We start from the raw sequence: 57,080 nt of genomic DNA on the forward strand, positions 1-57,080 counted from the left end.
GCCGGTCTTCGCGCGCGGGGCCTCGAAGACGGCGTGACCGCGAGACGCGCGATCGGGTATGCGCAGGCGCTCGCTCAGCTGGCGGGCACGGCGTCCGAGACCGAGGCGATCGCGGAGACGCAGGCGCTCACGCGTCGCTACGCCCGACGGCAGGTGTCGTGGTTCAAGCGCTACGACGCGATCGAATGGCTCGAGCCGGGTGCGGCTGTGTCGCTGGAAAGCGCAGCCGGATGACGATCGACATCCGGCCGTTCGACCGTGCCGACACCGAGGCCGTTGTGGCCCTGTGGCATGGGGCGGGCCTCACCCGCCCCTGGAACGATCCGCATGAGGACATCGAGCGCAAGCTCGGTGTGCAGCCCGAGCTGTTCCTGGTCGCGATCGACGGCGGCGAGGTTGTGGGATCGGTGATGGCGGGCTACGACGGACACCGCGGCTGGCTGTACTACCTGGCCACCGATTCCGCTCGCCGCGGTGAGGGCATCGCGCGGTCGCTGGTGGGTGTCGCTGAGGAGCGGCTCATCGCGCTGGGCTGTCCCAAGGTTCAGCTGATGGTGCGACCTGACAACGAAAGCGCCCGCGGCTTCTACGAAGCTCTCGGCTACGAGCCGTTCGACACCTGGGCGACGGCCAAGCGGCTCATCGCCGACGACTGACATGACATCCTGATCCGGTGACGGAATCCGAGCCCCACACCAAGCTCCACCGCGACGGCAGCGTGTGGTCCCGCGGCTTCATGCGGGGCGATGACATGGATGGGTACTGGGAGTGGTTCCGCGTCGACGGCACGATCATGCGCAGCGGCACGTTCGATCGCGGGCGTCAGGTCGGCGTGTGGACCACGTACGACAGGTCGGGCGCGCCACACAAGGAGACCCGGTTCCCTGACTGACTAGTCCGCAGGACCGGGAATCGGCACTTCGCGTCCGGCGACTCGGTCGGCGAGGCCCACTTCGGCCAGCAGCACCTCGACGGTCTCCCTCGCACCCCGCAGTCGGTCGTCGCCGACCGCGTCGGCGATTCGCCGCTCCAATCGCGCACGGATGTCGCGAGCGGCGCGGACGGCGTCGCGCCCGTGGTGGCTGAGCGAGATCGAACGGCGTCGCGCATCGGCGGCGTCGGGGGATGCCTCGATGTAGCCGAGTGCGGACAGCTCGGCGATGGTCTTGGACATCGCTTGCTGCGTCACGCCGAGGTCGCGGGCGAGGGCGGTGATGCTCAGGGGTGCCACGAGCAGTCGCTGGAAGACATATCCGTGGCGCACTCGCAATCCCGCGTATCCCGCGGATTCGAGCGACCGCACGATGAATGCGTCAGATGCGCCCCCGGCAAGTGAGACGAGATCCACCAGAGTGAGAGCGTTGGACACACAACCATAGTTGTGTATTATCGCTCGCATGACAAGCACGGAGGATGTCGTACGTCGCTACTTCTCGCTCGTCGCCGACCTGGACTCCAGCGCGGATGAGCTGCGAGAGGTCGTCACACCCGATGCCGTCTTCACCGAGCTGCCGAACCCGATCTCGCCGAACGGTCACACGCGCACGATCGACGAGACGATCGCCGGCTTCCTGGCGGGCAAGGCCCGGTTGACGGCGCAGTCGATCGAGATCCACGAGGTGCTCGTCGTCGGCGATCGGGCTGCGGTCCGCTCGACCTGGCGCGGCACGATCGGCGACACCGAGATCGTCGCGCACATGGCCGGGTTCCTCACTGTTCGCGATGGGCGGATCGTCGCCCACGACACCTACGACTGCTACGAGCCGTTCGCGATCTGAGTGGCCGTGGCATCCGTAGAATCGAGGGATGCCGCAGACCATCGCCTTCACGAAAGGGCACGGCACCGGCAACGACTTCGTGATCCTCCCCGATCCCGATGGCGAGCTGGAGCTTTCCGACGATCAGGTCGCGGTCCTGTGCGACCGGCGCTTCGGGATCGGCGCGGACGGGGTTCTGCGGGTCGTGCGCGCGACGGCGATCCCCGAAGGGATGACCGCTGACGGGGCCGAGTGGTTCATGGACTATCGCAATGCCGACGGTTCGAAGGCCGAGATGTGCGGCAATGGCATCCGCGTGTTCGCGCGCTATCTCGCTGACGCGGGGTGGGCGTCGCTGGATGATGCGCCCCTCGCGATCGGCACACGTGCCGGCGTGAAGATCGTGACGCGAAGCGATCTCGGCTTCGAGGTCGACCTCGGGCCATGGCTCGTCGATGACGCCGATGTGCTTGTGCGGGCACGCGGCGTCGGCGCACCGCGCCCTGGCCTCGGCATCGATGTCGGCAACCCGCATGTGGTCGTCGCCCTGCCCGACACCGATGAGCTGGACGGTCTCGACCTGGCAGCGGAGCCGCAGCTCCATCCGGTACCACCGCACGGCGCGAACGTCGAGTTCGTCGTCCCGAGCGACCCTCTCGTGCGCAACGGCGTCGGATCCATCCGCATGCGCGTCTTCGAGCGCGGCGTCGGAGAGACGATGAGCTGCGGGACCGGCGTGGCGGCCGCGGCGCTGGCGGTGCGGCACTGGGCGGGCCCCGCTGCCCCGGACCACTGGACCGTGGACGTGCCGGGCGGCACCTTGGAGGTGCGAACCATCGAGGTCGGCGCCGAGCACCACGTGCTGCTCTCGGGACCGGCGACGCTCGTCTACTCGGGCGAGGTCACGCTCACGTAGGCAGCCGCGCCGGCGTCAGGGCAGCGTGATCGGCTCGCTGAGCGGTGAGCCGTGGCGCCGCACTTTGATGACGCGGAACCCACGGCCGGTCGCCACGCGGTGCACGCTGTAGCCCCGCTCGAAAGTGGCGGCCAGCCAGCGCTGGAGGGAGTCCGAGCCGAGGTTGCGCTGCACGACGAGCCACGCATCCGACCGCTCTTCCAGACGCGGGATCCAGCGTTCGAGCAGCCCGTGCAGCTCGTTCTTGCCGACGCGGATCGGCGGATTCGAGCGGATCGTGCGGAACGCGATGTCGCCGGGAACATCCTCCGGCAGGAGAGCGTTGACGTTGTCGAGTCCCAGAGCGAGAGCGTTTCGCCGGACGAGATCGAGCGCCCGCTCGTTCACGTCCACCGCCCAGACGGCCGCGTGTGGCGACTGGATGGCCAGGGTGAGCGCGATCGGACCCCAGCCGCTTCCGAGATCGAGAAGGTTTCCACCCGGCGGTGGCGGGGGAGTGTTGGCGAGGAGGACCCCGGTGCCCGAGTCGACGTGATCGGGGCTGAATACCCCTCCGGCGGTGGAGACCTCGAGGTCGCGGTCGGCGAGTGTCACGCGAATGCGTCGGAGATTCTCGGCACTGGCGGGGGACGCGCTGAAGTAGTGGTCGCTCCCCATGGCTGTCGAGCGTACCGGAGGACCTCCCCACCGCGGGAGACTAGAATCACCACGCTCACCCGAACGATGCGGGTCAGCATCTTGGAAGGAACACATGACGGACACCACAACCCCTCAGAGCACGGACGAGACCCCGGTCGACCCGGTGGATCGTGTGCTGGCGCGCGCCGACGCGCGCTCGGGGGTTCGCGTCAGCACATTCACCGAGCAGAGCGCGGCGCATCCCTTCGGGGCCGCGCAGGCCCTGCAGGATGAGGCGACGATCACCAGAACCGACACCGACGGCGACCAGTGGGATCGTGAAGAGCGTGCTGCACTCCGCCGCGTTCCGGGCCTGTCGACCGAACTGCAGGACGTCACCGAGGTCGAGTACCGGCAGCTGCGACTCGAGAACGTCGTACTGGTCGGCGTGCATCCCCAGGGTGCACAGGAGGATGCCGAGAACTCGCTGCGCGAGCTCGCCGCGCTCTCCGAGACCGCCGGAGCGGTGGTCCTCGACGCGATCCTCCAGCGCCGGCCGCATCCCGACCCAGCGACCTACATCGGCCGCGGCAAGGCGCAGGAGCTCCGAGACATCGTCGCCGCGGTCGGCGCCGACACCGTGATCGCCGACACCGAGCTGGCTCCGAGCCAGCGGCGCGCGCTCGAGGATGTCGTGAAGGTCAAGGTCATCGACCGCACCACCGTCATCCTCGACATCTTCAGCCAGCACGCCAAGAGCCGCGAGGGCAAGGCCCAGGTCGAGCTCGCCCAGCTCGAGTACCTCCTCCCACGGCTGCGCGGGTGGGGCGACTCGATGAGCCGCCAGGCCGGTGGCCAGGTGGGCGCAGGCGGTGCGGGAATGGGCTCGCGCGGACCCGGTGAGACGAAGATCGAGCTGGATCGCCGCCGCATCCGAACGCGCATGGCTCAGCTGCGCCGCCAGATCCGGGACTTCGCTCCTGCGCGCGACGCCAAGCGCGCCGAGCGCAGGCGCAACACGATCCCCTCGGTGGCCATCGCCGGTTACACGAACGCCGGCAAGTCGAGCCTGCTCAACCGGTTGACGAGCGCAGGCGTGCTCGTCGAGAACGCGCTGTTCGCCACGCTGGATGCCACGGTTCGGCGCTCCGGCACGAGTGACGGGCGGGTTTACACCCTCACCGACACCGTCGGTTTCGTCCGGAACCTGCCGCACCAGCTCGTCGAGGCCTTCCGGTCGACGCTCGAAGAGGTCGGCGGCTCGGACGTCATCATCCACGTCGTGGATGCGGCGCACCCCGATCCCGCAGCCCAGCTCGCAACCGTCCGAGACGTGATCGGCGATGTCGGCGCTCGCGGCATCCCCGAGATCGTCGTGTTCAACAAGGCGGACCTCGTCGACGAGGGCACGCGCATGGTGCTGCGCGGGCTTGAGCCGAATGCCGTGTTCGCGTCCTCCCGCACCGGCGAGGGGATCGACGAGCTGCGTGCCGCGATCGAGGCCGCCCTGCCGCTGCCGGCCGTCGAAGTGCGAGCCCTCGTGCCCTACGACCGGGGCGATCTCGTCTCGGCCATCCACGAGCAGGGGATCCTGCTCGAGCAGCAGCACGAGGCCTCAGGAACCGCCATCCACGCACGTGTCGGCGAGCACCTCGCCGCGCGACTGGCGCCGTTCGCGGTCTAATCCAACGGAACCGCCGGGACACCGGGCGTCTCGAATCCGAAGATCTCGCCCAGGAAGGCGAGTTCCGCCTCGAGCGTCCGGACCACCGTCTCGGCGCGCCGGAACCCGTGCCCCTCGCCCTCGAACGCGAGGTAGGCGTGGGGGACGCCATTGGCCGCGAGGGCGTCTCGCACCGCCTCGGACTGAGACGGCGGCACCACCTCGTCGTCGAGTCCCTGCTCGATCAGCAGCGGAGTGGTGAAGCTTGCGAGGTGCGACAGCGGTGACCGTTCGATATACGTGTCTTCGGCGTCGGGGAGCGGACCCACCATGCTGTCGAGGTAGCGCGCCTCGAAGTCGTGGGTCTCTTCGGCGAGGCGCCGGAGGTCGGCCACGCCGTACCGGCTGATCCCGGCCGCGAAGGCGTCGGATGCGACGAGTGCGCACAGCACGGTCCAGCCGCCGGCCGAACCGCCGGCGATCGCAAGCCGGTGCCGGTCGGCGGCTCCCGAGGCGGTGAGCCCTGCTGCGGCGGCGACGACGTCATCGACGTCGACGACGCCCCACTGTCCGAGCAGGCGCTCGCGGTACGCGCGTCCGTAGCCGGTCGAGCCACCGTAGTTGACGTCGAGCACGCCGATGCCGCGGCTCGTGAAGTAGGCGATCTTGCCCGTCGCCGCGCCGCCGACATGGCTCGTCGGTCCGCCGTGAACGAACACGACGTACGGCGGCAGCTCGCCCTCGGGTGCGTGGGCTTCAGGGTTGGTGGGCGCGTAGTCGAAGGCGTGGACCGGGCCGTGGGGCCCCTCGAAGGTGACCGCACGGGGCTGCGGCATCCATTCCGGCCCCCAGGGGAATCCACCGCCCGTGATCCGCTCTGCGGATTCCGGAGCATCGACATCGACGAGCCACAGTGATGCGGACCCCCGCGCACCGGATGCGGTCAGCAGGACCTGGCTGCCGCGAACGTCTTCGATCACCACGTTGGAGGTGGCGTCGATCGCCAGCGGCGTCGAAGAGCCCTCCGCGTCGATCACCACAAGCTGGTCGTCGCCGTTCGTCCGCACTGCGACGATGCGGCCGTCATCCAGCACCGCGAACCACCGCAGCCCCAGGCCCCACAGCGCACCGCCGGTGTCGGCATCGGCCGGTGCGAGCGGACCGTGGTGCAGGTCGGCGGTCAGGCGGAGCCGCCACAGGTTCCACCGCCCACTCGGGTCGTCGCTGTAGACGAGGTCGTCCTCGCCCGTCCACACCGGCTGGAGAGGTGCCGTGCCGTCGCCACCGGCGATCGTGGCCCACTCCGCGACGAGTCCCTCCTCGATGCGCCCGACGCGCAGCTCCGTGGTGTCCCACGGCATGTGAGGGTGATCCCACGCGATCCATGCGAGATGCGAGCCGTCGGATGAGAGCACGGGCTGCGCCAGGAAGTCGCTGTCTTCGGTGAGCGAGAGGATGGCCGAGGGGTTCCAGGACGCAGTGCGGTCGAGCGGCACCTCCACGATGTCGCGGTGCGGAGCGACCCCGTCACGATGCGTCTCGCGGATGGCCAGAAGTCGCCCGGTCTGCCACGTGAGTCCACCGAATCGCATGCCGTGATCAGCTGGAGTGAGCGCTCGCGGACCCTCGGGTGTGAGCATCCAGACGCGTTGGTCCTCCTTCTCGACGAACACGAGCACACCCTCATCCGTGGTGGTCCACGCCCCGCCCCCGTATTCGTGCACCCGCGAGCGGGCATTCCACGGCGACGGGAGCACATCCTCGACCTCGCCGGATGCCGCGCGCCGCCGCACCGCGATGCGCCCGCCCTCGTCCGGAACGGACTCGCCCCACCAGATGTCGCTCCCCACGAATCGCGCCCCTTCGAGGCGCGGCGACGCTGCGGATACTGCCGCGGCGGTGAGTGGAGATGGCCAAGACCCGTAAGGGATCGTCGTCTTCACGCCTCCACCGTACGCCGAAACGGCTATCTTCCGTCGGTCGAAATACAAGGTCACACGGGGGATCGCGACGCGTTCTTTCGCTACCGTGAAGCATCCGCCCGGGTCCTCGAGCTCGCTTGACGATCCCGGGCAAGGAGCGACAGCCGAGCCCGGCACCCGCCCGTGATGACAACGCCCCAACGGCCTCCCCGTTGGGTGCGCGATCCGCGGCCGACCGGCCGCCCTTCGTTCCGATCCGAGAAGCGCGAGATGACCATCGACTTGAGCACGCCTCCGGTGCCGTTCTCGTTCGAGGTCTATCCGCCGAAGTCCGAAGCTTCGACGGTGGCCCTCCACGAGACGATCCGCGAGCTCGCGGCGGCCGGACCTCGCTTCATCTCCGTCACGTACGGCGCCGGTGGCTCGACGGGTGGGCGCTCCCTCGACCTGCTGCGCTTCATCCGGAGCGAGACGGCCGTGTCGCCGCTCGCCCACCTCACCTGCGTGGGCAACACGTACGGCGCGGCGAAGGCGCTCATCCGGGAGTTCCTGGATGCCGGAATCACGAGCTTCCTCGCGCTTCGCGGCGACCCGCCGGCCGGCAGCGAGGACGACGAGTCGTTCCTGGGCGACCTGCGCAGCTCGGCCGAGCTCGTGCAGCTCATCGACCGCGTGCAGGCCGAGTGTGCGCCGTACACCGAAGCGGTCATCCCCGGTGTCCCGGGCGCAGCGCGGGTCGAACGCCGGGCCAAGGTCGACATCGCCGTCGCGGCATTCCCCAACGGACATCCGCGGTCGCGACATCCGCGTGAGCACATCGATGCGCTCCTCGCCAAGCAAGCAGCCGGTGCGACGCTCGCGATCACGCAGGTCTTCTTCCACTCCGACGACTACCTCTCGTTCGTCGGCCGCTCGCGTGAGGCCGGTGTCAGGATTCCGATCCTGCCGGGCATCATGCCCATCACATCGCGCTCCCGCCTCTGCCGCGTGCTCGAGTTGAGTGGTGAGGAGCTGCCCGCCGAGCTCGCGATCGCGCTCGAGGTCGAGCCGACGCCCGAGGGGCAGCACGACGTCGGCGTCGCGTACGCCGCAGACCTCGCCCGCGAGGTCGTCGCCGGCGGCGCCCCCGGCGTGCACCTCTACGCGTTCAACGACCACCGAACGGTGCTCGCGGTGCTCCGCGACGCCGATGTCCTCAGCCACACCATCCAGAAGGAGGCCGTACGATGACCGAACCCCGCCCCGCATTCCCTCACGCCACGATCCTCGGCTACCCCCGCATAGGGCGTCGCCGCGAACTCAAGCGAGCTGTCGAGGCGCATTGGACCGGCGCCACCGACGAGCCGACGCTCGAGCGCGTGGCGGCTGAGCTGCGCCGCACGACCCGCGAGCGCCTCGCCGCGCTGGGTCTCGGGCGCACGGACTCGTCGATCCCCGAGTCGTTCTCGTACTACGACCAGGTGCTCGATGCCGCGGTCACGGTAGGCGTGCTGCCGGAGCGATTCTCCGGCCTCCGCGCCGCGGACGGCACGATCGGGCTCGCCGCGTACTTCACTGCGGCCCGCGGTGAGGGCGACAGCCTGCCGCTCGAGATGACGAAGTGGTTCGACACCAACTACCACTACCTCGTTCCCGAGATCGGCCCCGAGACGGTGTTCTCGCTGTCGAGTGACCGGCTCGTGCGCCAGGTCGCCGAGGCGAGGGCGGACGGCTTCACCGTTCGCCCCGTCGTCGTGGGTCCAGTGACGCTGCTCGCCCTCGCGAAGGCGACGGATGCCGCGCCCGCCGGATTCGATCCGCTGAGCCGTCTGGACGACGTGCTGCCGGTGTACGTCGAGCTTCTCGCGGCACTGCGCGATGCCGGCGCCGAGTGGGTGCAGCTCGACGAGCCCGCGCTCGTGAGCGAGAGCCTCGCGGTCGACGGGGCGGCGCTTGCCCGTGCCGCGGAGCGGGCTTATGCGGTGCTGGGCGAGGCCGCCCATCGACCCGCGGTGCTCGTCGCCGCCGGCTACGCGCAGCTCGACGGACGTGCGTGGGAAGTGCTGGCCGCGGCGCCGATCGACGCGATCGCCATCGACCTGACACGCGGCAGTGCGCCGGCGCGCGCCGCGGGGCTCGACGGCAAAACCATCGTCGGGGGAGTCGTGGACGGCCGCAACATCTGGCGCGGCGACCTCGCGGGGGCGTGGCACAAGCTCGAGGCGCTCGAGTCGCTCGGTGCGGGTGCGGTCGCGGCAGGCACCTCGACGTCGCTGCAGCATGTTCCGCACGACGTCGCCGACGAGCCCGACCTCGACTCGCGCCTGCGCTCCTGGCTGGCGTTCGCCGATCAGAAGGTGGGCCAGGTGACCACCCTGGGCCTCGGCCTGCGCAGCGGCCGCGCGACCATCGATGACGAGCTCGCAGCAGCGACGGCGGCCCTCGCGGATCGCGCCGCCGCACCGGGCGTCTTCGACGGCGCCGTGCGCGCCCGCGCGGAGCGGCTGTCGGCTTCGGATCGCACCAGGTCCTCGTACGACGAGCGTGCGGCGGCGCAGGAGGATTCACTCGACCTGCCGTTCCTCCCGACCACCACGATCGGATCGTTCCCGCAGACCGACGAGATCCGGCGGACCCGCGCGCGCCATGACCGAGGGGAGCTGTCGACCCTCGAGTACGAAGACCTCATCCGGTTCGAGATCACGGCCGTCATCGGACTGCAGGAGGAGCTGGGTCTCGACGTTCTGGTGCACGGCGAGCCGGAGCGCAACGACATGGTGCAGTACTTCGCCGAGAATCTCGACGGATTCGCCGTGACCCGGAACGGGTGGGTTCAGTCGTACGGATCCCGTGCGACGCGGCCGTCCATTCTGTGGGGCGATGTGTCACGGCCGTCTCCGATCACGGTCGACTGGAGCCGCTTCGCGCAGGCGCTGACCGAGAAGCCGGTGAAGGGCATGCTGACCGGCCCGGTCACGATCCTCGCGTGGTCGTTCGTGCGCGACGACCAGCCGCTCGGAACGACGGCCGACCAGGTGGCGCTCGCGCTGCGTGACGAGGTCGCCGACCTCGAGACCGCCGGCATCCGGATCATCCAGGTCGACGAGCCGGCGCTTCGCGAGCTTCTTCCGCTCAAGCGGGGCGATCAAGCGGCGTATCTCGACTGGTCGGTGGGATCCTTCCGGCTCGCCACCGCGGGAGCCGCCACGGCCACACAGGTGCACACGCACCTCTGCTACTCGGAGTTCGGCGAGGTGATCGACGCCATCCGCGGCCTCGACGCCGACGTCACCTCCATCGAGGCTGCGCGCAGCCGCATGGAGATCGTCGCCGACATCGCGGAGTCCGGCTTCGACCACGGCATCGGTCCGGGCGTCTACGACATCCACTCGCCTCGCGTGCCGTCGGTCAGCGAGATCACGTCGCTCATCGAGCGCGCCATCGCCGAGATCCCCGAGCGGCGCGTGTGGATCAACCCCGACTGCGGCCTGAAGACACGCGGCTACCGCGAGACCGTGACCTCGCTCGCGAACATCATCGAGGCGACCCGACTGGTCCGCGAGCGCACCAGGATCAGCGTGTAGGCGAGTCTCCGTTCGGGCGAGCGGCCGCGTCCACAGCGGGCGCGGCCGCTGTCGTCGGCGCATCGGCTGCCGAGAACACGAGTGTGGGGCTGTCGTCGGCGTCGGGTGCTTCGTCCGTGACCACGACATCCTCCGCGACGACGACCTCGACATCGTCGATGTCGACCGTCGCGGTGACCTCCTCGGGACGACGCTGCAGAAGTTCGAGGATCCATGCCACGCCGAACGAGACCACCACGACGAGCAGGATGTCGCCGATCGACAGCGGGCGCAGCGCGAACAACCAGAGCACCGCCAGGATCGCGATGATCGTTCGCACCAGAATGCGCTGCCGTCCGAGCCACACGCCGAACGAGCCGGTGTTGAGTCCGCGCCCTGCCAGCTGACGGCGCGCGGATGAGTTCATGCTGCGGATCGCGCGGCGGAATCCCTGGGCAGGACGCGACCTGCCCATCGCCCAGCCCAGGACCGCGATGAAGATTCCCAGGAACACGAGGACGACGGCCGTCTGCGTGATGTTGCCGACCAGCTGTTCGTAGATGACATTGAGGGCGTCCGGTGAGAGGCCGAGCGAGCCCGCGGCTATGCCGACGAACGTCGCGCCGACCCCGAGCGAGGTGGCGAGGGCCCCTGCGCCGATCACGAATCCGATGCCCGTGCCCATGACGGCCACGCTGCGACGGCGGGCGATCAGGATGCCGAGCGCGAACAGCCCGAGGGTGATGAACGGCAGCCAGTAGCCGAGCGTCGTCGCGAGCGCATAGCCCGTGCGGATCGCGGCCAGGTTCTGGCCGTCACCCAGGATCACGACCTTGTCGATGGTCGGGATCAGCTGGGCTGCGCCGAGGCCGCGATCGATGAGATTCTGCTTGACCCGCTCGACGACAGCGCCCAGCTGGATGCCGACGCCATCGTCCGTCCGGACGACCAGTCCACCGCCGTCCGAGGTGGCCGCGCCCACCAGAGCTCGATGGGCGGCACGGGTCGCAGTGGCCCAGACCTCCGAGAAGGCGTCGGACTCGACCACGCGCGTCACGGTGGTGGTCACGAGGCTCTGCAGCCCGTTCGCAGCGGGCGCCTCGAGGAGCGTGAGCGCGTCTGCCGCGCGTGGCGGCAGGCCGAGGGAGGCGATCCCGTCGAACACGTTCGAGGTGATCTCGGCGAAGTCGACCTGGGCGTTGATGGCCTCCATCGACTCGTCGATGATCATGTCCTGCACCGCGGGGTCGTCCACCAGCGGGGCGAGGGTCGCGACGAACGCATCCTCATCGACCAGCTGCACGCGAGCCCAGGCGCCGATGATCGACACCGGAACGAGGATCGTCGCGACGATGATGAGGACCGCGGACAGGAGCGCGCGCCACCAGCCGCTGCGACTGCTCGAGGCCGGTGCGACCTCATCCTCGTTCACCTCGGCGCGTAGCCGCAACGCGTCATTCTCCGCGCGGAGCGCGTCGAGTTCGGCCTGCAGGTCGACGGTGTCTGGCTCACTCATGACGCCTCCTCATGGCGGGATGTCACTCATTGTGACCTACCACGCGGGGATGGCATCACCCTCGGCGGGCGAGAAGTGCTGACCTGCGGCTCGGAACGGGCGCAGCGCCCCTCCGCCCGGGCCCGGTGCCGTCAGACCGCGCGCAGCACCGCGACGACTTTGCCGAGCACGACGGCTTCGTCGCCGAGGATCGGCTCGAATGCCGAGTTGCGGGGGAGCAGCCAGGTGTGGCCATCCCTCTGGCGGAAGGTCTTGACCGTGGCCTCCCCGTCGAGCATCGCGGCGACGATGTCGCCGTTGTTCGCGGTGGACTGGGAACGGATGACCACCCAGTCGCCGTCGCAGATCGCGGCGTCGATCATCGACTCGCCCGAGACCTTCAGCATGAACAGGTCTCCCTTGCCCACGAGCTGACGGGGGAGCGGGAAGATCTCCTCGACCTGCTGCTCCGCCGTGATGGGCACGCCGGCCGCGATCCGACCGACGAGCGGCACCATCGCCGCGTCGCCGACCGAGGGACCGCTGTCCGCGGGGTTCTCGGTCGCGGCGCCCGGCAGGTCGATGAGCACCTCCATGGCGCGCGTCTTGCCGGCGTCGCGTCGGAGGTAGCCGCTCAGCTCGAGCTGGTTGAGCTGGTGCGTGACGCTCGACAGCGACTTCAAGCCCACGGCATCGCCGATCTCTCTCATGCTCGGCGGATAGCCGTGCCTGGCGATGGAACGCTGGATCACCTCGAGGATCGCGAGCTGCTTGTCGCTCAGGCTCTTGCGTCGCCGGGTCTGGGGCTTTTCTCGGCCGCTTACCTCGCTCATGATCCAGCTCCTGTCTCCCGCGTGGGGGCATTGGTCTTCGAATGTCGGAGGCCCGTGGTGGGGTGTCGGTATCGAAACCGTATCCGGTTCGAACGCGTCTCCCGGCGAAGCTGACCGCGTGTCGCGTTCGAGGAATCGGCATCCGCACCCGTAGTTGACACTCTAGAACATCGAAGATAAGTTCGGAAGAGAGATTCGTATCCGCCGCTCCCGGCCGAGGGGCGGATGCGAATCTCTCCCCACCCGCAGGAGGATCACATGACCGCCATCAGCATCACCGCATCCGGCACCACCCGCCTGCCGGCAACGCGCCTTCGCCTCACGGTGCGAGGTCGACGCGTGCTCGTGGCGACGGCAGCCCTCCCCGCCGCGATCGCACTCGGCATCGCGGTGATGAGCGGCGGCGCGGCGCTGGCGTCACGCGACGCCGGAGCTCCGGCCGATACCTTCAGCACCGTCGTGGTCTCGTCGGGCGAGTCCCTGTGGTCGATCGCCGAAGAAGTCGCCCCGACCGCCGATCCGAGAGACGTGATCGACGCGATCGTGCGACTCAACGCACTGGACGGAGTCTCGATCTCCGCCGGCCAGCGGCTCGCCATCCCAGCGGAGTACACATCGGGTCGGTGACGGTTCGGCCGTAGCATGGGCGGGGTGACTGCTCGCCTCGATGATCTGCCCCTCCGCGACGATCTGCGCGGCCAGACTCCGTACGGTGCGCCGCAGGCCGCCCTGCCGGTGGCTCTCAACGTCAACGAGAACACGCATCCGTTTCCCGGAGAGGTCGCGGACGACATCCTGGATTCGATCGCTCTCGCGCTGCGGGACGTGAATCGCTACCCCGATCGGGAGTTCACCGCGTTACGCGAAGGTTTTGCGGAGTACCTGGGGTACGGCCTGACACCCGACCAGATCTGGGCGGCGAACGGCTCGAACGAGGTTCTCCAGCACGTCCTGCAGGCGTTCGGCGGTCCGGGCCGCACCGCATTCGGCTTCGCTCCGACGTACTCGATGTACCCGCTGCTCACGCGCGGCACCGGTGCGACGTGGACGGCGGGCACGCGGTCGCACGATTTCACGGTGGATGCCGAGAGCGCGGCGTCCCAGGTCGATGCCGCCGATCCCGATGTCGTCTTCCTGTGCGCTCCGAACAATCCCACCGGTACGCCGATGCCCCTCGACGTCATCGAGGCGGTCTACCAGGCGGCGCGCGGCATCGTGGTCGTGGACGAGGCGTATCAGGAGTTCGCACCGCGTTCCGAGCCGTCGGCGCTGGCACTCCTGCCCGGTCGCGAAAGGCTGATCGTCTCGCGCACCATGAGCAAGGCGTTCGCGTTCGCCGGCGCCCGCGTCGGGTATCTCGCCGCGGACCCCGCGGTGATCGACGCGTTGCGTCTCGTCCGTCTGCCGTACCACCTCAGCGTCCTCACCCAGGCGGCGGCGAGCGCGGCGCTCCGCCACGCGCCGACGATGCTGCGCGCGGTGGACGAGATCGTCGCTCAGCGCGATCGCATCGCGGCGACGCTTCCCGCGCTCGGATACGAGCCGCATGACTCGTCGACCAACTTCGTGCTGTTCGGCGGAGTCGACGACCCCCGAGCCACCTGGAAGGGCCTCTACGACCGCGGCGTTCTCATCCGCGACGTGGGCATCCCTCACCACCTCCGCGTGACGGCCGGCACCGAGGGCGAGACGACGGCGTTCCTCGACGCACTCGCCTCGATAGACTCGCGATCATGACCCGTTCCGCCGCTCGCACCGCGTCGGCCCGCCGCGCAACGAGCGAATCCACCGTCGAACTCGACCTCGATCTCGACGGTTCCGGCCGCAGCCACATCGACACCACCGTGCCGTTCTACGATCATCTCCTCACGGCGTTCGCGAAGCACTCGCTGACCGATCTGACGGTCCGCGCATCCGGCGACACCGACATCGATGCCCATCACACCGTCGAGGATGTCGCGATCGTCCTCGGGCAGGCGATCCGCGAGGCACTCGGCGACAAGGCCGGCATCTCGCGGTACGGCGACGCGCTCGTCCCGCTGGACGAGGCGCTGGCGCAGGCGGTCGTCGACGTCAGCGGGCGCCCGTACCTCGTCCACTCCGGCGAGCCCGCCGGCTTCGAGCACCACCTGATCGGTGGCCACTTCACCGGATCGCTCGTGCGACACACGTTCGAGGCGATCGTGTTCAACGGCGCGCTCACCGTGCACGTGCGCGTGCTGTCGGGCCGTGATCCGCACCACATCGCCGAGGCCGAGTACAAGGCGTTCGCGCGCGCGTTTCGGCAGGCCAAGGCGCTCGACCCTCTCGTCGAGGGAGTCCCGAGCACGAAGGGCGCTCTGTGAGCTCCCGCCCACTCGTGGCAGTGCTCGACTACGGCTCGGGCAACGTCCACTCCGCCGTCAAGGCGCTGGCTGCGGCCGGCGCTGATGCGAAGCTCACGTCCGACCGGGCGCTCGTGCTCGAAGCCGACGGTCTCGTGGTGCCGGGCGTCGGGGCGTTCCATGCCGTGATGGAGGCGCTCCGGGCGAGTCGCGGCGATCAGCTCATCGAGCGCCGCCTCGCAGGCGGGCGGCCGGTGCTCGGCATCTGCGTGGGCATGCAGGTGCTGTTCGAGCGGGGTGTCGAGCGCGGCGTCGACACCGAGGGCCTCGGAGAGTGGCCCGGGGTCGTGACGGAACTGGATGCACCCGTCCTGCCGCACATGGGATGGAACACGGTCGAGGCGGGCACCGGTTCCAGGCTCTTCCGGGGGATCGAGGACGAGCGGTTCTACTTCGTCCACTCGTTCGGCGCCCAGAAGTGGCTCCTCGACGTGGTGCCGCCATTCCCCGAACCCGTCCTGACATGGTGCGACTACGGCCGGCCGTTCCTCGCGGCGGTCGAGAACGGCCCTCTTTCGGCCACGCAATTCCACCCCGAGAAGTCCGGGGATGCCGGCATCCGGCTGCTCGCGAATTGGATCGATGGGCTGGGCAGGGCTACTCTCTGAACTCGTGCCATCTGCCGGAGCGTGTGCTCCTGTGATATCTCGGCATGAGGAGCCATGAACGATTTCGCGTCAATGCCGGAACTGATCCTGCTGCCCGCTGTCGATGTCGCGGGCGGCAAGGCCGTCCGCCTGACCCAGGGCGAGGCAGGCACCGAGACGAATTACGGGGACCCGATCGATGCGGCACTCGACTTCGCGCGTGCCGGAGCCGAGTGGATCCACCTGGTCGACCTCGACGCCGCGTTCGGCCGCGGCAGCAACGCCGGCGTTCTGCGCAAGGTGATCAAGCAGGTGCGCGGTGTGCAGGTCGAGGTCTCGGGCGGTATCCGCGACGATCGCTCGCTGGAGGCCGCGCTCGAGAGCGGCGCCGCACGCATCAACCTCGGCACCGCTGCCCTCGAGAACCCCGAGTGGGCTGCCGATGTCATCGGTCGGTACGGCGACGTGATCGCGGTGGGTCTTGACGTGCGCGGCACGACACTCGCAGCGCGCGGGTGGACCGAAGAGGGCGGCGACCTGTGGACCGTCCTCGAGCGCCTCGAATCGGCCGGCTGCAGTCGCTACGTCGTGACCGACGTGACGAAGGACGGCACCCTTCGGGGTCCGAACCTCGACCTGCTGCGCGAGGTCGCCTCACGGACGACGAAGCCCGTCGTCGCCTCGGGCGGCGTGTCGAGCCTCGACGACATCGAGGCGCTCCGCGAACTCGTGCCCATCGGCATCGAAGGCGCGATCGTGGGCAAAGCGCTCTATTCGGGCGCGTTCACGCTCGCCGAGGCGTTGGATGTCGCCGGCCACTGATCCGCACGCGCACGGCGACTCCGCAGGAGTCCCGTGGGAGGGGCGCAGCTTCGAGCCGAATTCCCACGCGGGAGATGACGGCACGGCGGATGCGCGGCTGATCGCTGCGCTGAGCGCTCCTCGCGACGGGGCGGCCGTCCAGGTGGAGGTCATCGAGGCGTACCGCACGGCGCGGCTGCTGATACCGCTGGTGGCGGAGAAGGGCGATGCCCCTGAATCGGTCGGTGAGCCCGTCGAACCGCACGGGCTCTCGGTCGACAAGACCCAGGAGCTGTCGATCGTCACGGTCGCCGCGCCGGACGGGCGCTCCGTACTGCCGGTGTTCACCTCGGTTGCGTCGATGAAGCGCTGGGATGCGGTCGCCCGCCCGGTGCCGGCAGACGGCGTTCGCACGGCGCTGGCCGCGTCGGCCGACGACACCGACCTCATCGTGGTCGACCCGGGCTCGGACACCGAGTTCGTCATCCGTCGCCCGGCCGTCTGGGCGATCGCTCAAGGCCAGCCGTGGGAGCCGAGCCACGCATCGCCGGAGGTCTTCGCCGCGATGCACAGCAGTATCGGGGGCGAGCTCGCCATCCTCGATCTCACTCTCGAGTCGGGGGATCCCACCGGGCGGCTGCGCGGTCCCGAGCTCATCGTCCGACTCGAGCTCATCCAAGGCCTCGAGCAGGCCGAGTTGGATGCCGTGCTCGGCCGCCTTGCGCGGCGCTGGGCCGCTGACGATCGCATCGCGGTGCTGGTCGACTCCCTTACCGTCAAGCTCGTCCGCGGCGACTGACCCGCCACGAGATCAGCCGATGTGCCGGCATCAGGCCAGTCGGCGCACGCATCGCCCTGAACTGGCGAGCTCGCCTGAACTCGGCACCGGAGCGTGTCCAAGGATCGCCGGCGCTTCGACAGGATCAGCGACCTCTGCAGGTCAGTTGACCGGGCCGGTCCACTTCTCGCCCGGCCCCTTGCCGATGGGATCGGGGATGACGGATGCCTCGCGAAACGCGAGCTGCAGCGAGCGCAGCCCGTCGCGAAGGGACCGCGCGTGCATGTCGCTGATCTCGGGCGCCCCCGCGGTGATGAGGCCGGCCAGAGCGTTGATGAGCTTCCGAGCCTCGTCGAGGTCGGTCTGCGTGGTCGGGTCGTCGGCGAGTCCGACCTTGACGGCCGCGGCGCTCATCAGGTGCACGGCCGCGGTCGTGATGACCTCGACAGCCGGCACGTCGGCGATGTCGCGCGTCGCAGCCGCGGCGGCCCGCTCGCGCTCTTCCCACCGGGCCTGGCGCGCGGCATCCGGAGTCGTCTCTGCTGCCGTGAGGTCGCCGTCGGCGTCCCGAATCGTGTCCACGTGCCACTCTCTGCTAGACTTTGGCGGGCTCCGGAGCGTTCTGCTCTGGAATCGAAAGAGGATCACATCCCACCCGCGCTTGCCGCTCAAGGCTACCGGGTCACGCACTCCGCCCCGTCCGCGCTTCGGACGGGGTAGCCAGCAATGGAATCAGGGTGCAAGAGCCGGCGCTCCCGCGTCGTGCCGGGTGGCATGCGTCTCTTCCGCCCGCGACACACCCTGTGTCGCGGTGGCCGACATCCCGCACGAAAGAGGAGTTCCGCATCAGCGATCCCCGCACCAATGACCGCATCCGCGTCCCCGAGGTCCGCCTCGTGGGTCCCGCAGGAGAGCAGGTCGGCGTCGTCCGCATCGAGGTGGCGCTGCGCCTGGCTCAGGAAGCCGATCTCGATCTGGTCGAGGTGGCTCCCAACTCGAAGCCTCCCGTGGTCAAGATCATGGACTACGGGAAGTACAAGTACGAAGCCGCACAGAAGGCGAAGGAAGCGCGACGCAACCAGGCGAACACGGTCCTCAAGGAGGTCCGTTTCCGACTGAAGATCGAGGCGCACGACTACACCACCAAGCTCAAGCGTGCCGAAGGCTTCCTGCAGTCCGGCGACAAGGTCAAAGCCATGATCCTGTTCCGAGGCCGCGAGCAGTCGCGTCCCGAGCAGGGTGTGCGCCTCCTCCGCAAGTTCGCCGAGGACGTCGCCGAGTTCGGCACCGTCGAATCGAATCCCACGATCGACGGTCGCAACATGGTCATGGTGATCGCCCCGCACAAGAACAAGTCCGAGGTCAAGACCGAGCAGAACGCCCAGCGTGCCGCCAACAAGGAAGCCGCGCGATCAGCCCGCGTCGGCTCCGCCGCGGACAGCTCGGTGTCGACGGATGTCGTCGACGACGACTCCGACGACTAGGCCCCCACATTCTCCCGCACCGCGGGACACCGACTCCCGCCCGCGCGGGACGTGAAACGAAGGAAACAGAGATGCCGAAGCAGAAGACCCACTCGGGCGCCAAGAAGCGCTTCAAGGTGACTGGCAGCGGAAAGATCATGAAGCAGCAGGCGAACCTTCGCCACAACTTCGAGGGCAAGTCCTCACGCCGCACCCGCCGACTGTCGCAGGACCAGGTGCTCGCACCCGGTGACGCGAAGGTCGCCAAGAAGCTCCTCGGTCGCTGAGCGCGCCGACGCAAGTTAGGAACGAAACGAAATGGCTAGAGTCAAGCGGGCGGTCAACGCCCACAAGAAGCGTCGCGTCATCCTCGAGCGCGCCTCCGGTTACCGGGGCCAGCGCTCGCGTCTGTACCGCAAGGCGAAGGAGCAGGTCACCCACTCGTTCGTCTACGCGTACCGCGACCGTCGCAAGCGCAAGGGCGACTTCCGCCGCCTTTGGATCCAGCGCATCAACGCAGCGAGCCGCCAGAACGGACTGACCTACAACCGCTTCATGCAGGGCCTGGGCCTCGCGGGCGTGCAGGTCGACCGTCGTATGCTCGCGGAGCTCGCCGTGAACGAGCCCGCGACCTTCGCGAGCCTCGTGGCGACGGCCAAGGCCGCGCTGCCCGAGAACGTCAACGCGCCGCAGACCGCGTAGTACGCGACCTTCGACGTCATGGGGCGTCCTCCTCCGGGAGGACGCCCCTTCGTCGTTTCGCCGAGGTGGATGAACACACCTGATGCCGCGGCTCTATGCTGATCGTGTGCTCGAGAATCCGCGGTCGCCGCGTGTCCGCGCTGTCGCGAAGCTCACCAAGCGGAGTGCTCGTCAAGAGACCGGACTGTTCCTCGTCGAAGGCCCGCAGGCGGCTCGTGAGGTGCTCGCGTATCGGCCCGACACGGTGATCGAGCTGTTCGCCACGCCCACCGCGATGGAGCGTCACCCCGACGTGCGAGACGCTGCTCGTGAGGCAGACATCGAGGTCGTCTTCACGACCGAGGCGGTCCTCGATTCGATGGCCGACACAGTGACCCCGCAGGGCATCGTCGTCGTGGCGAAGCAGTCTCCGACGTCGGTGCGCGATGTGTTCGCCGCATCGCCGCGGCTGGTCGCCATCTGCGAAGAAGTGCGCGATCCCGGCAACCTCGGCACGATCATCCGTGCGGCGGATGCGGCGGGCGCGGATGCCGTCGTGCTGACCGGTCGCACCGTCGACCTGTACAACCCCAAGGTGGTGCGCGCCTCGACGGGGTCGCTCTTCCACCTTCCCGTCGCGATCGGCGTGGACCTCTCGACAGCAGTCGACCGCGCACACGCCGCCGGCGTCAGGATCGTCGCCGCCGACGTCGGGGGAGAGGACTTCCTCGCGTCGCGCTCGCTGCTCGCCGAGCCGACCGCGTGGCTCTTCGGCAACGAGGCGCGCGGGCTCGAAGAAGACGCGCTGCGCCTCGCCGACATTTCGCTGCGGCTGCCCATCTACGGGCGGGCCGAGTCGCTCAATCTGGCGACCGCGGCGAGCGTCTGCCTGTACGAAACAGCCTTCGCGCAGCGTGCGGCGGGTTGAAATCCCGGTTCGCGCGCCTGTTACAGATAGGTAAAGCCTCGGGCCCAGCTATGGCCGGGGGTCCCAGCCCGCCCATAGGGTGGCGCTATGACGACCCCCGATGGTGCGCCTGTCACGTCCAACATCAGCGTCAAACGCGGTGATCCGCTCGTCGTGATCGAGAACGTGCAGAAGCACTACGGCGAGTTCCAAGCCCTCACCGACATCGATCTGACGGTGAACCGGGGCGAAGTCGTCGTGGTGATCGGCCCATCGGGCTCGGGAAAGTCGACGCTCTGCCGCACGATCAATCGGCTCGAGACCATCACGTCGGGCAGCATCCGCATCGACGGAGATGAGCTTCCCAAAGAGGGCAAAGGGCTCGCGAAGCTGCGGGCGGACGTCGGCATGGTGTTCCAGTCGTTCAACCTGTTCTCGCATCTGACGATCCTCGAGAACGTCACGCTCGGACCCATCCGCGTGCGGAAGATGAAGAAGGCGGACGCCGACCGCGAAGCGAAGGTGCTGCTCGATCGAGTCGGCGTCGGGCAGCAGGCGTCGAAGCTCCCGGCTCAACTCTCCGGCGGCCAGCAGCAGCGTGTCGCGATCGCGCGCGCCCTTGCGATGAGCCCGAAGCTGATGCTCTTCGACGAGCCGACGAGCGCGCTCGACCCCGAGATGATCAACGAAGTCCTCGACGTGATGGTCGGTCTTGCGCAGGAGGGCATGACGATGATCGTCGTCACCCACGAGATGGGATTCGCGCGCAAGGCGGCCGATCGCGTCGTCTTCATGTCGGACGGGCGGATTCTCGAGGATCAGAAACCCGATGACTTCTTCACCAACCCCGAAACCGACCGGGCGAAGGACTTCCTGTCAAAGCTCATCACCCACTGACCGCAGAACGCAGGCACAACCCGAACAACTGATTCCCTCCGCACGACCCGAACGTCGGATACGTAACGCACCAATGAATACGGAACAAGGAGAAATCTGATGCGACGACACACACGTCTAACGGCAATCGTAGGCCTGGCGGCTGCAGCGCTGCTGACGCTCACGGCCTGCAACAGCGGAACCCCGGGCACCACGCCGAGCGACGGCGCCGACGGCGGCGACGAAGCACTCTGGGAGGTCGCCACCGATGTCACGCTCGACGGCAGCCCCACCTTCGACGCCATGACGGCGCGCGACGGGGTGATCATCGGCGTGAAGAACGACCAGCCCGGTCTCGGCTATGAGGACGCGGCGACGGGTGAGCGCAGTGGGTTCGACATCGATATCGCGCGCTGGATCGCCGCGTCGCTCGGCTTCAGCGAGGACCAGATCGAGTACAAGACCCTGCCGTCGGACGCCAGAATCCAAGGCATCGTCAACGGCGACATCGACTATTACGTCGGCACCTTCTCGATCACCGACGAGCGCAAGCAGGACATCAGCTTCGCAGGCCCGTACTTCACCACCGGCCAGGGTCTGCTGGTCGCGGCCGACAACACCGATATCAATGGTCCGGAGGACGTCGCGGGCAAGATCGTCTGTTCGGTGACGGGGTCGACGTCCCTGCAGCGCATCCGGGATGAGTACGACCCCGCTGATGCGGTGGAGTACGCGACGTACTCGGAATGCATCGAGCAGTTGACGCAGGGCACGGTCGACGCGATCACGACCGACGAGGCGATCCTCGCCGGATACGTCGCACAGAACCCGGATGAGCTGAAGCTCACCGGCGAGCCGTTCAGTGAGGAGCGGTACGGCGTCGGCCTGACCAAGGGCGACACCGTGCTGCAGGAGCACATCAACGCGCTGTTCACGGATGGCGGGGATGTCTGGACCGCCCTGTTCGAGGAGCACCTCGCGCCGTCCGGAATCGAGGGCACCCAGCCCGAGGTCGACCCGGTTTCATGACCGACGGTGGTGGTGGCGCTCGAGGGCGCCACCACCACCTCGCCGACAGGGATGCGAAAGGAGGAGACCGCTGAACGTCATCACCGACAATTGGGATGTCTGGATCGAGGGTTTCGTCGGAACGATGATCCTCTTCTTCGCGGGCGGTCTCGTGGCCCTGATCCTCGGGATCATCGTGGGGGCGATGCGCGTTTCACCCGTGCCGATCGCGCGGACGATGGGCGCTCTGTACGTCAACACGATCCGAAACACGCCCCTGACGCTGGTCTTCTTCGCCTTCGCATTCGCCCTGCCGCCGCTTCTGGGCCTTCGACTCACAGGAGCGGTGTCGCTCACACTCGCCGTCGCCGCTCTCGGTATCTACACGGCGACCTACGTCGCCGAGACGATCAGATCCGGCATCAACACCGTGCCCGTCGGGCAGGCCGAGGCGGCGAGGGCGTTAGGCCTCACCTTCGGGCAGGTCATGTCTGTCGTAGTGCTGCCGCAGGCCTTTCGATCGGTCATCCCGCCGATGATGAGCGTGTTCATCGCCCTCCTGAAGAACACGACGGTGGCAGCCGGGTTCAGCGTGGTGAACCTCGGTGCAGCACGCAACTACCTGAGCGAACGGGGCGCCAATCCGATGATGGTAATCCTTTGGGTGATGGTGATCTTCGTCGTTCTGGTCCTGCTGCTCGCCTGGGCGCAGCGGGCGCTCGAGAACAAGTGGAGGGTCACACGATGACCTCCGTCCTGTACGACGTTCCCGGGCCGCGGGCGATCATCCGCAACCGCATCCTGGGAGTGATCACCGTCGTCGTGGTGGCGGCGATTTTGGGCGCCATCCTGTGGCGGCTCATCGATACCGGTCAGTTCAGCGCGGAGAAGTGGGAGGCGTTCACTTATACGAACGTCTGGGTGCAGCTCGGGCTCGCGACCCTGCGCACCCTGGCGGCCTTCGGCGTGGCCGCGGTCGGCGCGGTGATCCTCGCATTCGTGCTGGCCCTCGGCAGGATGTCTGACCACGCTTGGCTGCGCGTGCCCGTCGGCGCCGTGGTTGAGTTCTTGCGCGCCGTGCCGGTGCTCGTCTTCATGTTCCTGCTCTACTACGGGCTCCCGGTGGTCGGCATCCGAATGACTCCGTTCTGGGCAGTCGTCATCGCGCTCATCGTGTACAACGGATCGGTGCTCGCTGAGGTGATCCGAGCCGGCGTCGAATCGCTCCCTCGTGGTCAGCGGGAAGCCGGGTACGCGATCGGCCTGCGCAAGTCCGGCGTGATGCAGCTCGTTCTGCTTCCGCAGGCTATCCGGGCGATGATGCCCGTGATCATCGCCCAGCTCGTCGTAACCCTCAAGGACACGGCGCTCGGGTTCATCATCACCTACCCGGAATTGCTCTTCTACGCGCGATATCTCGGTTCGCAGTCGGTTCTCGATTCGCCCATCATCCCCGCCACGATCGTCGTCGGCGCGATTTACATCAGCCTGTGCCTCATCCTGTCGTTCATTGCGAACCAGGTGGAGAAGCGGCTGCGCAGCGAATCGCGTGGCATCCGCATTGCGGGTGCGAACCAGCCGACGCAGGAGATCACCGACACCGAGCTCATCGTCGCGCAGGGGGATACACCGGCACGATGATCGCGCTGTGGCCCCCGGTCTCGTCCAATCGGGGTGCGCGGGGCGCGGCATCCGCCGTCGGTAGACTCGTCTCTCGTGTCTGACGTACCAGAAATCACCCCCGAAGCGGTGGATGCCGCGGTGCAGGCCGCGCTCGATGCCATCGCCGCGGCCGCCGACACCGCCGCTCTGAAGGCCGCCCGATCCGCCCACAGCGGCGAGGCTTCGCCGCTCGCGCAGCTGAACGCTCGACTGCGGGATGTCGCACCCGACCGCAAAGCCGAGTTCGGCAAGCTCGTCGGCCAGGCTCGCGGGCGCGTGAACCAGGCGTTCGCCGCACGCGAGCAGGAGCTCGCCGCCGCCGAGACGGCCGCGAAGCTCGAGGGCGAGCGCATCGACATCACAGCGCTTCCGGCCCATGCCCGGGTGGGGGCGCGGCATCCGATCTCCCTGCTGCAGGAGCAGATCGCGGACCTCTTCGTCGGCATGGGCTGGGAGATCGCGGAGGGACCCGAGCTCGAGCACGAGTGGTACAACTTCGACGCGCTCAACTTCGACGCCGACCACCCGGCGCGCCAGATGCAGGACACGTTCTTCGTCGAGCCGGTCGAGCGTCACCTCGTGATGCGCACGCACACGAGCCCCGTCCAGGTGCGCTCGATGCTCGAGCGCGAGGTGCCGATCTATGTGCTGTGCCCGGGGCACGCCTACCGCACGGATGAGTTCGACGCGACGCACCTGCCGGTCTTCACGCAGTTCGAGGGACTCGTGGTCGACAAGGGCATCACAATGGCGCACTTGAAGGGCACGCTCGACCACGCGGCCCGGGTGCTGTTCGGTCCGGAGGCTAAGACGCGGTTCCGCGCCAACTACTTCCCGTTCACCGAGCCGAGCGCCGAGCTCGACCTGTGGCATCCGACATTCAAGGGCGGCGCGCGCTGGATCGAGTGGGGCGGGTGCGGCATGATCAACGCCAACGTGCTTCGTGCCGCCGGCATCGACCCCGAGGAGTACTCCGGCTTCGCGTTCGGCATGGGCATCGAGCGCACGCTGATGTTCCGGAGCGACGTGCAGGATATGCGAGACATGGCCGAAGGCGATGTGCGCTTCAGCGAGCAGTTCGGGATGGTGGTCTGATGCGCGTCCCCCTCTCGTGGCTGCGTGACTACGTCGATGTGCCGGTGGGAGCCACGCCGGAGGATGTGCTCGAGGCGCTCGTGCGCGTCGGATTCGAGGAAGAGGACATCTTCCGCTTCGGCCTGCAGGGGCCCATCGTCGTGGGCGAGGTCGTCGAGTTCGTCGAAGAGCCGCAGTCCAACGGCAAGACCATTCGCTGGTGCCAGGTCGATGTAGGCCCCTCGACAAGCTCAGGAACCGATACCACCGTGAGCGGCGGTAGGGATGTTCGAGGCATCGTCTGCGGCGCGCGCAACTTCTTCGCGGGCGACAAGGTGGTCGTGAGCCTGCCGGGCTCGGTACTGCCTGGACCGTTCCCGATCGCGGCGCGCAAGACCTATGGGCATGTCTCGGACGGCATGATCGCCTCGGCGAAGGAACTGGGGCTCGGTGAGGAGCATTCCGGCATCCTGCGCCTCGTCGAACTCGGCATCGACGCGCCCGTCGGCACCGACGCGATCGCGCTATTGGGCCTCGACGACGTCGCCGTCGACATCAACGTGACCCCCGACCGCGGATACGCGCTGTCGATGCGCGGCGTGGCACGCGAGTACTCCCACGCGACCGGTGCGGCCTTCACTGACCCGGCGCAGCGCCCGGTCGACGAGGTCCGGCCTGGCAGCGGCTTCTCGATCGTCGTCGACGACCGTGTGCCGATCCGCGGTCGCGTCGGCGCATCCGAGTTCGTCGCCCGCGTCGTGCGCGACCTCGATCCGACCCGGCCCACCCCGCCGTGGATGATCTCGCGGCTGACGCTCGCCGGCATACGGTCCCTGGGCATTCTGATCGACATCACGAACTACGTGATGCTCGAGCTCGGACAGCCGATCCACGGCTACGACCTCGACCGGCTGCAGGGCGGCATCACGGTGCGCCGGGCCACCCCGGGTGAGAAGCTCAAGACGCTCGACGGCAAGGAGCGCAACCTCAGCACCGAGGATCTGCTGATCACCGACGAGTCCGGCCCCATCGGTCTGGCCGGCGTCATGGGCGGCGGCACGACCGAGATGGGCCCGTCCACGCGGAATGTGCTGATCGAAGCCGCGACTTTCGATCCGGTGTCGATCGCTCGCACCGCACGGCGCCACAAGCTGCCCTCCGAGGCGTCACGTCGCTTCGAGCGAGGCGTGGATCCGGCGATTCCCTTCGTCGCGGCGCGACGCGTCGCCGACCTGATGGTGGAGTACGCCGGCGGCACGCACGATGGCGAGTTCGGCGGCGCCCTGTTCGCCGAGATCACCCGCACCCGCATCGCACTGCCTTTCGGTTTCGTGGAGGGCGTGATCGGCGTCGACTACACGTCCGATCAGATCGCGGATGCGCTTCGCCTCATCGGCTGCGATCTCGAAGAGCGGCCGGAGGGCTGGATCGCGACGGCACCGACCTGGCGCCCCGATCTCACCGACAAGTGGACGTTGGCCGAGGAGGTCGCCCGCATCGAGGGCTACGACCGCATCCCGTCCGTGCTTCCTCTCCCGCCGTCGGGCCGTGGGCTCACCGCCGCGCAGCAGGGACGCCGGCGCGTCGCCAACGCGCTCGCCGCCGCCGGCTACGTCGAGACGCCGTCGTTCGCGTTCACCAGCGAAGAGCAGAACGATCTGCACGGCTCGGCCGAGGGTCTGCACCTGCCGAGCATCAAACTCGCGAACCCGCTCGACGGGCAGGCGCCGTTCCTGCGGCGCTCGCTCGTTCCTGGGCTGCTCGACATCGCGCACCGCAACGTCTCGCGCGGGTTCACCGATCTCGCTCTCTTCGAGGTGGGCGCAGTCTTTCTGCCCAAGCCGGGCGTCGCGTACGGCACGCCGTTCGTGCCGCCGTTGGCTGTGCGACCGGATGCCGCGACCCTCGCCGCGCTGGATGCATCCATCCCGCCCCAGCCCCGCCATGTCGCGGTGCTGCTCGCCGGCAATTTCGCGGCGAAGCAGCCGGGGGCGGCAGCGATCGCCGCGGGTGTGGGGGACGCGCTCGACGCGGTGCGCACCATCGCCGCCGCAGCGGGCGTCACGATCGACGTCGCACAGAGCGAGCGCGCTGCGCTGCATCCGGGGCGCACCGGCGTGCTGTCCGTGACGACGCGCGACTCCAGCACTCCGGTCGAGGTGGGATACGTCGGGGAGCTGCTGCCCGCCGTGGCAGAGGCATCCGACCTGCCTGGCCGCGTCATCGTCGCAGAGCTCGACCTGGACCTCGTCCTGTCGCTCGCGGGCGCGAAGCCCGTTGCCGCGTCGCTGTCGGGGTTCCCCGCTGCGACGCAGGACGTGTCGCTCGTCGTCGACGCGGGAGTGCCCGCAGCAGAGGTGCGCGCCGCGCTCGTGGAAGGGGCGGGAGCCCTGCTCGAATCGCTGCGGCTCGTCGACGACTACCGCGGGCCGGGTGTCACTGACGGCGCCAAGAGCCTCACCTTCGCGCTGCGCTTCCGGGCGCCCGACCGCACGCTCACGGCCGCCGAGGCGACGGAGGCAAAGCTGGGCGGCGTCGCCGTGGCCACGAGCCGTTTCGGAGCGGCTCTGCGGGAGTGACACGAGGTCGACCGGTCCTGTTCATCTGAGGATCAACGCGAACCCCAGTTCCAGGCCGGACGGTCGAGCGCTCCCTGTCCGTCGACGACGGTGCCCGCGGCATCCGCTCGAAGCCGATGGGTCATGGCACCGGCCGACTCGAGTGCGTTCGCGAGAAGTTCGGCGTGGGTCACGACCACGACCTGCGACCGATCGGATGCCGCGACGATGAGTTCTGCGAGTGGGGCGATCAGATCGGGGTGCAGGCTCGATTCGGGCTCGTTGAGCACGATGAGCGGCGCGGGGTGAGCGGGCAGCAGCGCCGCGCACAGCAGGAGGTAGCGAAGCGTTCCATCCGACAGTTCTGACGTCTCGAGCGGACGAAGCAGGCCGGGCTGGTCCATGACGAGCCGCAGCCGCCCATCCTCCCCGGTCACCGTGACCCGCGAGCCGGGGAACGCCCGCTCGACTTCGCGGTCGAGCGATGCGCCGCGCCCGGCATCCTGGATCGTCGCCCACACCGCGGCGAGATCCGATCCATCGTGCGCGAGCGTCTGCGTGCGCGTGCCGATCTGCGACATCCGCACGGGTGCGCCCGGATCCGTGCGGAAGTTGTCGTAGAACCGCCAGCCCGACAGCACACGCCGGAGTCCGAGCAATTCCGGACCGGTGTCTCCCTCGGCGAGGTCGGTCAGGATCGTCTCGTAGGGCATCAGCGGCTGGTCGAGCGTGCGCCACGATCCGTCGCGCATCCGGGTCGCCGCGCGCGTCCGGTCGATGAGAAGGGTCGCGGGCTTCGCGAACGGACCCGCGAACACCTGTTCGCGCTTGAGCTCCGGGTCCCGGTCGAAGAGCGTCGGACCGACCACCTGCGGGAGTCCCAGGTCGACGAGGTAGCCGAGCTCGTCACTCGCGTAACCGAGCAGCAGCGCGCGCGGACCTTTGCGCACCGTTCCCTGGACGCGTGCTTCGCCGGTCGGCGACTCCGGGCCGGCCCACATGATCGAAGGCAGCCCGCCCTCCGCCGCCACACCCGCCACGATCGATCCGGACGCCGCTGTCGACAGCAGGCGCAGCGCGCGATATAGATTCGACTTGCCCGACCCGTTCGGTCCCGTCACGACCGTGAGTGGGCCCAGCGGAACGACGACGTCACGCAACGACCGATAGCCCGCGACGGCGACAGTGGTCAGCATCGCCCCATCCTGCCAGCGTGGGGGGCCACGTCATGGGTTGGCGACAGGACCTCGCTGTTCGGCCGACGGCGGAGGAGGATGCCGCGGCGAATCGTCGTCTGGTGGGATGGAGGCATGACCGACGTGCTGATCCTGGGCGGAACCGGCTGGCTGAGCGGACGCGTCGCGGCGCGCTGGCCGGCGGAAGGAGCGTCCGTCACGTGCCTCGCGCGCGGCGGACGGCCGGCGCCTCGCGGTGCACAGCTGGTGGTCGCCGATCGTTCGGCGCCCGATGCGTACGACGTCGTGGCGCGCAAGGACTGGGACGAGATCGTCGACATCTCGTCGATGCCCGAGCACGTCGCTGCTGCCGTGGCGGCGCTCGCCGGGCAGACCCGGCATTGGACCTACGTCTCATCGCTCTCGGTCTATGCGGGCGACGACGACGTGGGCGCCGACGAGACCGCCGACCTGCACGAGCCGGCCGTCCGCGGCGAGGAGTATGACTACGGTCGGGCGAAGTCGGCCGCGGAGGCGTCGGTGCGGGGCGCGCTCGGCGACCGCGCGGCGATCGTGCGGCCCGGGCTGATCGTCGGGCCCGGAGATCCCACCGACCGGTTCGGGTACTGGGTGGGGAGGTTCGCGCTCGCCGGCGCCGAGCCGGTGCTCGCGCCGACGCTCGACGGACTGAACGCCCAGGTGATCGACGTGGACGACCTCGCGGAGTTCATCGTCGCCCGCGGCTCGGAGCGGTGGCACGGAACGGCGAATGCGACCGGTGACACGATGCCGCTCGGGGCGCTGCTGGCGCTCGCCCGTGAGACCGCCGGACATACGGGCGATCTCCGCGAGGCCGACGACGACTGGCTCACCGCGCATGACGTCGCGCACTGGGCAGGGCCGAGGTCCTTGCCGCTGTGGCTGCCTCGCGACATGCCGGGCTTCGCGACCCGCTCCATCGCGGCCTACCGGACCGCCGGGGGACGCCTTCGCGACCTCCGCGAGACGCTGGAGCGCACACTCGCGGACGAGCGTGCGCGCGGCCTCGACCGCGAGCGGGTCTCGGGCCTGTCGCGCGCCGATGAGCTCGCGCTCCTCGCCGACCTGTGAACCCCGACCCCTCCGCCGAGAGCACATGATCTCGGCGAAGACGCACGCTGCTGACCCCCATCACCTGTGATGTCGCCGACTGCATGCGCACTCGCGGAAAGGAGGGGAGAAGCAGGGCCTCAGGCCGACATCGATTTGCGGATGCCGCGGCGCGGCCGCTATCGTCGGCCCATGCCCTCGACGACGCTCCCGCAGTTCACGCGGTTCCTGAGCCTGTCGAAGGGCGCACTGAGCGCCGTTCCCGTGCGCCGACCGCTGGGCGGACGCCGACTTCCGGCGACCCTGCGCACCTTCTGAGGAGGGCAGCCGCGGGCGTCGCCGCCTCCGGCTCATCAACCCAGACTCTAAGGTGGAACCCATGACATATTCGGTCGCCGTCTCCGGCGCATCCGGCTATGCGGGCGGCGAGATCCTTCGTATCCTCGCCGCACATCCCGACGTCGAGATCCGCACCGTCACCGCGCATTCGAACGCGGGACAGCCTCTCATCCAGCACCAGCCGCACCTCCGCTCGCTCGCGCACCTCACGCTTCAGGACACGACTCCCGAGGTCCTCGAGGGCCACGACATCGTGTTCCTGGCGCTGCCGCACGGCCAGTCCGGCCCGTTCACCGACGCGCTTCACGACACCCCCCTCGTCATCGACGCGGGCGCCGACCACCGCCTCGAATCCATCGCGGACTGGGACCGGTTCTACGGCGGCGACTTCCACGAGCCCTGGACGTACGGCGTGCCCGAGCTGCCGGTGGCGGGGGCCAGGCAGCGCGAGCGGCTGGTCTCGGCGACCCGGATCGCCGCGCCCGGGTGCAATGCCTCGACGGTGAGCCTGAGTCTCGCGCCGGGCGTTGCTGCGGGGGTCATCGATCCGTCCGACATCGTCACCGTCCTGGCCGTCGGCCCCTCCGGCGCGGGCAAGAGCCTGCGTCCGAACCTGCTCGCGAGCGAGATCCTCGGCAGCGCCAACCCGTATTCCGTCGGCGGCACGCACCGGCACATCCCCGAGATCCGGCAGGCGCTCGCTGCGGCACGCCCTTCGACGGGCTCAGGGATCCAGGTGGGCTCGGATGAGGGCATCCGGATCTCATTCACACCGATCATCGTGCCCATGGCCCGGGGGATACTGGCCACCTCGACCGCGCCCATCGCACCGGGCGCGACGGATGACGACATCCGCGGCGCCTGGGAGACGGCGTATGGCGACGAGACGTTCGTGCAGCTGCTGCCCGCGGGGGACTTCCCCCGCACCGCCGATGTGCTCGGAGCCAACACGGCGCTCCTCGGGCTCGCGATCGATCGCGCTGCGAATCGGGTCGTTGTCGTCGCCGCCGTCGACAACCTCGTGAAGGGCACCGCGGGCGCTGCCGTCCAGTCGATGAACATCGCGCTGGGCCTCCCAGAGGGCCAGGCGCTGACGGTGAACGGGGTGGCGCCGTGAGTGTGACCGCCGCGCAGGGGTTCGAGGCATCGGGAGTCGCCGTCGGCCTCAAGTCGACCGGCAAGCCCGATGTCGCTGTCGTCGTCAATCGCGGTCCCCTCAAGGTCGGTGCTGCAGTCTTCACGAGCAACCGCGCGAAGGCGAACCCCATCATCTGGTCGCAGCAGGCGGTGCAGGACGGCGTCGTCGAGGCGATCGTGCTGAACTCCGGCGGAGCGAACTGCTTCACCGGGTCGTTCGGCTTCCAGACCACGCATCAGACCGCCGAGAAGGCCGCCGCGCTGCTGGGCGTGAGCGCCGGCGACATCCTGATCTGCTCGACGGGTCTCATCGGCACCGGCGACGGGGTGTTCCGCGCCAAGGTGCTCGAGGGGGTCGAGCAGGGCATCGCCGCCCTCGCGACGGACGGCGGAGAAGCGGCATCCCTCGCCATCATGACGACCGACTCGAAGCCGAAGCGCTCCATCGTGACCACGGACGGCTGGACGATCGGCGGCATGGCCAAGGGTGCCGGGATGCTGGCACCCGGGCTGGCGACGATGCTCGTGGTGATCACGACCGACGCAATGCTCGACGCGGCAGCGGCGGACGAGCATCTGCGTCATGCGACCCGCGTGAGCTTCGACCGGCTCGACTCGGACGGATGCATGTCGACCAACGACCAGGTCACCCTCATGGCGAGCGGCGCGAGCGGCATCACCCCGACCCCCCAAGCATTCCGCGAGGCACTGACGGCGGTCTGCATCGATCTCTCCGAGCAGCTGCAGAGCGATGCCGAGGGCGCGAGCCACGACATCCGGATCGTCGTGGAGAATGCGGCATCCGAGCAGGATGCGGTCGAGGTCGGCCGCAGCGTCGCTCGCAACAACCTCTTCAAGGCCGCCATCTTCGGCAACGACCCCAACTGGGGGCGCGTGCTCGCGGCGATCGGCACGACGGACGCCGAGTTCGATCCGTACGACGTCGACGTCTGGATGAACGGCGTCCGCGTGTGCACGCAGGGCGGTCCAGATCGCCCGCGCGAGGATGTCGATCTCACGCCGCGTGCGACGCGGCTCGTGATCGACCTCAAAACGGGCACCGCGGGAGCGATCATCCTCACCAACGACCTGACGCACGACTACGTCCACGAGAACAGCGCGTACTCCTCATGACCGACGTCGACATCCAGGACACCGATCCCGGCGAGGCCAGCGCGAAGGCCGCCACCCTCATCGAGTCGCTGCCGTGGCTGCGCCGGTTCGGCGATCAGATCATCGTGATCAAGTACGGCGGCAACGCGATGGTGTCCGAAGAGCTGCAGGATGCGTTCGCCGCCGACATCGCCTACCTCCGGTACGTCGGGGTCAAACCCGTGGTCGTCCACGGCGGCGGACCTCAGATCTCGTCCATGCTCGATCGGCTCTCGATTCCGAGCGAGTTCAAGGGCGGGTACCGCGTGACGAGCACCGAGGCGATCAGCGTGGTGCGGATGGTGCTGACGGGCCAGATCAACCCCCAGCTCGTGGGGAAGATCAACGAGCACGGCCCGCGCGCCACCGGGCTCAGCGGTGAGGACGCGGGTCTGTTCGGCGGTCGTCGCCGCGGCGTCGTCGTCGACGGCGTCGAGCACGACCTCGGCCGCGTCGGCGACGTCGTGACGGTCGATCCGCAGCCGGTGCTCGATCACCTCGCAGCGGGCCGGATCCCCGTGGTCTCGAGCATCGCGCCCGACCTCGACCACCCCGGACACTCACTGAACGTGAATGCGGATGCGGCGGCATCCGCGCTCGCCGTGGCGCTCGGTGCCGCGAAACTCGTCGTGCTCACCGACGTGGCGGGGCTTTACGCCGACTGGCCGGATCGCGAGTCGCTCGTGTCGCATCTGACCTCCACCGAACTGCGCGCGATGCTGCCGCAGCTCGAGTCGGGCATGATCCCGAAGATGCGGGCGTGCCTCGAGGCCGTCGAAGGCGGTGTGGAGACCGCCGCGATCATCGACGGACGAGTGCCGCACTCGGTGCTCGCGGAGATCTTCACCAGCAAGGGAATCGGAACAGAGGTGGTGCTCGGATGACATGGCAGGATGACGCCGGACGCGACCTCGTCCGCAGCTTCGGTGACCGGATGGCGCTGTTCGTCCGCGGCGAGGGGGCCTATCTGTGGGATGCCGACGACAGGCGATACCTCGATTTCCTCGCCGGGATCGCGGTGAACTCGCTCGGCCACGCCCACCCGGCGTTCGTCGAGGCGATCGCGGGGCAGGCGGCGACACTCGCGCACGTCTCGAACTACTTCGCCACGCTGCCGCAGCTCGAGCTCGCGGGGCGTCTCAAGCGCCTCTCCGGCACCGGTGACTCGGGGCGCGTCTACTTCGGCAACTCCGGCGCCGAGGCGAACGAGGCGGCGTTCAAGCTCGCCCGCCTCCACGGCGGAACCGAGCGGCCGCGAATCCTGGCGCTCACGGACGCCTTCCACGGCCGCACCATGGGCACCTTGGCGCTCACCGGCAAGCCGCACATGCAGGAGCCGTTCCTGCCGATGACCCCGGGCGTGGAGTTCATCGACTCCACGATCGAGGCACTCGAAGCGGCGCTCGACGAGCGCGTCTCGGCTCTGTTCGTCGAGCCGATCAAGGGCGAGGCGGGCGTGATCGACCTGCCCGACGGCTATCTGCGAGCAGCGCGCGAGCTGACCGAGCGACACGGTGTGCTGCTGATCCTCGACGAGATCCAGACCGGCGCCGGCCGCACGGGCGAATGGTTCGCGTTCCAGCACGCCGGCATCACCCCTGATGCGATCACGGTCGCCAAGGGCATCGGCGGTGGCTTCCCGATCGGGGCCCTCATCACTTTCGGCGCCGCGAGCGACCTGTTCTACCCGGGGACGCACGGCTCGACGTTCGGCGGCAACGCCCTCGGCACGGCCGTGTCGAGTGCCGTGCTCGCCGAGATCGAACGGGAAGACCTCGTCCGCAACGCCGCCGAGCGGGGCGAGCAGCTGCGTGCGGCGATCGCTGCGATCGACACGACTCTGATCGACGGATGCCGCGGTCAGGGCCTTCTCATCGGCATCGGGTTGCGGCATCCGCTCGCGAAGGCCGTCGTCGCCGCGGCGCAGGAGCACGGCCTCATCATCAACGCGCCGAACGAACAGACGATCCGGCTGGTCCCGGCGCTCAACATCGGAGACGTCGAGATCGACGAGTTCATCTCACTGTTCACGGCGGCGCTGCACACTGTCGAGCACGCGTTGCTGCTCGATGCCACGCCCACCGAGGACGTGCCCGCGGGCGCCGTCCTGAGCGACCGAAGGGAGTCGGAGTGACCCGCCATCTGCTGCGCGACGACGATCTGACCTTGGCCGAACAGACCGAGATCATCGACCTCGCGATCGAGCTGAAGAAGGACCGCTGGAAGCTCAAGCCCCTCGAAGGCCCTCAGACGGTCGCGGTGATCTTCGACAAGTCATCCACCCGCACGCGCGTCTCGTTCGCGGTCGGCATCGCCGACCTCGGCGGGTCGCCGTTGATCATCTCCACCGCGAACAGTCAGCTCGGCGGCAAGGAGACACCCGCCGACACGGCGCGGGTGCTCGAGCGCCAGGTCGCCGCGATCGTCTGGCGGACCTACGCGCAGGCGGGCATCGAGGAAATGGCTGCCGGCACCCGGGTTCCCGTGATCAACGCCTTGAGCGACGACTTCCATCCGTGTCAGCTGCTGGCGGATCTCTTGACGATCCGCGAGCACAAGGGCGAGCTCGCCGGGCTCACGCTGGCGTTCTTCGGCGACGGGATGTCGAACATGGCCCACTCCTACGTGCTGGCGTGCGTCACGGCGGGCATGCACGTGCGGGTCGCGTCACCCGAGGTGTACGCGCCACGCGAAGACGTGATCGCGGATGCCGATCGCCGGGCCGCCGAAACCGGAGGCTCGGTCACCCTCTACACCGACGCGAACGAGGCGGCGGCAGGGGCCGACGTGATCGTGACCGACACGTGGGTGTCGATGGGCAAGGAGGAGGAGAAGCTCGCACGGCTGCGCGACCTCGGTGCCTACAAGGTGACGCAGGAGCTGATGTTCCTCGCCAAGCCCGAGGCGATCTTCATCCACTGCCTTCCCGCGGATCGCGGTTACGAGGTCGAGGCCGAGGTGATCGACGGTCCGCAGAGTGTCGTGTGGGACGAGGCCGAGAACCGCCTCCACGCACAGAAGGCGCTGCTGGTGTGGCTGCTCCGGCAGGAGTAGGCCGAGCTCGATGGCAGGCTCCCGGTCGTTGAGCGAGCGACGTGAGACGAAACGCTCGCACCTGGCCGAACGCTGGGAGCGGCTGAACGGTCCGCACCGCATCGGCGGAGTCGACCTCGCACGCGGGCTCGCGGTGCTCGGGATGTTCGCGGCCCACCTGCTGTGGATCGAGCCTCTCGATTTCGCCGACTCCTCGACGTGGGTCGACATCGTCAACGGGCGCTCCTCCATCCTCTTCGCAACGCTCGCCGGAGTTTCCATCGGCATCGTGACCGGAGGCAGAACGCCGCTGACCGGTCACCGGCTCGAGGTCGTGCGGCTGCGTCTGGTCGTGAGAGCGGGTCTGTTGTGGCTCATCGGCCTCCTGCTGATATGGAGTCGGGTGCCGGTCTACGTGATCCTGCCCGCCTACGCGATCCTGTTCCTGCTCGCCCTTCCGTTCATCGTCTTCGGGGCGCGAGCCCTTCTCCTCCTCGCCGGAACCCTGGCCGTGGTGATGCCCGTCATTCAGGTGGCACTCGATTCGCTGCCGCTCTGGTCGACGCCGGCGGGGAGCGATCTGTCGACGCTGCTCGGCTGGCACTACCCGTTCACGGTGTGGATCGCGTTCGTCCTCGCGGGACTGGGCGTCGCGCGGGCCGGCATCCTGCGCGCACGCGTCCAACTGTGGATGCTGGGAGCCGGCGCCCTGCTGGCGGTGATCGGCTACGGGTTGGATGCCGTAACCGGCGCCGGCGACGCGGCCGAGGCGATCTCGTATTGGGGCGCGGTCTGGACCTCTCGCGCGCACTCGAGCGGCGTTCTCGAGGTGATCGGAACGGGAGGCTTCGCGCTCGCCGTGATCGGTGCCTGCCTCCTGCTCTGCCGGACCGTTCTGACGTGGGTCGTGCTGCCCCTTCGCGCTGTGGGGGCGATGCCGCTCACCGCGTACGTGGCGCAGCTGGTCGTCTGGGCGATCGTCGCGACCGCCGTGCTCGGCGATGCCGGCGACCTTCGCGGCTTCCGCGATCTGGAACCGTTCTGGCCCCTCGCACTCTGGACGATCGCTGCGTGCACGGCGTGGGCGCTCCTCGTCGGACGCGGCCCGCTCGAATGGGTCGTCGACCGGCTCGCACGGCTCATGGCGCCCGGTCGCGTCGGTAGGGTTGAGCGGTGAGCCCAGGCAAGTCGGATGCAACCAACGAAGGCGCCCTCTGGGGCGCCCGCTTCGCTTCCGGGCCATCGCCCGAACTGGCCGCGCTGAGCCGCTCCACGCATTTCGACTGGGCGCTCGCGCTCTACGACATCGCGGGATCCCACGCCCACGCGAAGGCGCTCGCCGCCGCGGGCTACCTCACGGCCGACGAAGAGCGCACGATGCACGCCGGTCTCGACGAGCTCGCGATCGGCATCACGGAAGGCACGCTGCTGCCCGACCCGACGGATGAGGACGTCCACGGCGCGCTCGAGCAGGCGCTGATCCGCATCGTGGGCCCGGGCGTCGGGGGCAAGCTGCGCGCGGGCCGCAGTCGCAACGACCAGATCGCGACCCTGGTGCGGATGTACCTGCTCGATCACTCGCGCACGGTCGCGCGCGACATCCTGCGTCTCATCGACGCGATCGTTGCGCAGGCCGAGGCGCACCCCGCCGCGATCATGCCCGGACGAACCCACCTTCAGCACGCCCAGCCGATCCTGCTCGCGCACCATCTTCAGGCGCACGGCTGGCCCCTCGTGCGTGACCTCGAGCGGCTCCGTGACTGGTCGGCCCGCGCGGCGGTCTCGCCGTACGGCGGGGGAGCGCTCGCGGGCTCGACGCTGGGCCTCGATCCCCAGCTGATCGCCGACGAGCTCGGTCTCGATCGTCCGGCCGAGAATTCGCTCGATGGCACGTCCGCGCGCGATGTCGTCGCCGAGTTCGCCTACATCGCGGCGCAGATCGGGATCGATCTTTCGCGGTTCGCCGAGGACGTCATCCTGTGGAACACGCGAGAGTTCGCGTTCGTCACTCTCGACGACGGGTATTCGACGGGGTCGAGCATCATGCCCCAGAAGAAGAACCCCGATATCGCCGAGCTCGCGCGCGGAAAGGCCGGTCGCCTGGTCGGCAACCTGACGGGCCTGCTCACGACCCTCAAGGGGCTGCCGATCGCGTACAACCGAGACCTCCAGGAAGACAAGGAGCCGGTCTTCGACTCGGTCGCGACCCTCGAAGTCCTGCTGCCGGCGTTCGCGGGGATGGTCGCGACCATGCGTTTCGACACCGCGCGGATGGCCGAGCTCGCACCGCAGGGCTTCTCGCTCGCGACGGACGTCGCCGACTGGCTCGTCAGGGTCGGCATCCCGTTCCGCGACGCGCACGAGATCTCCGGGCAGCTCGTGCGGCTCTGCGAATCGAAGGGGATCGAGCTCGGCGAGGTCACCGACGACATGCTCGCGTCGGTGTCGCCTCACCTGACTCCCGACGTGCGCGAGGTCCTCACGATCGAGGGCTCGGTGGCCAGCCGCGACGGCGTCGGAGGCACCGCGCCCATCCGAGTCGCCGAACAGCGTGCCGAGCTCGTGGCACGCTCGCAGGCCGTCGCCCACGCACTGGGGCTCTAGGCCGGCAGGTCCGACCGGCCGGCGCGAATCACCAGATCGCCAGCCGGACGAGTCCCCCCACGATGCACGCCCATAACAAGCTCGCGAGCGTGCCGATGATGAAGCGCTCGCGTGCTTCTGGCGCGGCGAGTTCCGAGAACCGACCGATGCCCTTGATGGCCACGACGATCGCTATCGCCTCGGGATAGCCGGCGACGATCGCGATCGCGACGCCCAACCGTTCGAGGTAGCCGATCGTGGTGCCGCCGCGCAGCACTTCACGGGGCGGCGCGTCGACCGCGGCCGGCTCGCCGCCCGTCTGCGCCCGCAGCATGATTCCGCCGTTGGCACCGTCTGTCACGCGGCCGTGCGTCGCGATGGTCAGCACTCGGCGGGTGACCGGATTGCCCCCGAGAACGGCGAGCGCGATGCCCATCATCGCGATCACGAGACCGACGATCACCGGGACGTTCACCGGCGTGACGACGACCACCAGAAGGCACAGCACCACGAGTCCGCCGGCAATGAAGAGCGGCAGGTCCGTGGGCTTGCGCAGATTCACGATGATGAGCGTCAATGCCGCACCCAGAGCGAGGAACAGGAAGATCGACAGGATGGCTGCGAGCAGCACGTCGGGGATCACCATTTCGTCAGTCTCGCACGCACCACCGACGAACGCTGGGTGCCTACGCCGCGCCGTCCCCATCGCCATCGCCGTCGGGCTTGTCCGCACCGGCCAGCACTCGACCGAGCGCGGGGAGCGCCCCCTCCTCGGCCCTCAGGCCCGCCGCCTTCGCCCGTAGGCTCACGGCGCCCTCGGTGATGCCCAGTCGCTTCGCGGCGTCGCGCTGGCTCATCCCGTCGGCGAGCAGGTCGTACACCTCCCAGCCTTCGGCAGTGCGACGGTCGCGCAGTTCCACCATCAGGCGAACCAGGGCCTCGGCGTCCGTCGCCGCTTCGTCGCTCCCAGTGACGGCGAGTCGGGTGGGGGTGCGCTTCGCACGCTCGACCGCGTCGCGCGCATATACGAACGCCTCCCCCCGCCCGGCCCGGACGCTGGCGGGGAGAGGCGCCTCGACGGCCCCGATCCCCACGCCGACGCTCCAGGTGCCGAGCCGGGTCAGATGCAGGACGATGGCGAGCACGGCGTCGGCATCCCGATCCGCGACCTGCAGTTCGTCGCCGGCAGTGCGTTCCGGTGTGGATGTCGCACGGATGCCGGCCAGCCGGACGACGTCGTCGATGGCCTTGGGCACGAGATCGTCGCCTGAGCGACTGTCGCGCTGATCCGCGGTGATCACGAACATGACGCCTTCCTTTAGCTCTGAAACAAACTATCACACTTGTTTAGTCTGTCAAATAAAGTGTGTCAAGCTGTGAAGCTAAATGGTGACCGAATCAAGCTTGTGAGCTTGTATCAGTACCCGTGCTCCGCGAGAAGAACGTGCACGCGGATGCGGCGACCGCCGTCGCCGGCCCGGCCGAGGCATCCCGCGCCCGCTGATAATCTGGCTCGCGTGCCTGGCCCCCCCGTGACTTCGACCACCCCCGCCAATGACCCGACGTTCGAGAGCATCTGGGACGAGATCGTCTGGCGAGGACTGGTTCACGTGTCCACCGACCAGGAGACGCTGCGCGACCTGCTCGCCGGTGATCCGATCACGTACTACTGCGGCTTCGACCCCACCGCACCGAGCCTGCACCTGGGCAACCTCGTTCAGCTGCTGACGATGCGACGCATCCAGCTCGCCGGGCACAAGCCGCTGGGTCTCGTCGGCGGATCGACGGGACTGGTCGGCGACCCGCGCCCCTCGGCCGAGCGCACGCTCAACACCAAGGAGACCGTCGCCGAGTGGGTCGGGTACCTCCGCTCGCAGATCGAGCGGTTCCTGAGCTTCGACGGCGAGAATGCCGCCCGCATGGTCAACAACCTGGACTGGACCGCGCCGATGAGCGCGATCGACTTCCTCCGCGACATCGGCAAGCACTACCGCGTGGGAACGATGCTGAAGAAGGATGCCGTCAGCGCGCGACTCAATTCCGACGAGGGCATCAGCTACACCGAGTTCAGCTACCAGATCCTGCAGGGGCTGGACTACCGCGAGCTGTTCCTGCAATACGGCTGCGTGCTGCAGACCGGCGGCAGCGACCAGTGGGGCAACCTCACGAGCGGCGTCGACCTCATCCACAAGGCCGAGGGAGCGAGCGTCCACGCGATCGGCACGCCGCTCATCACCAACAGCGACGGCCGCAAGTTCGGCAAGAGCGAGGGGAACGCGATCTGGCTGGATCCGCAGTTGACGAGTCCCTACGCGATGTACCAGTTCTGGCTCAACACCGATGACGCGGACGTCGTCGATCGGCTCAAGGTCTTCACGTTCCTGACCCGAGCGCAGATCGACGAGGTGGCGGCCGCGCACACGGCCGAGCCGTTCCGCCGGATCGGGCAGAAGCGGGTCGCCCTCGAGGTCACGTCGCTTGTTCACGGGACGGATGCCGCCGCCGCGGCGATCGCGGCATCCGATGCCCTCTTCGGCCAGGGTGACCTGACCACTCTCGACGCCGACACCCTTGCCGCCGCACTGTGGGAACTTCCGCACGCCGAGCTGCCCACCGGAACCACGGTCGTCCATGCGCTCGTCGAGACCGGCCTCGTGGCGAGCCTCGGCGAAGCACGTCGCGCGATCGCGCAGGGCGGGGTGTCTCTCGACGGCGCGAAAGTCGCGGACGAGACCGCCCTCGTCACGGGCGCGCTGCCCGGCGGGGTGTCCGTCCTGCGCCGCGGCAAGAAGACGCTCGCGGGCGTGTTCGTCATTCGATAGCGTGCCCTTCACACCGAGCCACGCGGTCATCGCTCTGCCGTTCGTCCGCACGCCGCTCGTGCCGGCCGCCGTCGCGGTCGGCGCCATGGCGCCGGATCTGCCCCTGTTCGTGCGCGCGGGCGGGCTCGACTACGCGAAGACCCACGACCTCGCGTGGCTTCCGGCGACGATCCTCCTCGCTCTCGCGCTCCTACTGGTGTGGCGGTGCCTCCTCCGACCCGCTGTGCGGGAACTGTCGCCGGAGTGGCTCGCATCGCGATTCCCACGGGCCTGGGACCGGGGGAGTGCGCGCGCGCTCCTTGACACGTTCGGCATCGCGGCGGAGCGCCGTCCCGGTAGGCCCCGGCGCTGGCACGCGTCGTGGCTGGGGATCGCGCTGCTGCTGCTCTCGCTGGCGATCGGCGTAGTCAGCCACATCGTGTGGGACCTCTTCACGCACGAAGGGCGGTGGGGTGCCGAGGTCGTCCCGGCGCTGAACGACCGCTGGGGACCGCTCACCGGCTACAAGTGGCTGCAGCACGGCTCCAGCGTGATCGGGCTCGTGATCCTGGCCGTGTGGGCGACGATCTGGCTGGTGAAACGGGATGCCGCTGCCGCCGTCATCCGAGTGCTGCCGCGATGGGTGCGCTGGGCCTGGTGGATCTCGCTGCCGGTGATCCTCGCCGCCGCATGGCTGAACGGTCTCGCCGCGTATGGGCCGCTCGACAGCGACTTCACGATCGCTCACCTCGGCTACCGCGTGCTGCCACCCGCGTGCGCGCTGTGGGGCGTCATCACGCTCGCGTTGTGCGTCGTCGTGCAGGTCGTGCGCAGCATGCGCGAACGCCCGCCTCGGGCCAGCCGGGAAGTCTGAGCGCCTTCGCGGCTCGGCGCGCCCGGAGTTCCTTCGCGATCACCCGCGCGGCCGCCCGCGCGTCGAGCCCGATCTGGAGCAGCTGGCCTTTCAGCGGAATCGTGAGGCGACTGGGTGCCGGTGGTCAGGGCCGGGAACCTTCCCGGTCGGTGATGTCCATGCTCCCCGTGCCCGGATGCGGCCCGTCGTACGCATCCGGATGCCAGCCGAGCGTCGTCCACGCCTGCACGCGCACCCGCTCGACGGGATCGTCGACGAGGCGATCGATGATGCCGTCGGGATCGTCCAGTCCGTGACGCCTGACCACCTTCAGGCTCATCTCGCGGACGCGCCACGAGACGTCCGACAGCGCATCGAGCACCACGGCGGGGTGTGACGGCGGGCCGACGTGCAACAGGCCACGGGCTCCCCATACCCGGCCCCAGTAGTCCGCCCACCCGATCGTCCCGCCGAGCCACGCGATGTCGGGCCAGGCCGGGTCATCGGCATCGGCGCGCCCCGCAAGCAGCTCCTCGCACCAGAGCACGATGGTCTCACGACCGAAGAGCTCGGAAGCCTGGGCTGCGAGATCTTTGGGCAGGGCGTTGTGAGACGCAGGATGCCGGGGGTCTCCCATAGCCGGGACCTTACGCCGCACCGTCCGCCGGCGCCAGACGCGCCGTCGACGGAATCCGCGTGATTCCGCGGGCCTGGACCCCGACACGCCCGGGCTGCAGCCTCGATTTGCCCAACCCCCGGATCCCGCGTAACTTATTACTTGTTCGCCCCACAGGGAAGCGGAGAGGCCGAGAGCCTCACCCCCCTCAAGCGGAGAACCACCCCCTTCTGAACAGCACTCCATTGAGAGTGCCGGCCCCCGGGTCTAGGATGGGGAATCCACCTCGTGGACCGCGGTCATCGGCTGCACACCGAGAGTTCGAACTCACGGCGCGCCGATTTGACAGACGGAACGAGACGGATAAGATAGAGAAGTTGCCCTGCGACGACGGCCGAGAGGTCAGAACGCAGGAGCATCCGATCCTTGAGAACTCAACAGTGTGCACTTGTCAAATGCCAAAAAACCTCGCGGTCAGCTTGTCTGGCCGATGAGATTCTTTTGAGATTAAACGAGATGTCAGCAATGACATCCGATCGTCAGATCAAACTCGCTCGGGCCGACCCATTCCGGTCTGCTCGCAGCAAAATTCTTTTACGGAGAGTTTGATCCTGGCTCAGGATGAACGCTGGCGGCGTGCTTAACACATGCAAGTCGAACGGTGAAAGAGAGCTTGCTCTCTGGATCAGTGGCGAACGGGTGAGTAACACGTGAGCAATCTGCCCCTGACTCTGGGATAAGCGCTGGAAACGGCGTCTAATACCGGATACGAGCTGCGAAGGCATCTTCAGCAGCTGGAAAGAACTTCGGTCAGGGATGAGCTCGCGGCCTATCAGCTAGTTGGTGAGGTAATGGCTCACCAAGGCGTCGACGGGTAGCCGGCCTGAGAGGGTGACCGGCCACACTGGGACTGAGACACGGCCCAGACTCCTACGGGAGGCAGCAGTGGGGAATATTGCACAATGGGCGCAAGCCTGATGCAGCAACGCCGCGTGAGGGACGACGGCCTTCGGGTTGTAAACCTCTTTTAGCAGGGAAGAAGCGAAAGTGACGGTACCTGCAGAAAAAGCACCGGCTAACTACGTGCCAGCAGCCGCGGTAATACGTAGGGTGCAAGCGTTATCCGGAATTATTGGGCGTAAAGAGCTCGTAGGCGGTTTGTCGCGTCTGCTGTGAAAACCCGAGGCTCAACCTCGGGCCTGCAGTGGGTACGGGCAGACTAGAGTGCGGTAGGGGAGATTGGAATTCCTGGTGTAGCGGTGGAATGCGCAGATATCAGGAGGAACACCGATGGCGAAGGCAGATCTCTGGGCCGTAACTGACGCTGAGGAGCGAAAGGGTGGGGAGCAAACAGGCTTAGATACCCTGGTAGTCCACCCCGTAAACGTTGGGAACTAGTTGTGGGGTCCATTCCACGGATTCCGTGACGCAGCTAACGCATTAAGTTCCCCGCCTGGGGAGTACGGCCGCAAGGCTAAAACTCAAAGGAATTGACGGGGACCCGCACAAGCGGCGGAGCATGCGGATTAATTCGATGCAACGCGAAGAACCTTACCAAGGCTTGACATATACGAGAACGCTGCAGAAATGTAGAACTCTTTGGACACTCGTAAACAGGTGGTGCATGGTTGTCGTCAGCTCGTGTCGTGAGATGTTGGGTTAAGTCCCGCAACGAGCGCAACCCTCGTTCTATGTTGCCAGCACGTAATGGTGGGAACTCATGGGATACTGCCGGGGTCAACTCGGAGGAAGGTGGGGATGACGTCAAATCATCATGCCCCTTATGTCTTGGGCTTCACGCATGCTACAATGGCCGGTACAAAGGGCTGCAATACCGTAAGGTGGAGCGAATCCCAAAAAGCCGGTCCCAGTTCGGATTGAGGTCTGCAACTCGACCTCATGAAGTCGGAGTCGCTAGTAATCGCAGATCAGCAACGCTGCGGTGAATACGTTCCCGGGTCTTGTACACACCGCCCGTCAAGTCATGAAAGTCGGTAACACCTGAAGCCGGTGGCCCAACCCTTGTGGAGGGAGCCGTCGAAGGTGGGATCGGTAATTAGGACTAAGTCGTAACAAGGTAGCCGTACCGGAAGGTGCGGCTGGATCACCTCCTTTCTAAGGAGCATTTGGAGCACTTCGGTGCTTCCAGAGCCAGACTCGAGACACACGTTCTCGACTGGTCAGCTCATGGGTGGAACATTTGACAAGGTGCGGGGGCAGCGATCCCTCATCCAGTACGCCGCTTGCGGCCGGAACGATGGGAGTTCGAACGCCTCGCACTGCACACTGTTGGGTCCTGAGGGACCGGATGCCTTGGCCTTAGGGTCGGAGCAGACGAAACTCAGGACCTTTTCTGATGCCGGCGAAGCCGGCAGCGGGGAGGGTACCGCCCGTACTTTGAGAACTACACAGTGGACGCGAGCATCTTTTGAGCTGATCTTCGATCAGCTCATATTGATGATCTTAAAGATCATTAGTCAATTTCGAGTTGGACTTCGGTCCAAACCGATTCTTTGATAAAACTCATGTGATTTCAAGTCTTTAAGAGCAAACGGTGGATGCCTTGGCATCTGGAGCCGAAGAAGGACGTAGCAATCTGCGATAAGCCTCGGGGAGTGGATAAGCACACCTTGATCCGAGGATTTCCGAATGGGGAAACCCCGCTGGGCGGCATGCCGACCCAGTGACTCCCGCCTGAATATATAGGGCGGGTAGAGGGAACGTGGGGAAGTGAAACATCTCAGTACCCACAGGAAGAGAAAGCAACCGCGATTCCGTTAGTAGTGGCGAGCGAAACCGGAACAGGCTAAACCGAGTACGTGTGATATCCGGCAGGAGTTGCGTATTCGGGGTTGTGGGACTTTTCAGGCTGCTCTGCCGAGCAGCCGGCGTTACAAGAAGGTATAGACGAACGGCATTGAAAGGCCGGTCATAGAGGGTGCCAACCCCGTAGTCGAAATGCCTCCCTTGACGCGAAGAGTATCCCAAGTAGCACGGGGCCCGAGAAATCCCGTGTGAATCTGTCAGGACCACCTGATAAGCCTAAATACTCCCAGATGACCGATAGCGGACAAGTACCGTGAGGGAAAGGTGAAAAGTACCCCGGGAGGGGAGTGAAATAGTACCTGAAACCGTTTGCTTACAAACCGTTGGAGCCTCCTTAGTAGGGGTGACAGCGTGCCTTTTGAAGAATGAGCCTGCGAGTTAGCGATATGTGGCGAGGTTAACCCGAGTGGGGTAGCCGTAGCGAAAGCGAGTCTGAATAGGGCGATTCAGTCGCATGTCCTAGACCCGAAGCGAAGTGATCTATCCATGGCCAGGTTGAAGCGACGGTAAGACGTCGTGGAGGACCGAACCCACTTAGGTTGAAAACTGAGGGGATGAGCTGTGGATAGGGGTGAAAGGCCAATCAAACTTCGTGATAGCTGGTTCTCTCCGAAATGCATTTAGGTGCAGCGTTGCGTGTTTCTTGCCGGAGGTAGAGCTACTGGATGGCCGATGGGGCCCAAAAGCTTACTGACGTCAGCCAAACTCCGAATGCCGGTAAGTGAGAGCGCAGCAGTGAGACTGTGGGGGATAAGCTTCATAGTCGAGAGGGAAACAACCCAGACCACCAACTAAGGTCCCTAAGCGCGTGCTAAGTGGGAAAGGATGTGGAGTTGCTTAGACAACCAGGAGGTTGGCTTAGAAGCAGCCACCCTTGAAAGAGTGCGTAATAGCTCACTGGTCAAGTGATTCCGCGCCGACAATGTAACGGGGCTCAAGCACGCCACCGAAGTTGTGGCATTGATATTATTGGTAGGCCTTCGTGGTCCAGCCGTATTGATGGGTAGGAGAGCGTCGTGTGGCCAGCGAAGCGGCGGTGTGAACCAGCCGTGGAGGCCACACGAGTGAGAATGCAGGCATGAGTAGCGAAAGACGTGTGAGAAACACGTCCTCCGAAAGACCAAGGGTTCCAGGGTCAAGCTAATCTTCCCTGGGTAAGTCGGGACCTAAGGCGAGGCCGACAGGCGTAGTCGATGGACAACGGGTTGATATTCCCGTACCGGCGAAGAACCGCCCAAACCAATCCAGTAATGCTAAGTGTCTGAATCCCAGTGACCGATCCCTTCGGGGTGACGCGCTGGGCCTAGCACACGACCCTATGCTGAGGCGGTTAGCGTATTAACAGGTGTGACGCAGGAAGGTAGCCCAAGCCAGGCGATGGTTGTCCTGGTGCAAGTGCGTAGGCCGAGTGATAGGCAAATCCGTCACTCATACAGGCTGAGACACGATGCGGATAAAAAGTGGGTGATCCTATGCTGCCAAGAAAAGCATCGACGCGAGGTTCAAGCCGCCCGTACCCCAAACCGACTCAGGTGGTCAGGTAGAGAATACCAAGGAGATCGAGAGAATCGTGGTTAAGGAACTCGGCAAAATGCCCCCGTAACTTCGGGAGAAGGGGGGCCTTCGACGTATTAGGACTTGCTCCGAAAGCGTTTGGAGGCCGCAGAGACTAGTGGGTAGCGACTGTTTACTAAAAACACAGGTCCGTGCCAAGTCGCAAGACGATGTATACGGACTGACGCCTGCCCGGTGCTGGAAGGTTAAGAGGACCGGTTAGCCGCAAGGCGAAGCTGAGAATTTAAGCCCCAGTAAACGGCGGTGGTAACTATAACCATCCTAAGGTAGCGAAATTCCTTGTCGGGTAAGTTCCGACCTGCACGAATGGCGTAACGACTTCCCAACTGTCTCAACCGCGAACTCGGCGAAATTGCATTACGAGTAAAGATGCTCGTTACGCGCAGCAGGACGGAAAGACCCCGTGACCTTTACTATAGTTTGGTATTGGTGTTCGGTGTGGCTTGTGTAGGATAGGTGGGAGACTTTGAAGCATGGACGCTAGTTCGTGTGGAGTCATTGTTGAAATACCACTCTGGTCACTCTGGATATCTAACTTAGAACCGTAATCCGGTTCAGGGACAGTGCCTGATGGGTAGTTTAACTGGGGCGGTTGCCTCCCAAAAAGTAACGGAGGCGCCCAAAGGTTCCCTCAACCTGGTTGGCAATCAGGTGGCGAGTGTAAGTGCACAAGGGAGCTTGACTGTGAGACTGACAGGTCGAGCAGGGACGAAAGTCGGGACTAGTGATCCGGCAGTGGCTTGTGGAAGCGCTGTCGCTCAACGGATAAAAGGTACCTCGGGGATAACAGGCTGATCTTGCCCAAGAGTCCATATCGACGGCATGGTTTGGCACCTCGATGTCGGCTCGTCGCATCCTGGGGCTGGAGTAGGTCCCAAGGGTTGGGCTGTTCGCCCATTAAAGCGGTACGCGAGCTGGGTTTAGAACGTCGTGAGACAGTTCGGTCCCTATCCGCTGCGCGCGCAGGAAGTTTGAGAGGATCTGACCCTAGTACGAGAGGACCGGGTTGGACGAACCTCTGGTGTGTCAGTTGTTCCGCCAGGAGCACCGCTGATTAGCTACGTTCGGGATGGATAACCGCTGAAAGCATCTAAGCGGGAAGCCGGCCTCAAGATGAGACTTCCATGCCTTCGGGCGAGAGGCTCCCAGCCAGATTACTGGGTTGATAGGCCAGATGTGGAAGCGTGGCAACACGTGCAGCTGACTGGTACTAATAAGCCGATGACTTGATAACACACCGTTTTTTGGTGCTTGCGTCCACTGAGTGGTTCTCGATGTACGGTCGAGAACCGCATGACAATGACTTTTGTTGTGCAGACTGAAACATCAATAGTGTTTCGGCGGCCATAGCGTGAGGGAAACGCCCGGTTACATTCCGAACCCGGAAGCTAAGCCTCACAGCGCCGATGGTACTGCAGGGGGGACCCTGTGGGAGAGTAGGACACCGCCGGACTTCTTTCGTGAAATGGCCACCCAAAGCTGGGTGGCCATTTCTCGTTAACGGCCATGATTGTCCCGAAGCCGGGCACCCGGAAGGATCGAGAGATGGCAGACCAAGAGTCGCGTGACGACCGGACCGACCGAGAGTCGCGTCCGCGCAGCGATCAGCGTCCCCCTCGATCATCCGGTGCCGCCAAGAAGCCGCACGAGAAGCAGGGCGGGGATCGCAAGTCGTATCCGCCCCGGACCGGCGATCGCAAGCCCTACCCCAAGCGCGAGGGCGACAAGCCCCGCAACGGGGAGCGGAAGTCGTATCCGCCTCGTGATGGCGAGCGCAAGAGCTACCCCCCGCGCGACGACCACAAGCCCTCCGTGAAGCGCGATGGTGAACGGCAGCCGTATGCTGCGCGCGACGGTGAGCGGAAGTCGTACGCAGCACGAGACGGCAAGAAGCCGTACCCCCCTCGTGATGGCGAACGGAAGTCCTACCCCCCTCGCGACGGCGAGAAGAGGCCCTACGCTGCTCGCGACGGGCATAAGCCCTACGCCAAGCATGATGGCGAACGGAAGTCGTACCCGCCCCGTGATGGCGAGCGCAAGCCGTATGCAGCACGAGACGGCAAGAAGCCTTACGCCGCTCGCGACGGGGACCGCAAGTCCTACCCGCCTCGCGACGGGGACCGCAAGTCCTACCCGCCTCGCGACGGGGGTCGTGGTGCGGAGCGTCCGGCACGAGGCGGAGCGGATCGTCCCGACCACGGTCAGCGACCCGAAGAGAACCGTCCCGTTCGTGCTCACCACGACGATCCGTTCCTTCCTGACGAGATCACTCCCGCCGATCTGAACCAGAGCGCGCGCAACGAGCTCAAGACCTTGAGCAAAGAGAACGCCGAATGGGTGGCGCGCCACCTTGCGATGGCGTCGAAGCTCATCGAGATCGACCCCGAGCTCGCGCACCAGCACGCGATGTCGGCATCGCGCCGCGCCGGCCGCATCGCGATCGTGCGTGAGACCCTTGCGATCACGGCCTATGCGACGGGCGATTTCGCGCTCGCGCTGCGGGAACTGCGCACCTACCGTCGCATCTCCGGGCGAGACGATCAGATCGCGCTGATGGTCGACAGCGAGCGCGGCGTCGGTCGGCCGGATCGCGCACTCGAGGTCGGGCGCGCGGTGGACCGCACGGATCTGCCGACCGTTGCCCGGGTGGAACTCGCGATCGCCATGTCGGGCGCTCGGCTGGATCTTCGGCAGCCCGATCGTGCGCTTCTCGAGCTCGACATTCCCGAACTCGACCCCGATACCGCTTTCGAATGGAGCCCGGCGCTCTTCGCCGCGCGCGCGACGGTGCTCGAGGAACTGGGTCGCGAGGCCGAGGCAGAGGAGTGGCACCGGCGCGCCGAGGTCGCAGCCGACGCTCTCGACGCGGCCAGCGGTGCCGGTGACCTCGAGACGATCATGATCGAAGAGGTCGAAGAACAGTACCTCGCGGACGCGGCCGAGCCGCAGGACGATTGATGGCATTGTTCGGCCGGCGACGTGAGTCGGCGCCGCTGGACGGCGTCGACGTACTCCTCGCCGACCTGGATGGAGTCGTCTACGCGGGTGCCGGTCCGCTGCCGTATGCGGTCGAGAGCCTCAACCAGGCCCGCACCGGCCGCACCCTCGCGTACATCACCAACAACGCGTCGCGGACGGACGCCTCGGTTGCCACGCATCTCAGCGAGCTCGGGCTCGCGACCGCTCCTGACGAGGTCGTCACCAGTCCTCAGGCCGCCATGCGCCTTCTCGTCGAGAAGATCCCGCCGGGCGCGACCGTACTCGTCGTCGGCGGCGACGGGCTGGTCAGCGAGGTGGCAAAGGCGGGCTTCGTCGTGACGCGCAGCGCCGATGACCTTCCGGCCGCGGTCGTGCAGGGATTCGCCCCCGAAGTGGGGTGGCTCCAGCTCGCAGAGGCCGCGTACGCTCTGAAGGTTCCGGAGAAAGAGGGCGGCATCCCCTGGATCGCAACAAACACCGACTGGACGATCCCGCAGGCGCGCGGCATCGCGCCGGGCAACGGCACCCTCGTCTCCGCTGTCCACACGGCGATCGGTCGTCTCGCGACGGTTGCAGGCAAGCCCGAGGTGCCGATCTTCGAAGAGGCAGTCGCACGGTTCGGGGCGCGGCATCCGCTGTTCCTCGGTGATCGCCTCGACACCGACATCCTGGGCGCGAATCGCGCGGGGATCCCGTCGGCACTCGTGCTCACCGGGATCGACCGACCCAAGCATGTTCTCGCGGCGCCCCCCGGGTCGCAGCCGACGTTCATCCTCGGCGATCTGCGCGAGCTGCATGAGCCATATCCCGAGGTGCGCCTCCACGACGCAGCTGCGAGCGTTCGTGGTGCCACCGTGCGGATCGACGGCCCAGACGTGCAGATCATCGCAACCGGAGATCGACCGATCGATCTGCTGCGCGCCGGTGCGGCGGCGATCTGGTCCACCGGCCGTGCGATCTTCGGATTCCGGGTGCCCGCAGAGCTCTACGCGGATCCGTTCCATCGCCCCTAGTCCATTCCGTGCTGCGGGCCTTCAGCTCGCGGGGCGGCCCCACCCGTATCCTGGGGGCATGGACGACACGCGCGACGCCGAGGCCGCCGACCTGCTGTCACAGCTCGAGATCATCGAAGCGCAGCCGCTCGCCACCCGCGCCGAGGCCTACGACGCCCTACACGACACTCTCGCCCGCCGTCTGGAAGCCGGGCCCGCCGGCGCCGCAGCGCCTCGATGACACCCCGCCTGGACGCGGAATTGGCTGAGCGGGGCCTCGCGCGTTCGCGCACCCACGCGGCGACCCTGATCGCGGGCGGTCTTGTGACCGTCGACGGCCGGCCCGTCGTGAAGGCCTCGACGCAGGTCGGGGACCACGCGGTGCTGGAGGTCGCCGGGGCCGATCACTATGTGAGCCGGGCAGCACACAAGCTCATCACCGGCCTCGACGCATTCGGAGTCGATGTCGCGGGGCGCGTGGCGCTCGACATGGGAGCGTCGACCGGGGGCTTCACCCAGGTGCTGCGCGAGCGCGGCGCGGAACCCGTGATCGCGGTGGATGTCGGTCACGGCCAGCTCGCGGCATCCGTCGGCGTCGACCGCGGCGTCATCTCAATCGAGGGGTTCAACGTCCGCTACATGACTCCGGAGTCCCTGGCCGACGCCAGCGGGATCTCCGCCGCTCCGGCTGTGATCACGGGAGACCTCTCGTTCATCTCGCTCACGCATGTGCTGCCGGCCGCACGAGCGGTCGCGGCATCCGACGCGGACCTGATTCTGCTCGTCAAACCGCAGTTCGAGGTGGGTCGCACCGCGGTCAAGGGTGGTCTGGTGGCGGATGCCGCACTCCGCGCCGATGCCGTCGCCACCGTGCTGTGGGCGGCGTGGGACGAAGGCCTCGGCACGTGCGGCGTCGTCTCCTCCCCGATAGCCGGAACTCACGGAAACAGCGAGTACATCGCACACCTCGCGCCGGGGCGGGGGAGCAATCCGACAGAATGGTTGAGCACCGTGAACCGACTGGCGGGGAGCCAATGACACAGCCTGAGACACGCGTCGAACGCAGCATCCTCGTGGTCGCGCACGCCCTTCGTCACGACACGGTGGTCGCCGCAGAACGTGTGGTCGGTGCCTTGCGTGCGGCAGGCGCGCGCCCGGTGCTCGCCGCCGATGACCGCGATGCGCTCGCCGCGGTGCGGCCGTCGCTGGCGGATGTCACCACCCTCGGCGAAGTGCCGGTGGCCGACATCGAACTGGCCATCGTGCTGGGTGGCGACGGCACGATCCTTCGGGCTGCCGAGCTCGTGCGCGACGGTACCGCGCCGGTGCTCGGCATCAACATGGGCCACGTCGGCTTCCTCGCCGAGATCGAGCGCGACGACATGGACGACGCGGTCAGACGTGTCATCGCGCGCGACTACGACGTCGAGGAGCGCCTCGCACTGCAGGTGCGGGTCAAGGACTCCGCCGATGCGGTCGTGTACGAGACCTGGGCGCTGAACGAGGCCACGGTCGAAAAGGCGAGCCGCGAGCGCATGCTCGAGGTCGTCATGGAGATCGACGGACGACCGCTGTCGACGTTCGGGTGCGACGGCATCGTCGTCTCGACCCCCACCGGTTCCACCGCCTACAACTTCTCTGCGGGCGGCCCCGTGATCTGGCCCACGGTGCAGGCGATCGCCGTGGTGCCGCTGTCGGCCCACGCGCTGTTCGCGAAGCCGCTGGTGGTCGGGCCCGACCATGCGGTGGCGATCGAGCTTCTCCAGCGAACGGCCGACGGCGGCATCCTGTGGTGCGACGGCCGGCGCTCGCACGACCTCCCGCCCGGTGCACGCGTCGTGGTGCGGCGGTCCGAGCGTCCGGTGCGGCTCGCGCGACTGCATCCGGCCGCGTTCACCGATCGCCTGGTGCGCAAGTTCCAGCTTCCCGTGACGGGCTGGCGGGGACCGGCGACCGCGCCCGGGGATCAGCCGTGATCGAAGAGATGCGGCTGCGAGACCTGGGCGTCATCGCCGAGGCGACGCTGCACATCGGTCGAGGATTCACCGCGATCACGGGTGAGACCGGCGCCGGGAAGACGATGGTCGTCACCGGGCTCGGCATGCTGCTCGGCCAGCGCGCTGATTCGGGCGCGGTGCGCTCGGGTGCCGCGCAGGCGTCGGTCGACGGCGTGTGGATCGTGCCGGAGGACGGCCCCGTCGCCGATCGCGTGCGTGAGGCCGGGGGAACCGTCGAGCCACTCGGCGACGGCACGGCCGAGCTGTTCGTGGGGCGATCGGTGTCGAGCGAGGGTCGGGGCCGTGCCACCGTCGGCGGTCGGGCGGCCCCGGCGGGGGTGCTCGCGGATCTCGCCGACGAACTTGTGGTGGTGCACGGCCAGTCCGACCAGCTGCGGCTGCGTTCGGCGGTGGCCCAGCGCGACGCACTCGATCGGTTCGGCGGCGACGACGTTCAGTCGGCGCGCGCGACCTATCGCGATGCCTATGAGCGGTGGCGGGTGATCGACCGGGAACTCACCGATCTCACGACCGATCGCGACGTGCGAGCGGCCGAAGCCGAGCAGCTGCGCAGCCAGCTCGCCGAGATCGAGCAGGCCGCGCCGCAGCCGGGGGAGGACGCGGAGCTGACCGTACGTGCCGAGCGTCTCGCGAACGTCGAAGAGCTGCGCCTCGCGGCCGCGGCGGCGCATGATGCACTGTCCGGAGACGGCGAAGTCCCCGACGCCGGTTCGCTGCTCGCCGAGGCCAGACGCGTCCTCGAGCGTGCGTCGGACCCGGCACTCACCGACCTCGCCGCGGTCGCAGCCGACCTGGGGTACCGCACCGCCGACCTGGCGGCGGCGCTCGCGGGCTATCTGGCGGACCTGGACGAGACCGGCCCCCACGAGCTCGCCGCCGTCGAAGAGCGCCGGGCCGTGCTGACGGCACTCGCCCGGGTGCACGGCAGCCTCGGCGAGGCGATCGCGGTCCTCGAGACCGGTTCGGCGAGGCTCGCCGAGCTCGACGACGACGGGGATCGTGTCGAGCGCCTGACGCGGGAACGGGATGCTGCGGCATCCGTCCTCGACGGCGCCGCAGAAGCGCTCACAGCCGCGCGCACCAGTGCCGCTGAGCGCCTCGGCACGGCCGTGACGGCAGAGCTGCGCGACCTCGCGATGCCGGACGCACGTCTCTCCGTCGCGGTCAGCCCTGGCGCCGAAACCGCGTCGGGCCGCGACGACGTCGCCTTCCTGCTGTCGCCGCACAGCGGCGCTGATCCGCGACCCGTTTCGCGAGGCGCATCCGGAGGCGAGCTCAGCCGGGTGATGCTCGCGATCGAGGTCGTCATCGCCACGACCGACCCGGTCCCCACCTTCGTGTTCGACGAGGTCGACGCCGGCATCGGCGGGGCGGCTGCGATCGAGGTCGGGCGCCGTCTCGCGCGGCTCGCCGAGGCCTCGCAGGTCATCGCCGTGACCCACCTCGCCCAGGTGGCGGCATTCGCCAACAATCATCTCTCCGTCGTGAAGGCGAGCGACGGCTCGGTCACCGCATCCGATGTCCGTCGCCTCGAAGGTCCCGATCGCGAAGCCGAGATGGCCCGGCTGCTGTCGGGATTGACAGACTCGGCGTCGGCGCTGACCCACGCCCGCGAACTGCTGACCTTGGGCGCCTCGATTGCCTGACCGGACTCGCTGGGAGCGTGCGTCAGGATACGCCCATGCGCGTGAGATAGGATAAAAGCCCGTGATGCAGACTTCTTCTTCAGGCGCGGGAACTTCGTACGACACCACCAGACACATCTTCGTGACCGGGGGTGTCGTTTCCTCGTTGGGGAAGGGCCTGACCGCCGCGAGCCTCGGCAACCTGCTCACCGCGCGGGGTCTGCGCGTCGTGATGCAGAAGCTCGACCCGTATCTGAACGTCGATCCGGGCACGATGAACCCGTTCCAGCACGGCGAGGTCTTCGTGACGGATGACGGCGCCGAGACCGATCTCGACATCGGACACTACGAGCGCTTCCTCGACATCGACCTCAGTCAGGCCGCCAACGTGACCACGGGTCAGATCTACTCGCAGGTGATCGCCCGTGAGCGGCGCGGCGAGTACCTGGGCGACACCGTGCAGGTGATCCCGCACATCACCGACGAGATCAAGCGGCGGATGCGGCTGCAGGCCTCCGAAGAGCCGCGACCGGATGTCATCATCACCGAGATCGGCGGCACCGTCGGTGACATCGAATCGCAGCCGTTCATCGAGTCCGCGCGCCAGATTCGCCACGAGCTCGGTCGTGGCAACGTGTTCTTCGTCCACGTGTCGCTGGTTCCGTTCATGGGCGCCTCCGGCGAGCAGAAGACCAAGCCGACGCAGCACTCCGTCGCGACACTCCGGTCCATCGGCATCCAGCCTGACGCGCTCGTGCTGCGCAGTGACCGGCCGGTCACCGAGGCGAACAAGCGCAAGATCGCGCTGATGTGCGACGTCGACGAGGGCGCCGTCGTCAACGCCGTCGACGTGCCGAGCATCTACGACATCCCCTCGATGCTCAACGAGCAGGGCCTCGACGAGTACATCGTGCGCACGCTGGGGCTCTCGCAGGCCGCGGAGGTCGACTGGTCGCGGTGGGAGCGCGTGCTCAAGGCCGTCCACAACCCCAAGCACGACGTGACGATCGGCCTCGTCGGCAAGTACATCGACCTGCCCGACGCGTATCTCTCCGTGACCGAGGCGCTCAAGGCCGGTGGGTTCGCGCAGGAGACCCAGGTCAAGATCCGGTGGATCCCCTCGGACGCGTGCGAGACGCCGGAAGGCGCGGCCAGGGCGTTGGGAGAGGTCGACGGGATCGTCGTGCCCGGCGGGTTCGGCATCCGTGGCATCGAAGGCAAGGTCGGCGCGCTGCGCTTCGCGCGCGAGCAGGGCATCCCCGCTCTCGGCCTGTGTCTCGGCCTGCAGTGCATGGTGATCGAGTACGCTCGCCACGTCGCAGGGCTCGAGGGAGCGTCGTCGAGCGAGTTCGACCCCGACACCGAGTTCCCGGTGATCGCGACGATGGCCGAGCAGGTCGACATCCTCGACCACGGAGACCTGGGCGGCACGATGCGTCTGGGCCTGTACCCGGCGGAGCTCGCCGAGGGCTCGCTCGCCGCGGAGCTCTACGGCTCGGGCCTCGTGGAAGAGCGGCACCGGCACCGCTACGAGGTCAACAACCGCTACCGTGACCGCATCGCCGAGGCGGGACTCGTCTTCTCGGGTCTGTCGCCCGACCGCAACCTCGTCGAATACGTCGAGCTGCCGCGCGACGTCCACCCGTACTACATAGCCACGCAGGCGCACCCGGAGCTGCGCTCGCGGCCGACGGATCCCCATCCGCTGTTCCGCGGGCTCGTCGGCGCCGCGATCGAGCGCCACAGTTCGAGCGAGCTCTTCGACGTCGAGAATGGCTGACCCGGTGGTCCCCGAGCCTGTCGAAGAGGTCGCTGAGCCTGTCGAAGAGGTCGCTGAGCATGTCGAAGCGCTCCGCGACGAGCTCGTCGACGCAGAGGTCGTGGACAGCGATCTCGTCTACCAGGGGCGGGTGTGGGATGTCCGCAGCGACACCGTGCGCTACGGCGACGGCGAGATCGTGCGGCAATACGTCGATCACCCGGGTGCCTCGGCGATCGTGGCGATGGATGACGACGGAAAGGTGCTGCTCATCCAGCAGTACCGGCATCCCATCCGTCATCGGGATTGGGAGATCCCTGCGGGGCTGCTCGACATCGCGGGGGAGTCGCCTCTCGAGACCGCCCAGCGCGAGCTCATGGAAGAGGCTGACCTCGTCGCGGCCGACTGGCGGCCCCTGGTGAGCATCTTCACGACTCCCGGGGGCAACGACGAGGTCGTTCACCTCTTCCTCGCCACTGGACTCTCGCCCGTCGGCCGTGCGCATGCGCGCGAGGCCGAGGAAGCCGACATCCGCATCGAATGGATTCCGTTGGAGGATGCCGTCACCGGGGTCCTGGAAGGACGCCTGCGCAACGGCATCCTCGCGACGGGTGTGCTGGCTGCGGCCGAGCGCCTGCGCCGTGCCGCAGGAGCGGCGGGGAGCGTGCGTCAGCGAGCCGCGAGTTCGGGGCGGAGCCCCAGAGGAGACTGACATGCGGCTCGATCGGGCGGTCGACGCCTACCTGCGGCACATCTCGATCGAGCGCGGCCTGTCGGACCACACCGTTGCCGCCTACCGACACGACCTCGTCGGCTACGTCGCCTGGCTCGATCGGCGCGGCGTGATGGAAACGGGCGATGTCACACCCGAGCTGATCGCGGAGTTCGCCGCGGACCGGGCATCGGCGCAGCCGCCCGTTGCGGCATCCAGTCTCGCGAGACTGCAGTCGTCGGTGCGCGGTCTGCATAGGTTCCTCGCGCGTGAGGGAATCGAGCCGGCCGA

At 67.5% G+C, this 57,080-nt stretch carries 54 protein-coding genes and 3 rRNA genes (2 of these 57 cut by a window edge); 47 read left to right on the top strand and 10 right to left on the bottom strand.

Going from position 1 to position 57,080, the window contains the following annotated elements; genetic code table 11:
- The 3 genes in view from miaA to ABD188_RS10560 are tightly spaced (at most 17 nt apart) and all read left to right on the top strand, a layout consistent with a single transcriptional unit that may run on beyond the window.
- Positions 1-234 carry the end of a tRNA (adenosine(37)-N6)-dimethylallyltransferase MiaA gene (gene miaA, locus ABD188_RS10550; protein WP_344061623.1) on the top strand. Its footprint begins 696 nt before the window's first position, so only the last 234 of its 930 coding nucleotides appear in the window; its start codon lies off the left edge, out of view; the stop codon is at positions 232-234.
- Positions 231-656, top strand: coding sequence for a GNAT family acetyltransferase (locus ABD188_RS10555; protein ID WP_344061625.1), 426 nt, complete (start codon positions 231-233; stop codon positions 654-656). Before miaA ends, ABD188_RS10555 begins: the two co-directional genes overlap by 4 nt.
- 17 nt (positions 657-673) lie before the next feature.
- A complete protein-coding gene (locus ABD188_RS10560; RefSeq protein ID WP_344061627.1) occupies positions 674-892 on the top strand; it encodes a toxin-antitoxin system YwqK family antitoxin in 219 nt (72 codons plus the stop codon).
- Here ABD188_RS10560 and ABD188_RS10565 read toward each other — a convergent pair whose 3' ends face one another.
- A complete protein-coding gene (locus ABD188_RS10565) occupies positions 893-1,369 on the bottom strand; it encodes a MarR family winged helix-turn-helix transcriptional regulator (RefSeq protein ID WP_344061630.1) in 477 nt (158 codons plus the stop codon).
- A gap of 28 nt (positions 1,370-1,397) precedes the next feature.
- On the opposite strand from ABD188_RS10565, the gene ABD188_RS10570 reads away from it, so the two are divergent.
- Together ABD188_RS10570 and dapF are read left to right on the top strand one after the other, a co-directional pair.
- Positions 1,398-1,778 (top strand): nuclear transport factor 2 family protein, encoded by a 381-nt coding sequence (locus ABD188_RS10570; RefSeq protein WP_344061633.1) that lies wholly within the window; start codon positions 1,398-1,400, stop codon positions 1,776-1,778.
- A gap of 28 nt (positions 1,779-1,806) precedes the next feature.
- Positions 1,807-2,673 carry a diaminopimelate epimerase gene (gene dapF, locus ABD188_RS10575; protein WP_344061636.1) on the top strand — a complete coding sequence of 289 codons (867 nt, stop codon included), beginning with the start codon at positions 1,807-1,809 and terminating at the stop codon, positions 2,671-2,673.
- A gap of 15 nt (positions 2,674-2,688) precedes the next feature.
- Here the strand turns inward: dapF and ABD188_RS10580 are convergent, their stop codons facing one another.
- The gene (locus ABD188_RS10580) at positions 2,689-3,330 is read right to left on the bottom strand and encodes a class I SAM-dependent methyltransferase (RefSeq protein ID WP_344061639.1); all 642 of its coding nucleotides are present in this window, start codon (positions 3,328-3,330) and stop codon (positions 2,689-2,691) included.
- Between the two features lie 94 nt (positions 3,331-3,424).
- Here ABD188_RS10580 and hflX point away from each other — a divergent pair, with 94 nt between their 5' ends.
- Complete coding sequence (gene hflX / locus ABD188_RS10585) at positions 3,425-4,975, top strand: GTPase HflX (protein WP_344061642.1); 1,551 nt, start codon at positions 3,425-3,427, stop codon at positions 4,973-4,975.
- On the opposite strand, the gene ABD188_RS10590 is transcribed toward hflX, so the two are convergent.
- Complete coding sequence (locus ABD188_RS10590) at positions 4,972-6,897, bottom strand: alpha/beta hydrolase family protein (RefSeq protein WP_344061645.1); 1,926 nt, start codon at positions 6,895-6,897, stop codon at positions 4,972-4,974. The genes hflX and ABD188_RS10590 overlap by 4 nt on opposite strands.
- 249 nt (positions 6,898-7,146) lie before the next feature.
- Between ABD188_RS10590 and ABD188_RS10595 the strand changes: the two genes are divergently transcribed.
- A complete protein-coding gene (locus tag ABD188_RS10595; protein WP_344061647.1) occupies positions 7,147-8,106 on the top strand; it encodes a methylenetetrahydrofolate reductase in 960 nt (319 codons plus the stop codon).
- A complete protein-coding gene (gene metE, locus ABD188_RS10600) occupies positions 8,103-10,439 on the top strand; it encodes a 5-methyltetrahydropteroyltriglutamate--homocysteine S-methyltransferase (protein WP_344061650.1) in 2,337 nt (778 codons plus the stop codon). The genes ABD188_RS10595 and metE overlap by 4 nt, the downstream gene beginning before the upstream one ends.
- Here metE and ABD188_RS10605 read toward each other — a convergent pair.
- Both ABD188_RS10605 and lexA read right to left on the bottom strand, forming a co-directional pair.
- Positions 10,429-11,934: a hypothetical protein gene (locus ABD188_RS10605; RefSeq protein ID WP_344061653.1), complete on the bottom strand. Its 1,506-nt coding sequence runs from the start codon at positions 11,932-11,934 to the stop codon at positions 10,429-10,431. The two genes, metE and ABD188_RS10605, sit on opposite strands and share 11 nt — an antisense overlap.
- Positions 11,935-12,065: 131 nt before the next feature.
- On the bottom strand, positions 12,066-12,746 hold the full coding sequence (gene lexA / locus ABD188_RS10610; protein WP_344061656.1) for a transcriptional repressor LexA: 681 nt from the start codon (positions 12,744-12,746) through the stop codon (positions 12,066-12,068).
- A gap of 258 nt (positions 12,747-13,004) precedes the next feature.
- On the opposite strand from lexA, the gene ABD188_RS10615 reads away from it, so the two are divergent.
- The 6 genes from ABD188_RS10615 to ABD188_RS10640 are packed head-to-tail and all read left to right on the top strand — an operon-like array spanning position 13,005 to position 17,317.
- On the top strand, positions 13,005-13,373 hold the full coding sequence (locus tag ABD188_RS10615) for a LysM peptidoglycan-binding domain-containing protein (protein ID WP_344061659.1): 369 nt from the start codon (positions 13,005-13,007) through the stop codon (positions 13,371-13,373).
- 15 nt (positions 13,374-13,388) lie between these two features.
- Positions 13,389-14,483: a histidinol-phosphate transaminase gene (locus ABD188_RS10620; protein ID WP_344061662.1), complete on the top strand. Its 1,095-nt coding sequence runs from the start codon at positions 13,389-13,391 to the stop codon at positions 14,481-14,483.
- On the top strand, positions 14,480-15,091 hold the full coding sequence (gene hisB, locus ABD188_RS10625; RefSeq protein ID WP_344061665.1) for an imidazoleglycerol-phosphate dehydratase HisB: 612 nt from the start codon (positions 14,480-14,482) through the stop codon (positions 15,089-15,091). Before ABD188_RS10620 ends, hisB begins: the two co-directional genes overlap by 4 nt.
- Complete coding sequence (gene hisH, locus ABD188_RS10630) at positions 15,088-15,738, top strand: imidazole glycerol phosphate synthase subunit HisH (protein ID WP_344061668.1); 651 nt, start codon at positions 15,088-15,090, stop codon at positions 15,736-15,738. Before hisB ends, hisH begins: the two co-directional genes overlap by 4 nt.
- A gap of 54 nt (positions 15,739-15,792) precedes the next feature.
- Positions 15,793-16,539, top strand: coding sequence for a bifunctional 1-(5-phosphoribosyl)-5-((5-phosphoribosylamino)methylideneamino)imidazole-4-carboxamide isomerase/phosphoribosylanthranilate isomerase PriA (gene priA, locus ABD188_RS10635; protein ID WP_344061671.1), 747 nt, complete (start codon positions 15,793-15,795; stop codon positions 16,537-16,539).
- Positions 16,523-17,317 (top strand): SseB family protein, encoded by a 795-nt coding sequence (locus tag ABD188_RS10640; RefSeq protein ID WP_344061674.1) that lies wholly within the window; start codon positions 16,523-16,525, stop codon positions 17,315-17,317. Before priA ends, ABD188_RS10640 begins: the two co-directional genes overlap by 17 nt.
- 141 nt (positions 17,318-17,458) lie before the next feature.
- On the opposite strand, the gene ABD188_RS10645 is transcribed toward ABD188_RS10640, so the two are convergent.
- Positions 17,459-17,878: a DUF1844 domain-containing protein gene (locus ABD188_RS10645; RefSeq protein WP_425561340.1), complete on the bottom strand. Its 420-nt coding sequence runs from the start codon at positions 17,876-17,878 to the stop codon at positions 17,459-17,461.
- 221 nt (positions 17,879-18,099) lie between these two features.
- Here ABD188_RS10645 and infC point away from each other — a divergent pair, with 221 nt between their 5' ends.
- The 10 genes from infC to pheT all read left to right on the top strand — a co-directional run bounded on the left by infC (position 18,100) and on the right by pheT (position 27,546).
- A complete protein-coding gene (gene infC, locus ABD188_RS10650; protein WP_344061677.1) occupies positions 18,100-18,780 on the top strand; it encodes a translation initiation factor IF-3 in 681 nt (226 codons plus the stop codon).
- A 71-nt stretch (positions 18,781-18,851) separates the two neighbouring features.
- The gene (gene rpmI / locus ABD188_RS10655) at positions 18,852-19,046 is read left to right on the top strand and encodes a 50S ribosomal protein L35 (protein WP_344061680.1); all 195 of its coding nucleotides are present in this window, start codon (positions 18,852-18,854) and stop codon (positions 19,044-19,046) included.
- A 31-nt stretch (positions 19,047-19,077) separates the two neighbouring features.
- Positions 19,078-19,461, top strand: a complete 384-nt coding sequence (gene rplT / locus ABD188_RS10660) for a 50S ribosomal protein L20 (RefSeq protein ID WP_344061683.1) — start codon at positions 19,078-19,080, stop codon at positions 19,459-19,461.
- Positions 19,462-19,567: 106 nt separating this feature from the next.
- Entirely contained in the window at positions 19,568-20,368 is an 801-nt protein-coding gene (locus tag ABD188_RS10665; RefSeq protein ID WP_344061686.1) for a TrmH family RNA methyltransferase, read from the top strand.
- A gap of 87 nt (positions 20,369-20,455) precedes the next feature.
- A complete protein-coding gene (locus ABD188_RS10670) occupies positions 20,456-21,244 on the top strand; it encodes an amino acid ABC transporter ATP-binding protein (RefSeq protein ID WP_344061688.1) in 789 nt (262 codons plus the stop codon).
- Positions 21,245-21,343: 99 nt separating this feature from the next.
- Entirely contained in the window at positions 21,344-22,252 is a 909-nt protein-coding gene (locus tag ABD188_RS10675; RefSeq protein ID WP_344061691.1) for a glutamate ABC transporter substrate-binding protein, read from the top strand.
- 70 nt (positions 22,253-22,322) lie between these two features.
- Positions 22,323-22,979, top strand: coding sequence for an amino acid ABC transporter permease (locus ABD188_RS10680; protein ID WP_344067024.1), 657 nt, complete (start codon positions 22,323-22,325; stop codon positions 22,977-22,979).
- The gene (locus ABD188_RS10685; RefSeq protein WP_344061694.1) at positions 22,976-23,872 is read left to right on the top strand and encodes an amino acid ABC transporter permease; all 897 of its coding nucleotides are present in this window, start codon (positions 22,976-22,978) and stop codon (positions 23,870-23,872) included. The genes ABD188_RS10680 and ABD188_RS10685 overlap by 4 nt, the downstream gene beginning before the upstream one ends.
- Positions 23,873-23,947: 75 nt before the next feature.
- A complete protein-coding gene (pheS, locus tag ABD188_RS10690; protein WP_344061697.1) occupies positions 23,948-24,988 on the top strand; it encodes a phenylalanine--tRNA ligase subunit alpha in 1,041 nt (346 codons plus the stop codon).
- On the top strand, positions 24,988-27,546 hold the full coding sequence (gene pheT / locus ABD188_RS10695; protein ID WP_344061699.1) for a phenylalanine--tRNA ligase subunit beta: 2,559 nt from the start codon (positions 24,988-24,990) through the stop codon (positions 27,544-27,546). Before pheS ends, pheT begins: the two co-directional genes overlap by 1 nt.
- Before the next feature lie 32 nt (positions 27,547-27,578).
- Here the strand turns inward: pheT and ABD188_RS10700 are convergent, their stop codons facing one another.
- Positions 27,579-28,721 (bottom strand): AAA family ATPase, encoded by a 1,143-nt coding sequence (locus tag ABD188_RS10700; protein WP_344061702.1) that lies wholly within the window; start codon positions 28,719-28,721, stop codon positions 27,579-27,581.
- Between the two features lie 114 nt (positions 28,722-28,835).
- Between ABD188_RS10700 and ABD188_RS10705 the strand changes: the two genes are divergently transcribed.
- The 9 genes from ABD188_RS10705 to argH all read left to right on the top strand — a co-directional run bounded on the left by ABD188_RS10705 (position 28,836) and on the right by argH (position 38,054).
- Complete coding sequence (locus tag ABD188_RS10705) at positions 28,836-29,810, top strand: NAD-dependent epimerase/dehydratase family protein (protein ID WP_344061705.1); 975 nt, start codon at positions 28,836-28,838, stop codon at positions 29,808-29,810.
- A gap of 171 nt (positions 29,811-29,981) precedes the next feature.
- Positions 29,982-30,107, top strand: a complete 126-nt coding sequence (locus ABD188_RS10710) for a hypothetical protein (RefSeq protein ID WP_344061708.1) — start codon at positions 29,982-29,984, stop codon at positions 30,105-30,107.
- Positions 30,108-30,168: 61 nt separating this feature from the next.
- Complete coding sequence (gene argC / locus ABD188_RS10715; protein WP_344061711.1) at positions 30,169-31,245, top strand: N-acetyl-gamma-glutamyl-phosphate reductase; 1,077 nt, start codon at positions 30,169-30,171, stop codon at positions 31,243-31,245.
- The gene (gene argJ / locus ABD188_RS10720) at positions 31,242-32,399 is read left to right on the top strand and encodes a bifunctional glutamate N-acetyltransferase/amino-acid acetyltransferase ArgJ (RefSeq protein WP_344061713.1); all 1,158 of its coding nucleotides are present in this window, start codon (positions 31,242-31,244) and stop codon (positions 32,397-32,399) included. Before argC ends, argJ begins: the two co-directional genes overlap by 4 nt.
- On the top strand, positions 32,396-33,301 hold the full coding sequence (argB, locus tag ABD188_RS10725; RefSeq protein ID WP_344061716.1) for an acetylglutamate kinase: 906 nt from the start codon (positions 32,396-32,398) through the stop codon (positions 33,299-33,301). Before argJ ends, argB begins: the two co-directional genes overlap by 4 nt.
- Complete coding sequence (locus ABD188_RS10730) at positions 33,298-34,551, top strand: acetylornithine transaminase (RefSeq protein ID WP_344061719.1); 1,254 nt, start codon at positions 33,298-33,300, stop codon at positions 34,549-34,551. Before argB ends, ABD188_RS10730 begins: the two co-directional genes overlap by 4 nt.
- Positions 34,548-35,471: an ornithine carbamoyltransferase gene (gene argF, locus ABD188_RS10735; protein ID WP_344061722.1), complete on the top strand. Its 924-nt coding sequence runs from the start codon at positions 34,548-34,550 to the stop codon at positions 35,469-35,471. The genes ABD188_RS10730 and argF overlap by 4 nt, the downstream gene beginning before the upstream one ends.
- A gap of 28 nt (positions 35,472-35,499) precedes the next feature.
- A complete protein-coding gene (locus ABD188_RS10740) occupies positions 35,500-36,627 on the top strand; it encodes a DUF418 domain-containing protein (RefSeq protein ID WP_344061725.1) in 1,128 nt (375 codons plus the stop codon).
- Positions 36,624-38,054 carry an argininosuccinate lyase gene (gene argH, locus ABD188_RS10745; RefSeq protein WP_344061728.1) on the top strand — a complete coding sequence of 477 codons (1,431 nt, stop codon included), beginning with the start codon at positions 36,624-36,626 and terminating at the stop codon, positions 38,052-38,054. The genes ABD188_RS10740 and argH overlap by 4 nt, the downstream gene beginning before the upstream one ends.
- A gap of 28 nt (positions 38,055-38,082) precedes the next feature.
- On the opposite strand, the gene ABD188_RS10750 is transcribed toward argH, so the two are convergent.
- Together ABD188_RS10750 and ABD188_RS10755 are read right to left on the bottom strand one after the other, a co-directional pair.
- Positions 38,083-38,679 (bottom strand): hypothetical protein, encoded by a 597-nt coding sequence (locus tag ABD188_RS10750; RefSeq protein WP_344061730.1) that lies wholly within the window; start codon positions 38,677-38,679, stop codon positions 38,083-38,085.
- 40 nt (positions 38,680-38,719) lie between these two features.
- The gene (locus ABD188_RS10755; RefSeq protein ID WP_344061733.1) at positions 38,720-39,340 is read right to left on the bottom strand and encodes a DNA-binding protein; all 621 of its coding nucleotides are present in this window, start codon (positions 39,338-39,340) and stop codon (positions 38,720-38,722) included.
- Positions 39,341-39,550: 210 nt separating this feature from the next.
- On the opposite strand from ABD188_RS10755, the gene tyrS reads away from it, so the two are divergent.
- Positions 39,551-40,855 (top strand): tyrosine--tRNA ligase, encoded by a 1,305-nt coding sequence (gene tyrS / locus ABD188_RS10760; RefSeq protein ID WP_344061736.1) that lies wholly within the window; start codon positions 39,551-39,553, stop codon positions 40,853-40,855.
- Position 40,856: 1 nt separating this feature from the next.
- Positions 40,857-41,708 (top strand): DUF4184 family protein, encoded by an 852-nt coding sequence (locus ABD188_RS10765; RefSeq protein WP_344061739.1) that lies wholly within the window; start codon positions 40,857-40,859, stop codon positions 41,706-41,708.
- A 124-nt stretch (positions 41,709-41,832) separates the two neighbouring features.
- Here ABD188_RS10765 and ABD188_RS10770 read toward each other — a convergent pair whose 3' ends face one another.
- Entirely contained in the window at positions 41,833-42,324 is a 492-nt protein-coding gene (locus ABD188_RS10770; protein ID WP_344061742.1) for a HEAT repeat domain-containing protein, read from the bottom strand.
- Between the two features lie 572 nt (positions 42,325-42,896).
- Here ABD188_RS10770 and ABD188_RS10775 point away from each other — a divergent pair.
- The 12 genes from ABD188_RS10775 to xerD form a co-directional block, all read left to right on the top strand.
- Positions 42,897-44,418 (top strand): 16S ribosomal RNA (locus tag ABD188_RS10775).
- A 416-nt stretch (positions 44,419-44,834) separates the two neighbouring features.
- Positions 44,835-47,938, top strand: a 23S ribosomal RNA gene (locus ABD188_RS10780).
- 102 nt (positions 47,939-48,040) lie between these two features.
- A 5S ribosomal RNA gene (rrf, locus tag ABD188_RS10785) occupies positions 48,041-48,157 on the top strand.
- Together the 16S, 23S and 5S rRNA genes form the textbook arrangement of a ribosomal RNA operon.
- Positions 48,158-48,249: 92 nt before the next feature.
- Positions 48,250-49,662: a primosomal protein gene (locus ABD188_RS10790; RefSeq protein WP_344061745.1), complete on the top strand. Its 1,413-nt coding sequence runs from the start codon at positions 48,250-48,252 to the stop codon at positions 49,660-49,662.
- The gene (locus tag ABD188_RS10795) at positions 49,662-50,696 is read left to right on the top strand and encodes an HAD-IIA family hydrolase (RefSeq protein WP_344061748.1); all 1,035 of its coding nucleotides are present in this window, start codon (positions 49,662-49,664) and stop codon (positions 50,694-50,696) included. The genes ABD188_RS10790 and ABD188_RS10795 overlap by 1 nt, the downstream gene beginning before the upstream one ends.
- A 58-nt stretch (positions 50,697-50,754) precedes the next feature.
- A complete protein-coding gene (locus ABD188_RS10800; RefSeq protein WP_344061750.1) occupies positions 50,755-50,916 on the top strand; it encodes a hypothetical protein in 162 nt (53 codons plus the stop codon).
- Positions 50,913-51,713 carry a TlyA family RNA methyltransferase gene (locus tag ABD188_RS10805; protein WP_344061753.1) on the top strand — a complete coding sequence of 267 codons (801 nt, stop codon included), beginning with the start codon at positions 50,913-50,915 and terminating at the stop codon, positions 51,711-51,713. The genes ABD188_RS10800 and ABD188_RS10805 overlap by 4 nt, the downstream gene beginning before the upstream one ends.
- Entirely contained in the window at positions 51,710-52,651 is a 942-nt protein-coding gene (locus ABD188_RS10810) for an NAD kinase (RefSeq protein ID WP_344061756.1), read from the top strand. The genes ABD188_RS10805 and ABD188_RS10810 overlap by 4 nt, the downstream gene beginning before the upstream one ends.
- On the top strand, positions 52,648-54,339 hold the full coding sequence (gene recN / locus ABD188_RS10815) for a DNA repair protein RecN (protein WP_344061759.1): 1,692 nt from the start codon (positions 52,648-52,650) through the stop codon (positions 54,337-54,339). The genes ABD188_RS10810 and recN overlap by 4 nt, the downstream gene beginning before the upstream one ends.
- Positions 54,340-54,403: 64 nt before the next feature.
- Complete coding sequence (pyrG, locus tag ABD188_RS10820) at positions 54,404-56,098, top strand: CTP synthase (protein ID WP_344061762.1); 1,695 nt, start codon at positions 54,404-54,406, stop codon at positions 56,096-56,098.
- Positions 56,091-56,789 (top strand): NUDIX domain-containing protein, encoded by a 699-nt coding sequence (locus ABD188_RS10825; protein WP_344061765.1) that lies wholly within the window; start codon positions 56,091-56,093, stop codon positions 56,787-56,789. Before pyrG ends, ABD188_RS10825 begins: the two co-directional genes overlap by 8 nt.
- A gap of 1 nt (position 56,790) precedes the next feature.
- Positions 56,791-57,080, top strand: partial view of a site-specific tyrosine recombinase XerD gene (gene xerD, locus ABD188_RS10830; RefSeq protein ID WP_344061768.1) — the 5' end (the start) only. It continues 613 nt past the right edge of the window; 290 of the gene's 903 nt are visible here — the first part of the coding sequence; it begins with the start codon at positions 56,791-56,793; the stop codon falls past the right edge of the window.

Source organism: Microbacterium pumilum (genome assembly GCF_039530225.1).
Lineage (GTDB): Bacteria > Actinomycetota > Actinomycetes > Actinomycetales > Microbacteriaceae > Microbacterium > Microbacterium pumilum.

What these genes read in the sequence shown, in the direction of transcription:
- ABD188_RS10790 (WP_344061745.1), top strand. Translation starts at nt 48,250, where the DNA reads ATGGCAGACCAAGAGTCGCGTGACGACCGGACCGACCGAGAGTCGCGT.
- ABD188_RS10595 (WP_344061647.1), top strand. Translation starts at nt 7,147, where the DNA reads ATGACCATCGACTTGAGCACGCCTCCGGTGCCGTTCTCGTTCGAGGTC.
- ABD188_RS10800 (WP_344061750.1), top strand. Translation starts at nt 50,755, where the DNA reads ATGGACGACACGCGCGACGCCGAGGCCGCCGACCTGCTGTCACAGCTC.
- ABD188_RS10675 (WP_344061691.1), top strand. Translation starts at nt 21,344, where the DNA reads ATGCGACGACACACACGTCTAACGGCAATCGTAGGCCTGGCGGCTGCA.
- ABD188_RS10705 (WP_344061705.1), top strand. Translation starts at nt 28,836, where the DNA reads ATGACCGACGTGCTGATCCTGGGCGGAACCGGCTGGCTGAGCGGACGC.
- ABD188_RS10570 (WP_344061633.1), top strand. Translation starts at nt 1,398, where the DNA reads ATGACAAGCACGGAGGATGTCGTACGTCGCTACTTCTCGCTCGTCGCC.
- dapF (WP_344061636.1), top strand. Translation starts at nt 1,807, where the DNA reads ATGCCGCAGACCATCGCCTTCACGAAAGGGCACGGCACCGGCAACGAC.
- pyrG (WP_344061762.1), top strand. Translation starts at nt 54,404, where the DNA reads ATGCAGACTTCTTCTTCAGGCGCGGGAACTTCGTACGACACCACCAGA.
- ABD188_RS10710 (WP_344061708.1), top strand. Translation starts at nt 29,982, where the DNA reads ATGCCCTCGACGACGCTCCCGCAGTTCACGCGGTTCCTGAGCCTGTCG.
- ABD188_RS10810 (WP_344061756.1), top strand. Translation starts at nt 51,710, where the DNA reads ATGACACAGCCTGAGACACGCGTCGAACGCAGCATCCTCGTGGTCGCG.
- ABD188_RS10620 (WP_344061662.1), top strand. Translation starts at nt 13,389, where the DNA reads ATGGGCGGGGTGACTGCTCGCCTCGATGATCTGCCCCTCCGCGACGAT.
- priA (WP_344061671.1), top strand. Translation starts at nt 15,793, where the DNA reads ATGAACGATTTCGCGTCAATGCCGGAACTGATCCTGCTGCCCGCTGTC.
- ABD188_RS10755 (WP_344061733.1), bottom strand. Translation starts at nt 39,340, where the DNA reads ATGTTCGTGATCACCGCGGATCAGCGCGACAGTCGCTCAGGCGACGAT.
- ABD188_RS10580 (WP_344061639.1), bottom strand. Translation starts at nt 3,330, where the DNA reads ATGGGGAGCGACCACTACTTCAGCGCGTCCCCCGCCAGTGCCGAGAAT.
- ABD188_RS10615 (WP_344061659.1), top strand. Translation starts at nt 13,005, where the DNA reads ATGACCGCCATCAGCATCACCGCATCCGGCACCACCCGCCTGCCGGCA.
- ABD188_RS10795 (WP_344061748.1), top strand. Translation starts at nt 49,662, where the DNA reads ATGGCATTGTTCGGCCGGCGACGTGAGTCGGCGCCGCTGGACGGCGTC.
- ABD188_RS10640 (WP_344061674.1), top strand. Translation starts at nt 16,523, where the DNA reads ATGTCGCCGGCCACTGATCCGCACGCGCACGGCGACTCCGCAGGAGTC.
- argC (WP_344061711.1), top strand. Translation starts at nt 30,169, where the DNA reads ATGACATATTCGGTCGCCGTCTCCGGCGCATCCGGCTATGCGGGCGGC.
- hflX (WP_344061642.1), top strand. Translation starts at nt 3,425, where the DNA reads ATGACGGACACCACAACCCCTCAGAGCACGGACGAGACCCCGGTCGAC.
- ABD188_RS10730 (WP_344061719.1), top strand. Translation starts at nt 33,298, where the DNA reads ATGACATGGCAGGATGACGCCGGACGCGACCTCGTCCGCAGCTTCGGT.
- ABD188_RS10770 (WP_344061742.1), bottom strand. Translation starts at nt 42,324, where the DNA reads ATGGGAGACCCCCGGCATCCTGCGTCTCACAACGCCCTGCCCAAAGAT.
- rpmI (WP_344061680.1), top strand. Translation starts at nt 18,852, where the DNA reads ATGCCGAAGCAGAAGACCCACTCGGGCGCCAAGAAGCGCTTCAAGGTG.
- ABD188_RS10700 (WP_344061702.1), bottom strand. Translation starts at nt 28,721, where the DNA reads ATGCTGACCACTGTCGCCGTCGCGGGCTATCGGTCGTTGCGTGACGTC.
- ABD188_RS10750 (WP_344061730.1), bottom strand. Translation starts at nt 38,679, where the DNA reads ATGGTGATCCCCGACGTGCTGCTCGCAGCCATCCTGTCGATCTTCCTG.
- argB (WP_344061716.1), top strand. Translation starts at nt 32,396, where the DNA reads ATGACCGACGTCGACATCCAGGACACCGATCCCGGCGAGGCCAGCGCG.
- ABD188_RS10805 (WP_344061753.1), top strand. Translation starts at nt 50,913, where the DNA reads ATGACACCCCGCCTGGACGCGGAATTGGCTGAGCGGGGCCTCGCGCGT.
- ABD188_RS10825 (WP_344061765.1), top strand. Translation starts at nt 56,091, where the DNA reads ATGGCTGACCCGGTGGTCCCCGAGCCTGTCGAAGAGGTCGCTGAGCCT.
- pheT (WP_344061699.1), top strand. Translation starts at nt 24,988, where the DNA reads ATGCGCGTCCCCCTCTCGTGGCTGCGTGACTACGTCGATGTGCCGGTG.
- ABD188_RS10555 (WP_344061625.1), top strand. Translation starts at nt 231, where the DNA reads ATGACGATCGACATCCGGCCGTTCGACCGTGCCGACACCGAGGCCGTT.
- lexA (WP_344061656.1), bottom strand. Translation starts at nt 12,746, where the DNA reads ATGAGCGAGGTAAGCGGCCGAGAAAAGCCCCAGACCCGGCGACGCAAG.
- hisB (WP_344061665.1), top strand. Translation starts at nt 14,480, where the DNA reads ATGACCCGTTCCGCCGCTCGCACCGCGTCGGCCCGCCGCGCAACGAGC.
- metE (WP_344061650.1), top strand. Translation starts at nt 8,103, where the DNA reads ATGACCGAACCCCGCCCCGCATTCCCTCACGCCACGATCCTCGGCTAC.
- ABD188_RS10605 (WP_344061653.1), bottom strand. Translation starts at nt 11,934, where the DNA reads ATGAGTGAGCCAGACACCGTCGACCTGCAGGCCGAACTCGACGCGCTC.
- ABD188_RS10685 (WP_344061694.1), top strand. Translation starts at nt 22,976, where the DNA reads ATGACCTCCGTCCTGTACGACGTTCCCGGGCCGCGGGCGATCATCCGC.
- ABD188_RS10670 (WP_344061688.1), top strand. Translation starts at nt 20,456, where the DNA reads ATGACGACCCCCGATGGTGCGCCTGTCACGTCCAACATCAGCGTCAAA.
- rplT (WP_344061683.1), top strand. Translation starts at nt 19,078, where the DNA reads ATGGCTAGAGTCAAGCGGGCGGTCAACGCCCACAAGAAGCGTCGCGTC.